53 protein-coding genes (1 of these 53 only partly in view) are annotated in these 56,645 nt (G+C 65.7%); 27 read left to right on the top strand and 26 right to left on the bottom strand.

Annotation, left to right across the window (positions count from 1 at the left end):
• Positions 1-57 precede the first annotated feature (57 nt).
• From PRN20_RS21290 to PRN20_RS21280, 3 genes are all read right to left on the bottom strand, one after another.
• Positions 58-1,644, bottom strand: a complete 1,587-nt coding sequence (locus tag PRN20_RS21290) for an amidase (protein ID WP_273959646.1) — start codon at positions 1,642-1,644, stop codon at positions 58-60.
• 66 nt (positions 1,645-1,710) lie between these two features.
• Positions 1,711-2,409: a cysteine hydrolase family protein gene (locus PRN20_RS21285; RefSeq protein WP_273959645.1), complete on the bottom strand. Its 699-nt coding sequence runs from the start codon at positions 2,407-2,409 to the stop codon at positions 1,711-1,713.
• Between the two features lie 25 nt (positions 2,410-2,434).
• Entirely contained in the window at positions 2,435-3,862 is a 1,428-nt protein-coding gene (locus tag PRN20_RS21280; protein ID WP_273959644.1) for an amidase, read from the bottom strand.
• Positions 3,863-4,090: 228 nt separating this feature from the next.
• Here PRN20_RS21280 and PRN20_RS21275 point away from each other — a divergent pair, with 228 nt between their 5' ends.
• Together PRN20_RS21275 and PRN20_RS21270 are read left to right on the top strand one after the other, a co-directional pair.
• Positions 4,091-5,137 (top strand): substrate-binding domain-containing protein, encoded by a 1,047-nt coding sequence (locus PRN20_RS21275; RefSeq protein ID WP_273959643.1) that lies wholly within the window; start codon positions 4,091-4,093, stop codon positions 5,135-5,137.
• Positions 5,138-5,352: 215 nt separating this feature from the next.
• The gene (locus PRN20_RS21270) at positions 5,353-5,763 is read left to right on the top strand and encodes a MarR family winged helix-turn-helix transcriptional regulator (protein ID WP_273959688.1); all 411 of its coding nucleotides are present in this window, start codon (positions 5,353-5,355) and stop codon (positions 5,761-5,763) included.
• Between the two features lie 151 nt (positions 5,764-5,914).
• Here the strand turns inward: PRN20_RS21270 and PRN20_RS21265 are convergent, their stop codons facing one another.
• Genes PRN20_RS21265 through PRN20_RS21255 form a run of 3 tightly spaced genes read right to left on the bottom strand, consistent with a single transcriptional unit; the run spans position 5,915 to position 10,168 of the window.
• Positions 5,915-7,312 carry an amidase gene (locus PRN20_RS21265; RefSeq protein WP_273959642.1) on the bottom strand — a complete coding sequence of 466 codons (1,398 nt, stop codon included), beginning with the start codon at positions 7,310-7,312 and terminating at the stop codon, positions 5,915-5,917.
• 20 nt (positions 7,313-7,332) lie between these two features.
• Complete coding sequence (locus PRN20_RS21260; protein WP_273959641.1) at positions 7,333-8,736, bottom strand: amidase; 1,404 nt, start codon at positions 8,734-8,736, stop codon at positions 7,333-7,335.
• 25 nt (positions 8,737-8,761) lie between these two features.
• Positions 8,762-10,168 carry an amidase gene (locus PRN20_RS21255; protein WP_273959640.1) on the bottom strand — a complete coding sequence of 469 codons (1,407 nt, stop codon included), beginning with the start codon at positions 10,166-10,168 and terminating at the stop codon, positions 8,762-8,764.
• Positions 10,169-10,535: 367 nt separating this feature from the next.
• Between PRN20_RS21255 and PRN20_RS21250 the strand changes: the two genes are divergently transcribed.
• From PRN20_RS21250 to PRN20_RS21190, 13 genes are all read left to right on the top strand, one after another.
• The gene (locus PRN20_RS21250) at positions 10,536-12,125 is read left to right on the top strand and encodes an ABC transporter substrate-binding protein (protein WP_273959639.1); all 1,590 of its coding nucleotides are present in this window, start codon (positions 10,536-10,538) and stop codon (positions 12,123-12,125) included.
• A 73-nt stretch (positions 12,126-12,198) separates the two neighbouring features.
• A complete protein-coding gene (locus PRN20_RS21245) occupies positions 12,199-13,155 on the top strand; it encodes an ABC transporter permease (protein ID WP_273959638.1) in 957 nt (318 codons plus the stop codon).
• 7 nt (positions 13,156-13,162) lie between these two features.
• The gene (locus PRN20_RS21240) at positions 13,163-14,065 is read left to right on the top strand and encodes an ABC transporter permease (RefSeq protein ID WP_273959637.1); all 903 of its coding nucleotides are present in this window, start codon (positions 13,163-13,165) and stop codon (positions 14,063-14,065) included.
• Positions 14,066-14,080: 15 nt separating this feature from the next.
• Positions 14,081-15,190: an ABC transporter ATP-binding protein gene (locus PRN20_RS21235; RefSeq protein ID WP_273959636.1), complete on the top strand. Its 1,110-nt coding sequence runs from the start codon at positions 14,081-14,083 to the stop codon at positions 15,188-15,190.
• A 5-nt stretch (positions 15,191-15,195) separates the two neighbouring features.
• Positions 15,196-16,260, top strand: a complete 1,065-nt coding sequence (locus tag PRN20_RS21230) for an ABC transporter ATP-binding protein (protein WP_273959687.1) — start codon at positions 15,196-15,198, stop codon at positions 16,258-16,260.
• A gap of 11 nt (positions 16,261-16,271) precedes the next feature.
• Entirely contained in the window at positions 16,272-17,210 is a 939-nt protein-coding gene (locus PRN20_RS21225) for an acetamidase/formamidase family protein (RefSeq protein WP_273959635.1), read from the top strand.
• A complete protein-coding gene (locus PRN20_RS21220) occupies positions 17,207-18,877 on the top strand; it encodes an asparaginase domain-containing protein (protein WP_273959634.1) in 1,671 nt (556 codons plus the stop codon). Before PRN20_RS21225 ends, PRN20_RS21220 begins: the two co-directional genes overlap by 4 nt.
• An 11-nt stretch (positions 18,878-18,888) precedes the next feature.
• The gene (gene ureE / locus PRN20_RS21215) at positions 18,889-19,338 is read left to right on the top strand and encodes an urease accessory protein UreE (RefSeq protein ID WP_273959633.1); all 450 of its coding nucleotides are present in this window, start codon (positions 18,889-18,891) and stop codon (positions 19,336-19,338) included.
• Positions 19,331-20,008 carry an urease accessory protein UreF gene (locus tag PRN20_RS21210; RefSeq protein WP_273959632.1) on the top strand — a complete coding sequence of 226 codons (678 nt, stop codon included), beginning with the start codon at positions 19,331-19,333 and terminating at the stop codon, positions 20,006-20,008. The genes ureE and PRN20_RS21210 overlap by 8 nt, the downstream gene beginning before the upstream one ends.
• A gap of 17 nt (positions 20,009-20,025) precedes the next feature.
• Positions 20,026-20,724, top strand: coding sequence for an urease subunit beta (ureB, locus tag PRN20_RS21205; protein ID WP_443112603.1), 699 nt, complete (start codon positions 20,026-20,028; stop codon positions 20,722-20,724).
• Between the two features lie 5 nt (positions 20,725-20,729).
• Entirely contained in the window at positions 20,730-22,427 is a 1,698-nt protein-coding gene (gene ureC / locus PRN20_RS21200; protein ID WP_273959630.1) for an urease subunit alpha, read from the top strand.
• The gene (gene ureG, locus PRN20_RS21195; protein WP_273959629.1) at positions 22,424-23,074 is read left to right on the top strand and encodes an urease accessory protein UreG; all 651 of its coding nucleotides are present in this window, start codon (positions 22,424-22,426) and stop codon (positions 23,072-23,074) included. The genes ureC and ureG overlap by 4 nt, the downstream gene beginning before the upstream one ends.
• Positions 23,071-23,844: an urease accessory protein UreD gene (locus tag PRN20_RS21190; protein ID WP_273959628.1), complete on the top strand. Its 774-nt coding sequence runs from the start codon at positions 23,071-23,073 to the stop codon at positions 23,842-23,844. Before ureG ends, PRN20_RS21190 begins: the two co-directional genes overlap by 4 nt.
• 176 nt (positions 23,845-24,020) lie before the next feature.
• Here PRN20_RS21190 and PRN20_RS21185 read toward each other — a convergent pair whose 3' ends face one another.
• The 9 genes from PRN20_RS21185 to PRN20_RS21145 all read right to left on the bottom strand — a co-directional run bounded on the left by PRN20_RS21185 (position 24,021) and on the right by PRN20_RS21145 (position 33,219).
• Positions 24,021-24,434, bottom strand: coding sequence for a VOC family protein (locus PRN20_RS21185; protein WP_273959627.1), 414 nt, complete (start codon positions 24,432-24,434; stop codon positions 24,021-24,023).
• A gap of 398 nt (positions 24,435-24,832) precedes the next feature.
• Positions 24,833-25,768: an ABC transporter substrate-binding protein gene (locus tag PRN20_RS21180; RefSeq protein WP_273959626.1), complete on the bottom strand. Its 936-nt coding sequence runs from the start codon at positions 25,766-25,768 to the stop codon at positions 24,833-24,835.
• 136 nt (positions 25,769-25,904) lie between these two features.
• Positions 25,905-26,837 carry an ABC transporter substrate-binding protein gene (locus tag PRN20_RS21175; RefSeq protein WP_273959625.1) on the bottom strand — a complete coding sequence of 311 codons (933 nt, stop codon included), beginning with the start codon at positions 26,835-26,837 and terminating at the stop codon, positions 25,905-25,907.
• Positions 26,838-26,859: 22 nt separating this feature from the next.
• Entirely contained in the window at positions 26,860-28,650 is a 1,791-nt protein-coding gene (locus PRN20_RS21170; protein ID WP_273959624.1) for an amino acid ABC transporter permease/ATP-binding protein, read from the bottom strand.
• 122 nt (positions 28,651-28,772) lie between these two features.
• Positions 28,773-29,342, bottom strand: a complete 570-nt coding sequence (locus PRN20_RS21165) for a GNAT family N-acetyltransferase (RefSeq protein ID WP_273959623.1) — start codon at positions 29,340-29,342, stop codon at positions 28,773-28,775.
• Complete coding sequence (locus tag PRN20_RS21160; protein WP_273959622.1) at positions 29,339-30,496, bottom strand: M20 aminoacylase family protein; 1,158 nt, start codon at positions 30,494-30,496, stop codon at positions 29,339-29,341. Before PRN20_RS21160 ends, PRN20_RS21165 begins: the two co-directional genes overlap by 4 nt.
• On the bottom strand, positions 30,493-31,833 hold the full coding sequence (locus PRN20_RS21155; RefSeq protein ID WP_273959621.1) for an LLM class flavin-dependent oxidoreductase: 1,341 nt from the start codon (positions 31,831-31,833) through the stop codon (positions 30,493-30,495). Before PRN20_RS21155 ends, PRN20_RS21160 begins: the two co-directional genes overlap by 4 nt.
• Before the next feature lie 17 nt (positions 31,834-31,850).
• Positions 31,851-32,852: an MsnO8 family LLM class oxidoreductase gene (locus PRN20_RS21150; RefSeq protein WP_273959620.1), complete on the bottom strand. Its 1,002-nt coding sequence runs from the start codon at positions 32,850-32,852 to the stop codon at positions 31,851-31,853.
• A 10-nt stretch (positions 32,853-32,862) separates the two neighbouring features.
• Complete coding sequence (locus PRN20_RS21145; protein WP_273959619.1) at positions 32,863-33,219, bottom strand: DUF3088 family protein; 357 nt, start codon at positions 33,217-33,219, stop codon at positions 32,863-32,865.
• Between the two features lie 181 nt (positions 33,220-33,400).
• Here PRN20_RS21145 and PRN20_RS21140 point away from each other — a divergent pair, with 181 nt between their 5' ends.
• The 7 genes from PRN20_RS21140 to ssuD all read left to right on the top strand — a co-directional run bounded on the left by PRN20_RS21140 (position 33,401) and on the right by ssuD (position 40,809).
• A complete protein-coding gene (locus tag PRN20_RS21140) occupies positions 33,401-34,510 on the top strand; it encodes an NAD(P)/FAD-dependent oxidoreductase (protein WP_273959618.1) in 1,110 nt (369 codons plus the stop codon).
• 165 nt (positions 34,511-34,675) lie between these two features.
• Complete coding sequence (locus PRN20_RS21135) at positions 34,676-35,620, top strand: amino acid ABC transporter permease (RefSeq protein WP_273959617.1); 945 nt, start codon at positions 34,676-34,678, stop codon at positions 35,618-35,620.
• A complete protein-coding gene (locus tag PRN20_RS21130; RefSeq protein WP_273959616.1) occupies positions 35,617-36,414 on the top strand; it encodes an amino acid ABC transporter ATP-binding protein in 798 nt (265 codons plus the stop codon). Before PRN20_RS21135 ends, PRN20_RS21130 begins: the two co-directional genes overlap by 4 nt.
• Before the next feature lie 31 nt (positions 36,415-36,445).
• Entirely contained in the window at positions 36,446-37,363 is a 918-nt protein-coding gene (locus tag PRN20_RS21125) for a transporter substrate-binding domain-containing protein (protein ID WP_273959615.1), read from the top strand.
• 64 nt (positions 37,364-37,427) lie between these two features.
• The gene (locus PRN20_RS21120) at positions 37,428-38,795 is read left to right on the top strand and encodes an NtaA/DmoA family FMN-dependent monooxygenase (protein ID WP_273959614.1); all 1,368 of its coding nucleotides are present in this window, start codon (positions 37,428-37,430) and stop codon (positions 38,793-38,795) included.
• An 8-nt stretch (positions 38,796-38,803) separates the two neighbouring features.
• Positions 38,804-39,661, top strand: a complete 858-nt coding sequence (gene sseA / locus PRN20_RS21115; protein ID WP_273959613.1) for a 3-mercaptopyruvate sulfurtransferase — start codon at positions 38,804-38,806, stop codon at positions 39,659-39,661.
• The gene (gene ssuD, locus PRN20_RS21110; protein ID WP_273959612.1) at positions 39,661-40,809 is read left to right on the top strand and encodes an FMNH2-dependent alkanesulfonate monooxygenase; all 1,149 of its coding nucleotides are present in this window, start codon (positions 39,661-39,663) and stop codon (positions 40,807-40,809) included. The genes sseA and ssuD overlap by 1 nt, the downstream gene beginning before the upstream one ends.
• A gap of 221 nt (positions 40,810-41,030) precedes the next feature.
• Here the strand turns inward: ssuD and PRN20_RS21105 are convergent, their stop codons facing one another.
• The 4 genes from PRN20_RS21105 to tauA form a co-directional block, all read right to left on the bottom strand.
• A complete protein-coding gene (locus PRN20_RS21105) occupies positions 41,031-41,600 on the bottom strand; it encodes a flavin reductase family protein (protein WP_443112598.1) in 570 nt (189 codons plus the stop codon).
• 4 nt (positions 41,601-41,604) lie between these two features.
• Positions 41,605-42,435 carry an ABC transporter permease subunit gene (locus PRN20_RS21100; protein WP_273959610.1) on the bottom strand — a complete coding sequence of 277 codons (831 nt, stop codon included), beginning with the start codon at positions 42,433-42,435 and terminating at the stop codon, positions 41,605-41,607.
• The gene (locus PRN20_RS21095) at positions 42,432-43,232 is read right to left on the bottom strand and encodes a taurine ABC transporter ATP-binding protein (protein WP_273959609.1); all 801 of its coding nucleotides are present in this window, start codon (positions 43,230-43,232) and stop codon (positions 42,432-42,434) included. Before PRN20_RS21095 ends, PRN20_RS21100 begins: the two co-directional genes overlap by 4 nt.
• 86 nt (positions 43,233-43,318) lie before the next feature.
• Positions 43,319-44,308, bottom strand: a complete 990-nt coding sequence (tauA, locus tag PRN20_RS21090) for a taurine ABC transporter substrate-binding protein (RefSeq protein ID WP_273959608.1) — start codon at positions 44,306-44,308, stop codon at positions 43,319-43,321.
• Between the two features lie 280 nt (positions 44,309-44,588).
• On the opposite strand from tauA, the gene PRN20_RS21085 reads away from it, so the two are divergent.
• Together PRN20_RS21085 and PRN20_RS21080 are read left to right on the top strand one after the other, a co-directional pair.
• Positions 44,589-45,035: an RrF2 family transcriptional regulator gene (locus tag PRN20_RS21085; RefSeq protein WP_273959607.1), complete on the top strand. Its 447-nt coding sequence runs from the start codon at positions 44,589-44,591 to the stop codon at positions 45,033-45,035.
• Positions 45,036-45,075: 40 nt separating this feature from the next.
• Positions 45,076-46,434 (top strand): FAD/NAD(P)-binding protein, encoded by a 1,359-nt coding sequence (locus PRN20_RS21080; protein WP_273959606.1) that lies wholly within the window; start codon positions 45,076-45,078, stop codon positions 46,432-46,434.
• Here PRN20_RS21080 and PRN20_RS21075 read toward each other — a convergent pair.
• The 4 genes from PRN20_RS21075 to PRN20_RS21060 all read right to left on the bottom strand — a co-directional run bounded on the left by PRN20_RS21075 (position 46,390) and on the right by PRN20_RS21060 (position 51,002).
• Entirely contained in the window at positions 46,390-47,505 is a 1,116-nt protein-coding gene (locus PRN20_RS21075; RefSeq protein ID WP_273959605.1) for an alkene reductase, read from the bottom strand. The two genes, PRN20_RS21080 and PRN20_RS21075, sit on opposite strands and share 45 nt — an antisense overlap.
• 395 nt (positions 47,506-47,900) lie before the next feature.
• Complete coding sequence (locus PRN20_RS21070; protein WP_273959604.1) at positions 47,901-48,743, bottom strand: carbohydrate ABC transporter permease; 843 nt, start codon at positions 48,741-48,743, stop codon at positions 47,901-47,903.
• Positions 48,743-49,675, bottom strand: coding sequence for a carbohydrate ABC transporter permease (locus PRN20_RS21065; RefSeq protein ID WP_273959603.1), 933 nt, complete (start codon positions 49,673-49,675; stop codon positions 48,743-48,745). The genes PRN20_RS21070 and PRN20_RS21065 overlap by 1 nt, the downstream gene beginning before the upstream one ends.
• 70 nt (positions 49,676-49,745) lie before the next feature.
• Positions 49,746-51,002: an extracellular solute-binding protein gene (locus tag PRN20_RS21060; protein WP_273959602.1), complete on the bottom strand. Its 1,257-nt coding sequence runs from the start codon at positions 51,000-51,002 to the stop codon at positions 49,746-49,748.
• 301 nt (positions 51,003-51,303) lie between these two features.
• Here PRN20_RS21060 and PRN20_RS21055 point away from each other — a divergent pair, with 301 nt between their 5' ends.
• Genes PRN20_RS21055 through PRN20_RS21045 form a run of 3 tightly spaced genes read left to right on the top strand, consistent with a single transcriptional unit; the run spans position 51,304 to position 54,263 of the window.
• A complete protein-coding gene (locus PRN20_RS21055) occupies positions 51,304-52,509 on the top strand; it encodes an ROK family transcriptional regulator (RefSeq protein WP_273959601.1) in 1,206 nt (401 codons plus the stop codon).
• A gap of 11 nt (positions 52,510-52,520) precedes the next feature.
• Entirely contained in the window at positions 52,521-53,165 is a 645-nt protein-coding gene (locus PRN20_RS21050; RefSeq protein WP_273959600.1) for a ThuA domain-containing protein, read from the top strand.
• A gap of 9 nt (positions 53,166-53,174) precedes the next feature.
• Positions 53,175-54,263: an ABC transporter ATP-binding protein gene (locus PRN20_RS21045; RefSeq protein WP_273959599.1), complete on the top strand. Its 1,089-nt coding sequence runs from the start codon at positions 53,175-53,177 to the stop codon at positions 54,261-54,263.
• Positions 54,264-54,316: 53 nt separating this feature from the next.
• Here the strand turns inward: PRN20_RS21045 and PRN20_RS21040 are convergent, their stop codons facing one another.
• The 3 genes in view from PRN20_RS21040 to PRN20_RS21030 are tightly spaced (at most 2 nt apart) and all read right to left on the bottom strand, a layout consistent with a single transcriptional unit that may run on beyond the window.
• Positions 54,317-55,141, bottom strand: coding sequence for a carbohydrate ABC transporter permease (locus PRN20_RS21040; protein ID WP_273959598.1), 825 nt, complete (start codon positions 55,139-55,141; stop codon positions 54,317-54,319).
• Positions 55,138-56,082 (bottom strand): carbohydrate ABC transporter permease, encoded by a 945-nt coding sequence (locus PRN20_RS21035; protein ID WP_273959597.1) that lies wholly within the window; start codon positions 56,080-56,082, stop codon positions 55,138-55,140. Before PRN20_RS21035 ends, PRN20_RS21040 begins: the two co-directional genes overlap by 4 nt.
• A 2-nt stretch (positions 56,083-56,084) precedes the next feature.
• Positions 56,085-56,645, bottom strand: the final stretch of a protein-coding gene (locus tag PRN20_RS21030) for an ABC transporter substrate-binding protein (protein ID WP_273959596.1). It continues 738 nt past the right edge of the window; 561 of the gene's 1,299 nt are visible here — the last part of the coding sequence; the start codon falls outside the window, past its right edge; its stop codon occupies positions 56,085-56,087.

The raw sequence follows: 56,645 nt of genomic DNA, 5'->3' as shown, positions 1-56,645 counted from the left end.
GCAGGGGTGTGGAGCCCTGCTTCCGTGACCACCACCAGTTGGTGTGACCTCTTGCAATCAGGCGTCGTTTGCGGCCGGCACCGGATACGGTGTTTCGACCAATTTGGGCACCAGGCGGTGGTGCGTCGCCTGCTCGTAGTCGTAGGCGAAGGCGAGCAGTTCGGCTTCGCTCCACATCTTGCCCACGAAGATCAGCGCGAAGGGCGCACCGTTCGTGTACTGCCCGGCGGGCACGGTGACGCCTGGCAGGCCGGCGATGTTGATCTCCGATACGGTGGTCGCCAGATACTCCGCCTTCTCGAACACGCCCGGGAGCGGGCCCTCCGACTGCGGGAACACCAGGCCATCGAGCTGGTTGTCGGCCATCACCTTGTTGAACAGCTTCAGGTAGGCCATGCGCGCCGCGTAGAACTCGCTCAGGTCCGGCGGCAGCGTCGGATCCTCCAGCGATTTCTGCACCACCGGGCTGCCTTCGGTCAGCTTGGCGAAAGTGCCCTCGGTGCCGAACGGATCCGACGGCAGCATCGCGGCCAGAGCCTTGAACGAGGTAGCCGCAACCCCCGGTCCCATCCGGCGCAGGAAGTTCTCGAAATCGTGGATGATCGACTCGAGCCCGCGCGCGTCGAACCCGGCTGCCCCCTTTGCCAACGAGGCAAACGCCGTGCCCGCGAACGGGTCATCGACCAGCACCGCCCCTCGTGCCTTCACTTCGTCGATCGCTGCGGCATAGAGCCTGGCCGTCTCCTCGGCCACCGGCTTGGTACGCCAGCCGGGGCCGTAGAGACCGAGCCGCTTGCCCTTGAGCGCCGTGTCCGACAGCAGCGACGTGTAGCCGCCTTCCGGCACATTGCCGATCGCCGCGACCGTCTTGGGGTCGGCAGGCGTGTAGCCGGCGAGCACGTCCATCAGCAGCGCCGCATCCTTCACGGTACGCGCATGCGGACCGACCACGTCGCGGGTCGAGCCGGCGAGCGGGGCAACACCCGTATTGGGGATCAGCGCGAAAGTCGGCTTCACCGAGACGAGGCTCTGTGCCGCGCCGGGGTTCTGGATCGAGCCGCCGGTTTCCTCGGCAAGGCCGACCACCGCGAAGCTGGCGGAGATCGCCGTGCCGGTGCCGCTCGAGCTCGCGCCCGGGGCGATGTCGCGGTTCACCGCATTGTAGGTCGGGCCGTCCCAGCTGGTGTTGGCACGAGCGCCGTCGTAGCTGAAGGCCGGGATGTTGGTCTTGCCCAGGATCACCGCGCCGGCGGCCTTCAGCCGTGCGACAACCGGAGCATCGACGCCGGGCATCAGGTCGAACCCGCCGGCGAGGCTCGAAAGCGGTGCCCAGCCGCCGGTCGATGGCAGGCCGACCATGTCCATGGCCTCCTTCACCACCACCGGCACGCCATCGAGCGGACCGAGCGACTTACCGGCCGCGCGGCGGGCGTCCGCAGCGCGCGCATCGGCCAGCGGATCGGGGGCCATGAAGGTGAAGGCGTTGTAATACGGCTCGTATTTCTCGATGCGGGCGAGGTGCGCGGCCGTGAGCTGCTCGGATGTATAGGTGCCGCCCGCGAAGGCCGCCTGCACATCGGCGATGGTGAGTTCTGCGACGTCGATTTCGACAGCCGTATCAACGGCCTGAGCGAGGGCATTCATGCTGACACTCCGGAACGGATGGGAGGAGACTGGCCCGCAAACCGGGGCCGGTCGGACCACTGAAGGTCAGGCCGCGGCCTTGACCGAGGACTTCTCGATCAGGTCGAGCAGGTACGGGGTGTCCATCACGTCGGCGAAGATCGTGTACATGGAGATGAGCGTACCCAGGTGCTCTTCGTCCGACAGCGTCGCGTTGGCGTCGGACATGAAGATCACCTTGTAGCCCATCTGCAGCGCGTCGCGGGCCGTGCTCTCGCAGCAGCAATTGGTCAGCGTTCCGGTAATGATCAGCGTATCGATGCCCTTGGCCTTGAGCTGGGCATCCATGTCGCAGGTCTCGGGGATCAGCGCCGAAAAGCGGGTCTTGTCGACGATGAGGTCCCCTGCCTTGATCTCCATGCGCGGGTCCATCTCCCAGTCCGGCATGCCGGGGGCCATCTTCTCTTGCCCGGCCTTCTGGTCGGCGCCGAGCGTTTCGACCCAATAGGCCCACGAGTGCTTCTCGGACGGATCGTAGGTGTAGCGGGTGAACACGTTGAGCCCGCCGGCCTTGCGGACTGCTTCCGAGATCGTGTTCATCGTGCCGTAGATCTCGCGCGTCATCGGCACCTCGATCGGGGCGCCCTCGGCGACGAAGCCGACCTGCATGTCCACGCACACATGCGCCACCTTGCTCATGTCGAGCGAGGAATAGATGTGGTCCGAACCGCCGCGCACCTTGCGCATGCGCTCGACGATATGGGCGGGAAGCGTGACATTATGCATCTGAGTATCCTCTCGTGATGGTGCTTCAGGAAAGCTCGGGGTGCCGGGCATGCCAGCTGGTGACGGACTGGTAGGCGTGGCCCGCCGTGAACAGCAGCGCCTCGTCGAGCCCGTTGCCGACGAGCTGAAAGCCCATCGGCACGCCCCGCGCATCGGCGCCGCCGGAAAGCGAAAGGGTCGGCTGGCCGGTCATGTCGAACACGGCGGTGAAGCGGGTCAGCCCGTCGAACTCCTCCGCCGTCATCGAGCGCGCGAACATGCTCGCCTCCGGTGCGCGGTAGGGAATGGCAGGCACCAGCAGCAGGTCGCAACCGAGCATGGTCTTGGCCACTGCCCCGTTGATCTTCAGGCGATACTGCATGGCCTCGGCCAGCTGCTTGGCGCTGGCCCCGTGGCCGATCTCGAGCAGCGCCGTCAGCACGGGGCCGTACTCGTCCTTGCGGGTCGGGTAGGTCTCGCCATGCGCTGCTGCGCATTCGGCGGCACAGATCGTCGTCCAGTGCGCGCCCATCTCGTCCATCGACGGGAAGGTGACGGGTACGATGCGCGCTCCGAGCGCTTCGAAGGCGGCGATGGCTTCCCACATCATCGCGGCGACTTCCTCCGAGGCCGTCGTGAAGATGTAGTTCTCGTCGATACCGACCCTGAGGCCGGCAACCGAACCGCCCAGCGCCGCGAGGTAGTTCGGCACCGGTGCGTTGAGCGTCGTCGTATCGCGCGCGTCATGCCCGGCGATGGCGCCCAGCATTGCGGCGGCGTCAGCCACCGTGCGGGTCATTGGCCCGACATGGTCGAGCGAGTCTGCCAGAGCCCAGACGCCGGCTCTGCTGACCCGGCCCCAGCTCGGCTTCACGCCGGTGAGCCCGCAGGCGGTCGACGGCAATCGGATCGAGCCACCGGTGTCCGAGCCCAGCGAACCGTAGCAAAGGCCCGCGGCGGTCGCGACGCCCGACCCCGACGAGGATGCGCCGGTCCACACGTCATCGGCCCAGGGGCTCACCGGGGTCTTCATTCTTGGGTGGTGGCCGGCCCAGGCGCCCTCGGTCATCGAGAGCTTGCCCAGGATCACCGCCCCAGCGCTCTCGAGCCGGTCGACCACCGTGGCGTTGCTGGCGGCCATGTGGTCGCGATGGATGAAGGTGCCCGCGCTCGTCGGCGCGAAGGTCGTGTCGCACAGATCCTTCACCGCCACCGGCACGCCGTGCAGTGGCCCGCGCCAGATCCCCTGCCCCAGCTCGGACTCGGCCTTGCGGGCACTGGCCAACGCGTGCTCGGCGGTGACGGTCGTGTAGCTCTTCAGCTGTCCATCGATCCCACCGATCCGGTCGAGCAGCGCGCGCGTGACCTCGACGGGACTGACGACGCCCGTCCGGATCAGTTCGGAGACCGCCGTCAGGCTCAAGTAATGCAGGTCCTCACCGGCCGTGAGCGCATGCGGCGCCTTGGCATCCATGGCAGAGTCTCCAATTTAATATCATTCCTGATAGTCAAATATGAAAATATCAACATTGCAAGTGGAGTCTCGCGTCGTGCAGTGCCTGCTTTTTGTGCAACTCATACATTCGGTCAAAAAAGCATCATTCGTTTGACATCCCGGCTTGGAGCGTACAGGGTACCCCGTCGCCGCGGCCCTCAGGATCGTTCGAGTGGCAAGTTTCGTGGACTGCTTGCGGAGGGGTGCATGAAAGTTGGGATGCTGCATTCGAGAAGTGGCGTTGCGGGCATGTGGGCCCCGGCGCTGGATGCTGCCGTCACCCTCGGCGCCGCCGAAATCAACAACCAGGGCGGCATTCTCGGCGAGGAGCTGGAGGTCGTGTTCGGTGATTGCGGCTTCACCGCCGGCGAGGCGATCGCCGCCGTTGACCAACTGATCGACATGGACGAAGTCGCGGTCATCGTCGGCGCGCATACGTCGGATCTGCGCGAAGCCATCAGCAGCCATGTCGGCGGCCGCCTGCCCTACATCTACACCTCGCAATACGAGGGCATCGCGGTCGGCCCCTCCACAGTTGCGATCGGCTCGAGCGACATCGAGCTGCTCGGCCCCGCCCTCGACTGGCTGAAGACCACCAAGCATGCCGACCGGTATTTTTTCGTCGGCAACGACTACATCTGGCCGCGAACGACCCTGGGTACGGCCGGTCGCGTGCTGAAGGCACAGAACTCTCAGTTGGTCGGCACCGCCATGGTCCCCACCCGGCCGCAGGATTTTTCCGGCCTCATCCGCACCATTGCCAGGTCAGGCGCGCAGGTGGTGGTGATGGCGCTGGTCGGCCAGTGTGCTGTCGAGTTCAACCGGGCCTTCGCCGCTGCCGGCCTTGACCAGAAGATCCTGCGCTTCGGCCTCATTGTCGACGAGACGGTGATCTGCGGGATCGGGCCCGAAGCGACGACCAACCTCTTCACCGCCGCGAGCTATTTCGCCGGGCAGCACTCGCGCTCCAACGACTCGTTTCTCGAGCGCTACCACGATGCCTTCGGCGCCTATGCCCCGCCGGTATCGGCGGCAAGCGCAAGCACCTATGACGGGCTGCATGTGCTCACCCGGATGGTCCGCAACCTGGGCACGTTCGATCCGCATGTTCTGGCGCGCGAACTCAACCGCCCGAATTCGCGCAACTTCGCCCGCCACATGGTGGCCGACCGCTCCATCGGCATTCGGCCGACCGTGTACCTCGGCGAGGCGGAGGGCGTCACCCTCCAGGTCGTCGCCGAGTTGCAGCACTGACATGGTCGCCACACCCTCAATTTAGTTTCATTCGCAATATTGTCAGACTGAAGTCACGGTGCTAAGCACACGCCAACGATGGCGTGCGGCCATTACGCACACCTGACTCAGCGCAACTCACGCTTACCCCTGTCCAAAGGTCGGAACGCGAGTAGCGCACATCACGTTACTTGAACATTCGACTATTGAAATTCCGGGAGGATGGGTTGGCACAGATGCGGATGAAGGATCAGCTGGCCTACATGATCGCCAGCATCAACCGGCAGCTCGAGGCTGAGCTCGAGGAGCGGCTGCGTCCCGGCGGTGTGCCGATCGAGCAGTACCGTATCCTCGAAGTGCTCGACGCCAGCGAACCTGCGGCAATGGGCGAGATCGCCACGCAGTCGCTGATCGAAGCGCCCACGCTCACCAAGATCATCGACAAGATGGTGGCGGAGGGCCTCGTTTACCGCGCCCCCGATCCCAACGACCGCCGCCGCGTCCTCATCCTCACCGCCCCCGGCGGCAAGGCCCTGTTCAAGCGCCTCCGCGGCGTCTCCAGCGCCCAGGAACAGCGCATCGTCGACCTGCTCGAAGGCGACAAGGCCGCCAAGCTGCGGGATCTGCTCAAAGAGCTGATCCAGTAGGCACGGTTCCCTCTCAGGACGCGCCGGCCTCCGTGATCCTCCCCCGCTTCGCAGGGGAGGCGCCCCACCACCCTGTACCAAGAAACACCCGACCTCGCGATCGGGTGCCAGTGTTCGCCGCCGAGACCTGCGCGGCAGTCACAAACCTGCCTCAGAACCCGGGCGGACGGCGCGTGTGCCAGTCGGTGGCCATCTGGTAGGCATGCGCTACCTTCAGCAGCAAGGCTTCCGAGCCATGCTTGCCGGCGAGCTGCATGGCAACCGGGCGGCCATCCTCGGTGTAGCCCACGGGCAGCGTCACCGTCGGGGTGCCCGTCGCGTTGAACGGCGAGGTGAACTTGCCGATATTGTCAAAGCTTTCGGCCACCAGCGCCCGCATCTCGCTCCAGGTCGGCGTCCCCTTGGGAAACACCGGCATGATGAAGACGTCGATGTCGTCGAACATGCGCATCACGGCGCCGCGGAACTTGTAGCGCTCGATGATCGCCTGTCCCATCGCCACCGGGTCGGACGTCCGGCCCTGCTCGATCATCGACTTGATCATCGGACCATATTCGTCGGCGCGGCTGGGATAGGTCGCGACGTGGTGCGCCGCCGTCTCCGCCATGGTGGCAGCCATGTTCATCTTGAGCAGGGCCGACTGGTCGGGGAAGGACACCGGCGTTGTCAGCGCGCCGAGTTCCACCAGCACGGCGACGGCTTCTTTGATGAAGCCCATCGTCACCGGATCCGCATCGGCATAGTCCCAGTCGAGACCGATCTTGATACCGCGCGCGCCGTAGACGCCTTCGAGCTCCCCCAGATAATCCGGCACGGGCGTCGACAGTGACGTCGAGTCCTTCGGGTCCCATCCCGCCAGCGTCTGCAGCATGGCCGCGGCATCGGCCGCTGAGCGCGCCATAGGACCGAGATGGTCGAAGGTCGCGGCCAGATCAAAGATGCCATGCCGTGAAATCCGGCCCCAGGTCGGCTTCACGCCGGTCAGGCCGTTGGCCGCTGAGGGAAAGCGGATCGACCCGCCCGTATCCGAGCCGATCGTCGCGTAGGCAAGGCCCGCCGCTGCCGCAACGCCCGACCCCGAGGACGAAACGCCGGTCCAAAGATCCTTCTTCCACGGGTTCACCGGCTCGGGAAATTCCGGATGGTGCTCGAGCGTCGCGCCTTCCGTCATGTGCAGCTTGCCGAGCAGCACCGATCCGGCATCACGCAGCTTGGTCACCACGGTCGCATCGTAATCCGGCTTGAAGTCGCGGTAGATTGTCATGCCGCCGGTGGTGGTGATGCCCTTGGTATAGCAGAGGTCCTTCACCGCGATCGGGATGCCGTGCATCACGCCGCGATAGATCCCCTTCATGATCTCGAGTTCGGCCTTCTTGGCCTGCTCCATTGCGACGTCGGCCGTCACCGTGGTGTAGCTTTTCAGCCCCTGGTCGTGGTCCTCGATGCGCGACAGGATCGCCTCGGTCACTTCGACCGGCGAGATGTCGCGGCTCTCGATATACTTGGCCACCGTGGTCAGCGGCTGGAAATGGATGTCGTCCAAGGCCATTGCGGGCTCCTCTGGTTTCGTCAGGAAAGGGTCGGGCGACGCAGGTGCCAGTCGGTCGCCTGCTGGTAGGCATGGGCGGCCTTGAAAAGGGTCGGCTCGCTCAGGTGCGTGCCGATCAGCTGCATCGCGAGCGGCAGGCCGATCTGGTTGGTGCCGACCGGGAACGTGATCGTCGGGACACCGGCCATGTTGTAGACGCCGCCGAAGCGGCCGAAGAGCGGGAGGCGCTCGAACAGCTTGTCGAGCTCGTCATACTTCATCCCCACCCAGGGCATGATCGGCGCCGGGATCACATCGACCTGCTCGAAGATCTCGGCCAGTTCGCCCTTGAACCGGTCCTTGATGATGTAGGCCGCCGCGACATCCACCGCGCGATAGGTGAAGCCGCGCTCGATCACCTCGGCCAGCTTGCCGAACCCCTCCGGGTTCGCCCTGTAATGCGCCTCGTGATAGCGGGCGCACTCGGTCTCCATGATGATCCGCTGCGACTTCACGACATCGGCCATGTCAGGGAGCTTGACGGGCACGATGCGTGCGCCGATCTCCTCGAACACCGCCAGCGCATCCTTGATGCTGCCGACGAGTTCCGGATCGACGTCCGCGCTCAGATAGTCCCAGTCGAGGCCGATCTTGAGGTCACGCGCACCCCACACCCCTTCCAGCCCCTCGAGATAACCCGGCACCGGCGTCGGCAGGCTGGTCGGATCGTTGACGTCATGCCCGGCGATCACGTCGAACACCGCCGCGGCGTCCGCAGCCGAACGGCACATCGGCCCCACGGAGTCGAGCGTGTCGGCCAGCGTGAAGACACCGTAGCGGCTCACCCGCCCCCAGGTCGGCTTCAGGCCGGTCAGCCCGTTCGTCGCCGATGGAAAGCGGATCGAGCCGCCCGTGTCGGAGCCGAGCGAGGCAAAGCACAGCCCAGCCGCGGTGGCGACGCCAGAGCCCGAAGATGAACCGCCCGGCCAGTAGCCCGCGACATAGGGATGCCGCGGCGGCGCACCGAAATGCGGATGATGCTCGGCCAGCGCCCCCTCGTGCAGCGCCAGCCGCCCGAGAATGATTGCGCCTGCCGCGACCAGCCGGTCGACGACCGTCGCCGAGTAGTCCGCGGTGAAATCCTTGTAGGCGAGCGAGCCGAACGTCGCCGGCACGCCCTTGGTGAAGAACAGGTCCTTGATGGCGATCGGCACACCGTGCAGCGGTCCGCGATAGCGGCCCGACCGGATCTCGCTCTCGGCCTGCCGCGCCTGCGCCAGCGCCGTTTCGCCGGTGACGCTGAGATAGGAGTGGAGTTCGGCATCTACCGCAGCGATGCGCGCCAGCATCGTTTCGGTCAGCGTCACCGGTGACAGCGCTCCGGATTTGATGCCGGCTGCGACATCGGTCAACGCCATGAAGGGAATGTCGCTGGTATCGAGCATATCGAGAACTCTCGGTTGTAGGTCTTCAGTTGATCGAAGTCGGGCGCTTGAGGTGCCAGTCGGTCGCCTGCTGGTAGGCATGCGCGGTCTTGAGCAGCCCGGCCTCGCTCAGATGCGGGCCGATGAGCTGCATGCCGATCGGCATGCCGACCTTGGCGAGGCCGACGGGGAAGGTGATCGAGGGGCTGCCCGACACGTTGTAGGGCGAGGTGAAGCCCAGGAAGTTCACCAGGTCAGCGAGATGGGAATCCATCTGGTCGTAGCGCGCGCCGACAAACGGAGATACCGGTGAGGCGATGGCATCGATGCCCTCGAACACCCGCAGCAGCTCGCCCTTGAACCGGTCGCGCGTGATGTAGGCCCTGGCCAGCGTCTGTGCGTCGTAGCTCCTGCCGCGCTCCATCGCCTTGGCGAGCTGCGACCCGAACTTGCCCGGATCGGCCTCGTAGACCGGCCGGTGGAAGTTGAAGCTTTCGGTGTCGGTGATCACCATCTGCGCTTCAGTCGCCGCCCGCCGGTCGGGCACGCGGATCGGCACGATCGTCGCGCCCAGGTCACGGAACATCTCGATTGCGGCGCGGATTGCGGCCACCGTCTCGGGATCGACGCCGTTTTCGAGATAGCCCTCGTCCACGCCGATCCGCACGCCGCGCGCCCCGAGGATGCCGTCGAGCGCCGCAAGATAGTCCTGCACCGGCGCCATCACCGCCGTCGGATCCTGCGGGTCAGGCCCGGCGAAAGCTGCCAGCATCGCTGCTGCATCGGCCGCGTCGCGCGCCATCGGCCCGATCGTGTCGAGCGAGTCCGCCAGCGGGAACACGCCATAGCGGCTGGTCCGCCCCCAAGTGACCTTGAGCCCCGTCACCCCGTTCGCCGCGGAGGGGAAGCGGATCGAACCGCCCGTGTCCGTGCCCAGCGAGGCAAAGCAGAGCCCCGCCGCCGTCGCCGCCCCCGAACCCGAGGACGAACCGCCCGGCCAGTAGTCGGCATTCCAGGGGTTGAGGCACTTGTCGAGCGCCGGATGGTGCTCGCCGAACGCCCCCTCGTGCAAGTGCAGCCGTCCGAGGATGACGGCACCCGCCATCTTCAGCCGGTGGACGATCGTCGCGTCCTGGTTCGAGATGAAATCCTTGTAGGCTACCGAGCCGAACGTGGACGGCACACCCTTGGTCCAGAACAGGTCCTTGATGGCGATCGGCACGCCATGCAGCGGCCCGCGATGCCGGCCGGCGGCAATCTCGCTCTCCGCGATGTTGGCATCATCAAGGGCGCTCTGCCCCGTCACCGACAGGTAGGAGTGAAGCTTGGTATCCACCGCGCCGATCCGGTCGAGCATCATTTCCGTCAGCTCTACAGGCGACAGCGCGCGCGAGGCGATCAGCCCCGTGACCTCGAGCAGAGAGGCGTAGTGGAGGTCGGCGGTCTGGGACATCGGCGTGGCCTTGGGGTCATAGGGGGAAAGCGCGGGGCGAGTTCGGCGCCACCGCGTCCCTTCGTATACATGCCTTCCTAATACTTGAAAACGATAATATCAAAAGGAGAAATAATAGCCACCTTGCCCGTTTGTTAGGCGACAGCGCGCTTCCGACGCGGCGTTAGCCCGCCACCTATGTCATGGCTGCGGCGTATTCGGATTCTGCATGGCTGCCATCCACACCGCCAAGATGCTTGGTTTTTCTACTATTTGCGCCGCAGCGATCCTCGGTCGCGCCCTCCCCGGCAAGCGCTGGCACACCCCTTGCAGCGTCCTTTGTGTAGCGCCTGACCAAAGGCGCGTCCGCATGCAGGAAGGATGCATCATGAAGTCACTCAAACTGCGAGGCGTGCTAGCGGCAGCAGCCCTGGCCCTCACGGCCGGCGCGGCAAGCTCCGTCTTCGCCCAGGAATCGGTGCTGCGCGTCGCCATGACCGCCGCCGATATCCCCGATTGGACCGGCGCACCGGACCAGGGCTACGAAGGCATGCGCTTTGCCGGCTACACCATGTACGACGCGCTGGGCCTGTGGGACCTGTCGAGCTCGGACAAGGCCGCCGACGTCGTCCCGGGCCTCGCCACCAGTTGGGAAGTCGATCCCACCAACAACCTGCTCTGGACGTATCACCTGCGCGAGGGCGTGAAGTTCCACGACGGTTGCCCCTGGAACGCGGACTCCGCGATCTGGAACTTCGCCCGTGTGATGGACACGTCGGCGCCGCAGTTCAACGCGCGCCATGCCACCCAGCAGGGCTCGGGCGTCGTCAACGTCGCCAGCGTCGAGAAGGTCGACGACCTGACCATCAAGATCACCACCAAGGTCCCGGCATCGCTCCTGCCCTACGACCTGGCCATGTTCCTGATGATTTCGAACTGCGGCGTCGAGGCCGTCGGCAACGACTACGCCAAGTTCGGCGAAAAGCCGGCCGGCACCGGCCCGTACAAGTTCGATCGCCTCGTTCCGCGCGAGCGCCTCGAGCTGGTGAAGAACGCCGAATACTGGAACCCGGACCGCGTTCCCAAGCAGGATCGCGTCATCCTCCTGCCCATGCCCGAGGCCTCGACCCGCGCTGCCGCGCTGATGTCGGGTCAGGTCGATTTCGTCGAGGCACCCTCGCCCGACACCATCCCGGTACTCGAGGGCGCCGGCATGCAGATCATCACCGTCCCCTATCCGCATAACTGGAACTACCTGCTCAAGGTCGACAGCGGCCCGTTCTCCGATGTCCGCGTCCGCAAGGCCGCCAACATGGCCATCAACCGGCAGGACATGGTCGACATGCTCCAGGGCGTGGCCACCGCCGGCTACAATACCCTGATCGAGAGCCAGGCCTGGTACGGCACGCCGCCCGTCTACGAATACGACGAGGCCGGCGCGCGTGCGCTGCTCGAGGAAGCCGGTTGCATGCCCTGCAAGGTCAAGATCGGCATCTCCACCTCCGGCTCGGGCCAGATGCAGCCGCTGCCGATGAACGAGCTGGTCAAGGAACAGCTCGACGCCGCCGGCTTCGAAGTCGAACTGGTCCCAATGGACTGGAACGCCCTGATCGGCGTGTTCTTCCAGGGCGCCACCGCCTCGGGCTTTGACGGCATCAACTTCTCCATGGCTCCGATCGATGCCAGCCAGGGCATCATCAAGAAGTGGATGACCGAGTATGCGGCTCCGGCCTGCTGCAACTGGGGCACCTATTCCAACCCCAAGGTCGACGAGCTGGGCGCTGCTGCCCTCGCCGAGTTCGACCAGGCCAAGCGCGACGCGCTGCTGACCGAGATGAACAACACCGTCATGGCCGACGCACCGGAGCTGTTCATCGTGCACGACCTCAACCCCCGTGCCCTGTCACCCAAGCTCACCGGCTTCGTGCAGGCCCAGAGCTGGTTCCAGGACCTGACCCCCATCGTGGTCAATCCCTGATCCAAACCGATCCCCGCGGGCGCCACGCGCGCCCGCGGCCTCTTGTCCACCAGCCAACTGCGGGTAGCCCTAGATGTGGATGTATGCCCTTCGCCGCCTGATCCTGACGATCCCGATCCTCCTGGGCGTCACCATCATCTGCTTCGCCCTGGTCCAGATCGCGCCCGGTGACCCGATCACCAGCCTCGTCCGGCCGGATACGCCACCCGAACAGATCGCCATGCTGCGCGCCTATTACGGCCTCGATCAGCCGGTGGTGGTCCAGTACTTCATGTGGCTGTGGCGTGTGCTCCAGGGCAATTTCGGCACCTCGATCGCCAACAACGCCCCGGTAGCGGCAGAGGTGATGCGTGCCTTCGCCAACACCATCGTCATCGCGCTGATTTCGGTCGTTCTTGCCTTCATCGTCTCGCTGATCCTGGGCACCATCGCCGCGCTGAGGCAGGGCGGCATCGTCGATCGCCTCGTCACTGCGCTCGCCGTGTTCGGCATCTCGGTGCCCACCTTCTGGTTGGCCGTGGTCCTCGTCATCTTCTTCGCGGTGAACCTCAACTGGCTGCCGGCTACCGGAATGGGCTCGGGCGGCTCGGACACCTTCAACTATTTCGACTGGAACGACTTCAAGTTCGCGGTGATGCCCATCATCGCCCTGGCACTCCCGCCGCTCGCCATCATGACGCGCACCACCCGCGCTTCGATAAGCGAAATCCTCAACCAGGACTTCATCCAGACGCTGCGCGCCAAGGGCCTCAGCGAGTTCGCAATCATCACCCACGCCATCCGCAACATCATGCCCTCGGCGGTTGCGATGCTCGGCCTGCAGCTCGGCTACTTGATCGGCGGCTCGGTGCTGGTCGAAACGGTCTTCACCTGGCCGGGCACCGGCGCGCTGCTCAACAAGGCGATCCTCACCCGCGACATCCCGCTGCTGCAGGGCACCATCCTCGTCCTCGCCGGCGCCTTCGTTCTCATCAACCTCGTCGTCGATCTCGCCCAGTCGCTGGTCGATCCGCGCATCAAACGCACCTGAGGCAACCATGACCGACATTCCCGCCGGCAGCTTTCCCACGGACAAGACCCAGGCCGCTCCCGCCACCAAGGTCCGCGGCTACTGGGGCAGCGTCTGGAACCGCCTCCGCTACGACTACGTGACCTTGTTCTGCCTCGGCCTCATCACCGTAATCGTCCTCCTCGCGGTCTTTGCCCCATGGCTCTCGCCCATGGATCCCGAGAGGTCCTCGATGGCAAACCGCCTGCGCCCCATCGGCCACGCCAAGTTCACACTCGGTACCGACGAGCAGGGTCGCGACATGCTTTCCCGCCTGCTCTGGGGCGGCCGCGTCTCGCTGCTGATGGGCATCGTCCCGGTGATCTTCGCCACGCTGATCGGCGGCACCTTCGGAATCATCGCCGGCTACTACGGCGGCAAGGTCAACATGGTGATCATGCGCACCATGGACGTGTTCTTCGCCTTCCCGTCCGTGCTGCTCGCCGTCGCCATCGCCGGTAGCCTCGGCGGCGGCATCGGCAACCAGATGATCACGCTGACCGTAGTCCTGATCCCGCCGATCTGCCGTGTGGCCGAAACTGCCACGGCCCAGGTGCGCTCGCTCGATTTCGTCGACGCAGCCCGCGCCAGCGGCGCCTCGACCTATTCGATCCTCACCAACCACGTCCTTATCAACGTGCTGTCGCCGGTGCTCGTCTACTCGTCGACGCTGGTGTCGATCTCGATCATCCTTGCGTCCGGCCTCTCCTTCCTCGGCCTCGGCGTATCCCCGCCGACCGCCGACTGGGGCCTGATGCTCTCCACCCTCCGCCAGTCGATCTACGTGCAGCCGCTGGTCGCGGCCCTCCCGGGGCTCTGCATCCTCGTCACCTCGATCGCCTTCAACCTCGTCTCCGATGGTCTGCGCCAGGCCATGGACGTCAAAGCGTAACGGGAGACCTGCACCATGACAGACGTGATCGAAACCGCCCCGACCTCTCCGGATCCGCGTGACCGTGGCGGTCCGGCCCAGCCGATGCTGATCGTCGAGAACATCAAGAAGTACTTCCCGATCCGTGCCGGCCTGCTCAACAAGAAGGTCGCCGAGGTGAAGGCCGTCGACGACATCTCGTTCTACGTGCTGAAGGGCGAAACGCTCGGCATCGTGGGCGAAAGCGGCTGCGGCAAGTCCACCCTGGCGCGCCTCTTGATGTACCTCATCGAGAAGGATGAGGGGCACCTCGTTCTCGACGGCGACCCGGTCGGCGAAAAGACCGGCACCTCGCTCGACGGCCTCCGCCGTTCGCTGCAGATGGTGTTCCAGGACAGCTATTCGTCGCTAAACCCGCGCCTTCCGATCGAGGCTTCGATCGCCTACGGCCCCAAGGTCCAGGGCACCAGGGAAAAGGCGGCCAAGGAACAGGCTCGGGCGCTGCTCGAGAAGGTCGGCCTCAAGGCCGAGCGCTTCGGCCAGCGCTATCCGCACGAGCTTTCCGGTGGCCAGAAGCAGCGCGTCAACATCGCCCGCGCGCTGGCGCTGGACCCACGCCTGCTCATCCTCGACGAGGCCGTGTCGGCCCTCGACAAGTCGGTCGAAGCGCAGGTGCTGAACCTGCTCGGCGACCTCAAGGAGCAACTCAACCTCACCTACATCTTCATCTCGCACGACCTGCACGTGGTGAAATACATCTCGGACCGCGTGCTGGTGATGTATCTCGGCCAGGTCGTTGAGATCGGGCCTGTCGACGACATCTACAGCAACCCCATGCATCCCTACACGGCGGCGCTGCTGGCCTGCCAGCTTAGCATGGATCCGGACGAGCGGGTCGAGTCCGCGCCGCTCGCTGGTGATCCGCCCAATCCGGTGAACCCGCCCTCGGGCTGCCGCTTCCACACCCGCTGTCCCTATGTCGAGGACGTGTGCATGTCGAAGATGCCGTCCCTCGGCGACACGTTGCGCGCCGACCCAGGCGAGCACCTGGCCGCCTGCCACATGGTCCATGCCGGCTCCGGCCACTCCAAGGCACCCAATCCCGACAGCCGGCCACTCCCGCTCTGGCAAGGAGAGACGAGATGAACGAGATGCGCTCCCCCGACCTGTCCCAGGTCGAAGCCCAGAACGAAAAGCCCGACGCCTACGTGAAGGTGAAGGACCTGCAGGTCCGCTTCGTCTCCCGCGAAGCCACGGTGAAGGCGGTCAACGGCGTCTCCTTCGAGCTGAAGAAAGGCGAAGTGCTCTGCGTCATCGGTGAATCCGGCTCGGGCAAGTCGGTGATGATGCGCTCGCTGATGCAGCTCCATCCCAAAAAGCGTACCCGCATCACCGGCGAGATGAAGATCGGCGAGCACGACATCATGACCGCCACCGACAAGCAGATGTCGGAACTGCGCGGCTCGACCGTCTCGATGATCTTCCAGGAGCCGATGACCGCGCTCGACCCGCTGTACACCATCGGCGACCAGATCGCCGAAACGGTGATGCGACATGAAAAGGTCGACCGCGACGCCGGCTGGAAGCGCGCCCTCGAGCTGCTCGAACTGGTCCGTGTCCCCTCGCCCGAGCGGCGGCTGAAGGCCTACCCGCACGAGCTCTCGGGCGGACTGCGTCAGCGCGCGATGATCGCGGTCGCGCTGAGCTGCCGTCCCTCGCTCCTCCTCGCGGACGAGCCCACCACCGCCCTCGATGCATCGGTGCAGATCCAGGTCCTCGTCCTGCTCCGCAAGCTGCAGCGCGAGATGGGCATGTCGATGATCTTCGTCACCCACGATCTCGGCGTCGCCGCCCAAATCGCAGACAAGGTCGCCGTCATGTATGCCGGCCGCATCATCGAATATGGCAACGCCCGCGACGTGCTGATGCATCCCGAGCATCCCTACACCCGGGCCATGCTGTCCTCGACCATCAAGGACCAGAAAAAGGGCGCCCAGCTCGAGACCATCGCCGGCACCCCGCCGGACCTGCGCGCCCTGCCCGACGGCTGCAGCTTCGCGCCACGCTGCAGGTATGCCGGCCCCGACTGTTTCGAAACCATGCCCGACGAGGTCACCGACGGCCGCGGCCACATGGCCCGCTGCGCCAAGGTCAACGTCGTTCGCGGCCTCCTCGCCTTCGAGCCCGGCATCCCGGCCGCTCCCGCCCTCGCCTGATTGAGACCAACATGGCCGAACACCACCTCCTCCCAAGCGTAGAGACTTGCCACTGGGGCTATTTCGACGCCACGCAGAAGCCGGCGCTCGTCGTCAGGAGCGGCGACACTGTCACCATCGACACCGTCACCGGCACGCCGAACGTCGTGCCGGACCGCGACAAGTTCCACGTCCCGCCCGCGCTCGACGACATCTTCGCCGGCCTCAAACCCGAGGGCCCGCACATCCTCACCGGCCCGGTCTATGTCGAAGGCGCCAAGCCCGGCAACGTGCTGGAAGTCCGCATCAAGGACGTCTCGGTCATCCAGGACTGGGGCTTCAACATCATCGTCCCCAAGCTCGGCACCCTGCCGCACGACTATGACGAGATGGTCTACAACAACATCCCGATCGACCTGGAAAAGCAGGTCGGGATCTTGCCCTGGGGCCTCGAGCTGCCCCTGAGGCCCTTCTTCGGCGTCATGGGCCTCGCGCCGCCCAAGGGCTGGAACCGCATTTCCTCGATTGCCCCGCAGTCGATGTGCGGCAACCTCGACAACAAGGAGTTGACCGCTGGCTCCACCCTCTACATCCCCGTCTTCACCGAAGGCGGCCTGTTCAGCTGCGGCGACGGCCACGGCTGCCAGGGCGACGGCGAGGTGAACGTCACCGCCATCGAGACGGCTTTGCGCGGCACGTTCGAGTTCATCGTCCGCGACGACCTCACCTTCACCTGGCCGCGCGCCGAGACCGCCACCCACCACATCACGATGGGCATGGACCCCGATCTCGACCAGTGCGCCATCACTGCCCTGCGCGAGATGATCGCGCTGCTGGGCGAGAAATCCGGCCTCTCGCATGCCGACGCCTACATGCTCTGCAGCCTCGCCGGCGACCTCCACATCACCCAGACCGTCAACGGCAACAAGGGTGTGCACATGATGATGGACAAGAAGAACTTCGCGAAATGACCAAGATCCGTATCGCCCACATGGCCGGTCCCACGGCCACCATCCAGAACACCCCGCCCCTCGTCACCTCGAACAAGGCCCGCGCCAAAGCCGGCCTGCCACCGATCCCCGGTGGTTTCGACCCGCTCCGCGCCCAGCGCCTCGCCGCGCCGGTGAAGGTCTATGTCGAGCAGTTCTCGGCTCACCCGCTCGAAGCCGACAGCGCCGAGCTCTACGCCGCGCCGGATGGATACCTCACCGCCGATGGCAGCCTCTCGAAGACCCAGACCGCCGACACCGACAAGCCGGTCTACGAGATCGAACTGAAGCCTGAGGACGGCCTCTATCCCCTGCCCTACATGGCCCTGCAGGCCGACGGCTCAGCCTGGGAAGAGGAAGCCACCTACTTCGGCAGCCCCAAGTCCCGCCAGGGCTTCTTCCCCGATGGCTCGCGCAGCTTCGAGGAGATCGACCGCCTGTCGATCGATGCCAATGGCAAGGTGAACCAGATCAGCGGCCGCGCCGAGGTCGACTTCTACCGCGTCGCCCCGCCCGGCGGCTTCACCAAGGGCCTCGCCAACGACAAGCGCGCCGATATCGGCGACGGCGACACGCCCGTCGAGGCCATGGGCCACCAGTTCTTCGCCTACAAGCCATGGCACCTGGCGAAATCACCGCCGCGCCCCGTGCTCGCCAAGATCACCAACGATGTCCAGGCGATCATGTCCTCAGGCGAGTATGACGGCGCCATCTGGACGCAAGGCTCCCCCCAGATCGAGGAAACGGCCTACTGGTTCAACCTCCTGATCGACACCGACAAACCCATTGCCTGCAACGCCGCCCAGCGCCCGCAGGGCCAGATCTCCAACGACGGCCCGGCCAACATCGTCGATAGCGTTACCTATATCGAGAGCGGCATCTGGAAGGACGGCAAGGGCGGCAATCGCGCCGGCACCGTCGTCATCCAGGAGCAGCAGTTCTTCGCCGCCCGCGAAGTGGCCAAGGTCGATGCCCGCCCCGGCGGCTACGTTGCCACCGGCGGCCATGGCGGCATCCTCGGGCAGGTCACGCATATGGGCGCGCCGTACATGATGTACGTGCCGGCCTACAAGCACACCTCCGCTTCGGATGTGAACATCACCAGGCTCCCCAACTCCGTCACCGGCACCAGGCTCGTCGACGGCAAGGCCACCACCTGGACCGTGCCGATCAAGAACGGCGTGGGCAAGCTGCTCGCCGATGCCGTCCCGTCGGTCTCGATCCTCAAGGAAGGCGGCTACTTCGCCGATACCTTCGGCGATGATCCGGAAGCCGAGGGCGACCTCGATTTCATGATCAAGCACAAGCTGAGCGGCAAGCGCCTCGGCGGCTTCGTCATCGAAGGCCTCGTCCCGTACGGCAACATCACTTCGGAAGTTCGGGCCCATATGCTTCGGCGGGCCAGTTTCATGGGCCTGCCGGTCGTCCGTGTCGGCCGAGGCTATCCCGAGGGCTTTGCGGATCCCGAGCCCTACACCATCGCCGGCAGCAACCTCACCTCCACCAAGGCGCGCCTGCTGCTCATGGCCTGCCTGATGAAGTTCGGCGCCCTGCCCGTCGCGGCCGATCCCGTCAACCCCACGGCAGCCGAGTTCGACGCGCTCAAGGCCGCCCTGGCCAAGTACCAGGCCGTGTTCCACACGCACTGACGGAGACGATCATGCTGCGGCTACACGGCATCATCGGCACGGCCGCGGATGCAGCCTATGCCGGCCTCATCCACGAACTCGAGCACAAGGACGGGATAGAACTGCTGTTCGTTCCGCCCTCCGATGCCGGCCGCAAGCGTTTCCGCCTCACCACCGATCGCGGCACCGACTGCGCCGTCAGCCTCGACCGCGACGAGGACCTCGTCGATGGCGCCGTCCTCTTCCTCGATCCGGAGCGCGCTATCATTGCCCGCTTCGGCGAACAGGAAATCTGGCGCCTCAAGCCAGTCGACCAGGCCGCGTCGCTGAAGCTCGGCTGGAACGCCGGCAACCTCCACTGGCGTGTCCGCTTCGAAGGCGACGTCCTGCACGTGCTGCTCGACGCCCCGCTGCACACCTACCGCGCCCGTATTCTGCCCCTTCTGGACTCGGGCGAAGTTGAGGAACTGGCGGATGTTTGATCCAGCCGCCGCGCTCGCCCTGCTCCAGTACGGCGACAGCGCCTTCCCGGCCGGTGGCTTCGCCTTCTCCTGGGGCATCGAGGGACTTGCCGCCGACGGCATGCTCGAGACCGTCGAACATCTCGACCGGTTCATCGCCGACCATCTCGTCCACCGCTGGCAGACGATGGACCGCGTCCTCCTGCGCCGCGCCTGGTTTTCCCCGGACCTCGAAGCCGTTGCCGCCACAGACCGGCTTGCTGAAGCCTCCACCCTCGCCGCCGAGATGCGCGAAGGCTCGCATCGCGCCGGCAGGGCCCTGCTTGGCGTCGCCGTCAAGCTCGGCGGCCCGCTCGCCATCACCTATCGCCAGATGGTCTCAGCCGACCCCCGCCTCGGGCACCTACCGGTCGTCCAGGCCGTAGCCTGGCGCGATGCCGGGCTCACGCTTGAAGCGGCGGAACTCGTCTCGGGCTGGACGCTCGTCACCGGCCTCGTCTCCGCCGCTACTCGTCTGGGCATCATCGGCCATATCGAAGGCCAGCGCTCACTCGTCAATGCCCGCTCCGTGCTGTCCGAAGTCCTCGCCGAGGTCCCGGACGCCGATGCCGTTCCCTCAAGTTTCACCCCGCTGATCGACATCGCCGTCGCCCGCGGCCCGTCCCGCCACGTCCGCATGTTCGCCACCTAACCACGCGTCAGGAGTAGATAGTGAACCTCACGCCCACCGAGATGGATCGCCTGACGATCTTCACCGCCGCCGAAATGGCGCGGCGCAACCAGAAGCTCGGCATCCGCCTCAGCCATCCCGAAGCTGTGGCGCTGATCACCGACGAGGTCATGCTCGCCGCCCGCCGCGACATGCCCTATGCCGAGATTCGCGACATGGCGAGCCGGCTGCTCACCACCGACGACGTCGAGCCCGGCGTCGCCGAAATGACGCCGATGATCTACATCGAGTGCGCCTTCGCCGAGGGCACCAAGCTTCTTGTTCTGTTCGAGCCGATCGCCATCGGCAACCTGCCGCTGCTCGAGACCACCTATCCGGGCCAGGTCTTCACGCCGGAAGGCGAGATCGAGTTTTTCGAGGACGGCGAAAGCGTCACCGTCGATGTCACCAATACCGGCGACCGCGACATCCAGGTCCGCAGCCATACGCACTTCTTCGAATCCAACCGCGCCCTCGATTTCGATCGTGCCGCGACCTGGGGGTTCAAGCTCGATCGCCCGGCCGGCATGGGCGTCCGCTTCGAGCCCGGCGTGCCGCAATCGGTTCGCCTTGTCCCCATCGCCGGCAATCGCATCGTCCAGGGCCAGGCCGGCCTCGTGAATGGCCCGCTCGAAGCCGAAGGCGCCAAGGCGCGCGGTCTCGAGCTGGCCCAAGCCCGCGGTTACAAAGGAGCCTGAGCCACATGTCGAGACTATCCCGCGAGGCATACGCCCGGCTCTACGGCCCGACCAAGGGCGACCTTATCCGCCTCGGCGACACCGAACTGCTCGTCGAGATCGAGCACGACTACGCCATTTACGGCCATGAGCTGGTGCTCGGCGCCGGCAAGAACCTGCGCGACGGCGAAGGCATCGATCCCTACGCCAAGCCCAGTGACGGCATCCTCGATATCGTCATCTACGGCGCCACCATCATCGATGCCGTCACCGGCATCATCAAGGCCGACATCGGCCTGAAGGACGGGCGAATTGCCGGCATCGGCAAGGCCGGCAACCCGCACACCATGCCCGGCATCACCCCGGGCATGCTGGTGGGCTCGACCACCCAGCAGATGAGCGGCAACAACTTCATCGTCACCGCCGGCGCCATCGAAAGCCACGCCCATATCGGCTCGCCCGAGCAGTCCGAGCACGCACTCGCCGGCGGCACCACAACGCTGGTGGGCTCCGGCCCGCTCGATGTCGGCTCCGGCACCACACGCTCCTTCGGCCTGCTGCTGCAGGGCATGGAGAGCTCGCCGGTCAACTACGCCCTGTTCGGCCGCGGCAGCACCAGCCCCGAAGCCGTGGAGGAGTCCGTCGCCGCAGGTGCAGCCGCCATCAAGATCCATGAGGATTGGGGGGCCGCCCCCACCGTCATCGACGGCTCGCTGATCGCCGCAGATCGCAACGATTTCGCGGTGCACCTTCACACCGACACCATCAACGAGTTTCTTTTCGCCGAAGACACGATGGCCGCCTGCGAAGGCCGCACCATCCACATGTACCATGTCGAAGGCGCCGGCGGCGGCCACGCTCCGGACCTGCTCAAGGTCTGCTCCTACGACAACGTCATTCCGTCATCGACCAACCCCACCAACCCGTACACCCAGTACGCGATGGAGGAAGGCCTGCCCATGGCGATGATCGCGCACAACCTCAACTACAACACGCCCGAGGACCTGCTGTTCGGTGAAGCCCGCGTCCGCGAGGGCACCGTCGCCGCCGAGGATTTCCTCCACGATATGGGCGCCATCTCGATCTTCGGCACCGACACGCAGGGCATGGGCCGCCTCGCCGAAAACGTCGCCAAGTGCTGGCAGCTCGCCTCGGTGATGAAGGAGCGCATCGGCCGCCTGCCTGAGGAAACCACCGCCCGCGCCGACAACGAACGGGTGAAGCGCTATGTTGCCAAACTCACTATCAACCCCGCCATCGCCGTCGGCATCGACGACCATGTCGGCTCGATTGAGGTCGGCAAGATCGCCGACCTCGTCCTCTGGCCGCGCGCCTCCTTCGGCGTGAAGCCCTGGATCGTCATCAAGAACGGCTCCATCACCTGGCAGGCCATGGGCGACGGCAACGGCTCCCTCGGCCTCGCCGAACCGCAGGTGCAGAAGCACATGTGGGGCGGGCTCGGATTGGCAAGGCAGAAGGTGAGCTTCAACTTCATGTCCAAGCTCGCCATCGATGCCGGCGTCACCGAAACGCTCGGCCTGCAGAAGACCACATTGCCGATCAAGTCCGTGCGGCACCTGCGCAAGAAGCACATGGTCCGCAACGACCTGCTGCCCTGGATCGAGGTCGACCCGCAGACCTTCGAGGTTCGTGCCGACGGCAAGCTGCTGATGTGCGAACCGGTCAAGAAAGTCCCGCTGATGCGGAGGTACATGCTCAGATGAACCAGCTCTCCCCCACTCCCACAACCGGGTCGAAGCCCATTGCCGCCGCCCGCGTCGGCATCGGCGGGCCGGTCGGCTCGGGCAAGACCGCCATGGTCGAGCGCCTGATCCCGGCGCTCCTCAACCGCGGCATCGACATTGCGGTCATCACCAACGATCTCGTCACCGCCGAGGATGCCGAGCGCGTCCGCCGCTCCGGCTTGATCGATCCCGCCCGCGTCTCGGCCGTCGAAGCCGGCGCCTGCCCGCACACGGTCATCCGCGAGGATCCCACCCTCAACATCGAGGCCGCCGACGAGCTCGAGCGCCGCTTCCCGGGCGTCGAGCTTATCCTCCTCGAGTCCGGCGGCGATAATCTCGCCTCGACCTTTTCGCGCGATCTCACGGATTTCTGGATGTTCGTCATCGACGTGGCCGGTGGCGACGACATTCCGAGGAAGCGCGGTCCCGGCGTCATCCGCTCGGACCTCCTCGTCATCAACAAGACCGACCTCGCTCCGCATGTCGGGGTCAACCTCGAGCGCATGCACCAGGAAGCGAAGTCGGTGCGTAGCGGCCGTCCGGTGCTGCTCACCAATTGTCGCAAGGGCGAAGGCATCGAGGCCGTCGTCGATCTCATCGAACGCGAGGTCCTGTTCCGCGCGTGAAGCACGTCACCATCCCCCAAAGCGATACCGCCCAGCTAAACCTGGGCTTCGTCGCGCGCAACGGCCGGACGGTGCTGGATCGCCGGCTGTTCCGCTATCCCTATGTGCTGATGCGGACGTTCAGCCAGCCGTCATTACCCGTTCAGGAAGGGCTGGATGATGCGGCAGCAACACTGACCCATGTGGTCGTCCAGAACAGTTCAGGACCCGTTCACGACCGTGACAATCTGGCGACCAACCTGAGGCTGGGCCAGGGCACCTCCGTTCGCGTCACCTACCAGGGCGCCACCGCCGTCCACCGTGCCCGCTCCGGCAACACCAGCCGCGAGCGCCTCGCCATCGCGCTCGATAGCGGTAGCAGTCTCACCTACCTGCCCGAAGCCCGCATCCTGTTCCCCGACGCATCGCACCAGCAGACCACCAACATCGAGCTAAGTGCAGGCAGCAGCTTGCTTTTCACCGACAGCTTCACCGTCCACGACCCCGAAGGCACCACCCGCCCACTGCGCGAACTCGACAACACACTCACCATCCGGCGCGACGGCGAGATCGTCCTGCTCGACCGCCAGCATCTGGTCACGCCCGCGTTCGACCGGGGCTTTTCCGCCTTCGGCACCATCCTGCTCATCGGCCACGACGAACCAAATCTCTCCGAGATCCCCCACCTCTACGCCGCCCGCAGCCGCCTCCCTTCCAACCTCGGCTGGTCCCTCCGCCTCGCCGCCCCCGACCTCCGCCCCATCCGCACCGCGATCAACCTTGTCGCGTAACCGCCCCACGGTCGCCGAAACGCCAACTACATCACTAGAGACCACGGACTTTGACGACCGCGTAGACCAAGTCGATTCCACTGACCGTCCGCTTTGCGCCAGAAGCGGCCCCCCGCCGGTGGGATGAGCCACCCGCCTCGGGACAAAAGCTGCCCTCCTCGGCGGGCGTCGCAGATCTAGACTCGGGATAGGTCGGCGAACAGGGAATGAATATTCCCCTCCGGATCCGCAAAAAACCCCGTGAAGTGGGCCCACGCCATCTCTTTCGGTGCAGCTACGGCGGTTCCGCCATATGCGCATATGTGCGCGAACCGTGCCGCGACCTCGCCGGCGTCGGCGCACTGAAAGTTCAACTCGAAAGCCTGCCCACTAAACGGGCGTCGATAGTCCGGATGGTCGTTCGTGTGCGGTCCCATCCCTGCACGCGAAAAGATGGCAAACCGGAGCGCGTTGCCACTGAACGCCACATAGTGCGCCTGCTCGACGGTGGGCTCCATGCCGAGCGCCTCACGATAGAATTTGGCAAGGGTCGGAACGTCGTCGGCGAGCACCGTGATGCCCTCCAATACCGGCTTCATCTCGGCGCTCATGTCTTGGGCCTCGTGGGGCAGGGCTACGGTTCACCCGCTCAAACTCGGCCCGAAGGTCGATCATCACCCGGGTGGTGGTGAGCAGGCTGTGGATGTTGCATCGGCCCAAGCTACAACGCCGAGTAACGAAGACAAGAGCTCACTCACTCTTCGTGAGCGACCGTTTAGGGTAAAAAGCGGACGTTCGCCAGTGTCAGCTTGGCACCAAGAGCCGTCACTCGCATCCTGCCCTTTCATGTGATGCCACAGCCACCCACCCCCTAGGTAAGCCAGCCCTTCAACCAAGCTCAATTCTATGAAAGGCGCCAACGGTGAGCCCGGAAAAACGGCGCCGCACGCACAAAGGTGAGCATGCGGCGCCTGGGAGGCCCCGGAATCGGGACGTGGAGCCGATCCGATCAGGTCTTAGGCAGGCCCGGCGGGTTGGTGCGGGACTCTGTGAGCTGTTCGGCCTCGAGGCCCCAGCGCTTGAGCGCCTCGACATACTTGCCGCTCGTGATCAGCCCGTTGATGGCCTCGGTCAGCGCGTCGGCAAGGCCGGCGCCCTTCTTGGTCGCGACGGCGATCTCTGCCGTCAGCGGCCAGCCGCCATTCACGATGCCGACGAGCCGCGTCTTGCCGTTGACCACGGCGCGATAGGCGAGCTGCGCGTTCGGGTTGAACTCGACGTCAGCCCGGCCCGACTGCAGCGCCAACTGCGAAGCCGCCGAGTCGTCGTAGTACTGGAACTCCACCGGGGCGAGCCCAGCATCCTTGTTCTGCTTGTCCCACTCGAGCAGAATTTTTTCCTGGTTCGTACCGGCGCCCACGATCACGCGCAGGCCGGCGAGATCCTTCGGCTCCTTGATCTCCTGGATCGTGCTTTCGGTCGGCACGTAGAAGCCCAGCACGTCGAGGCGGTAGGACGAGAAGTCGAACTTCTCCTTCCGCGCTTCCGTAACCGTCACGTTGCTGATCACGGCATCGAACTTGCCGGACTCGAGCCCGAGCGGCCAATCGGGCCACGCCACGGGAACGAGCACCAGCTTCATTCCCAGAGCATCAGCGATGATCGAGGCAGTATCTTCCTCGGCGCCGACCGGTGTGCTCGAGTCCGTGGCGTAGGTCGAGAGCGGCGGGTCACCCACCGTGAGTGCCACGGTGAACGAGCCCTGAGTCACTGGCTTGAAGTCCGGCGAAATCTTGGCGATTGCCGCTTGGTTGGCCTCGGCCTTCGGGCGGGCTGCCTGCTCGGGCGTCAGGTCAAAACCGCCCTGCGCGAAGGCGAGCGTCGAAGCGGAGATCAGGAGACCGGCGGCGAGAACACCCGCGGCGGCCGTGCGGAAAAGGGTCATTTGCGACTCCTTGCTTGGTCGAATTGGGTGCGAAGAGGCTGGGCGCGTAACCCCGGTGTCCCCGGTGATGCGACGCTATGCGTCCGGCGCTTCGCACACTCGCCGGCGAATTCTGGGAATGGTTTGAGGTGCTGGCTCAGTACTTCGGCAGCCCGGGCGGATTTGTCCGCGAGGTCTCGATCGACTCCGGCGTCAGCTTCCACTGCTCGAGCGTCTTGGCGTAGGTCCCGTCGGCGATGAGCTGGTTGATCGCCTCGGTCAGCACTGGCGCGAGCCCGCTGTCCTTGCGCGTGGTCACGCCGACGTCGGCGATGTTCGGCCTCCCGGCGTTGACGTTGCCGACGAGGCGCAGCGCGCCCGTCTTCAGCGACTGGTACGTGTAGATCGAGTTGACGTTGAAGATCGCGTCCACCCTGCCCGATTGCAGCGCCAGCAGCGCCGCCGGCGTATCCTCGTAGTAGAGGATCTCCGCCGCCGGCAGGCCGGCCTCGACGTTCTCCTTGTTCCACTCGTTGATGATCCGGTCCTGGATCGTCCCCGAGCTCGTCGCGATCTTGAGGCCCGCGATATCCTTGGGCTCCTTCAGCGACGTGATCGCGCTCTCGGTCACCACGAAGAAGCCGTGCAGCCCCTGGCGATAGGTCGAGAAATCGAACTTCAGCTTCCGCTCCTCGGTAACTCCGACATTGCTGATCACCGCGTCATACTTGCCCGAGGTCAGCCCGAGCGGCCAATCCGGCCATGCCACGGAAACGAGATTGAGCTTCAGTCCGAGCTTTTCCGCCAGTTGCGACGCGAGGTCGGGGTCCGACCCGATCACCGTCGCCGCATCCAGCGCATAAGTTGCGAGCGGCGGGTCACCGGCCGCCGCGATGGCGATGGTGAAGCTGCCCGGCTCGGCCCACTTGAAGTCTGCCGGCAGCTTCGCCGCCAGCGCAGGGTCGGCCGTCACATGGATCCGGTTCGGCTGATCCGGGCTCAGGTCGTAGACGTTGTCCTCGGCGGCAAATGCCGTTCCGAGGGCGAGCGAAACAAGGCCGCTCGCCAGCAGCGCAGAAACGATACGCATTTCAAACCTCTTGGGGTGTTGGTCAGAGGACCTTGGCCAGGAACTCGGCGGTCCGCGGGTGGGATGGGTTGTTGAACACCCGGTCAGGCGAACCGCTCTCGATGATCCGCCCGTTCTCCATGAATACGATCTTGTCCCCCACCTCGCGGGCAAAGCCGATCTCGTGCGTCACGATCACCAGTGTCGTTCCGGACTTGGCCAGCTCCTTGATGGTGTCGAGCACCTCGCCCACCAGTTCCGGGTCGAGCGCCGAAGTGGGCTCGTCGAACAGCAGCACCTTGGGGCGCAGCGCCAATGCCCGGGCGATCGCGACGCGCTGCTGCTGCCCGCCGCTCAGGTGGCGCGGGTAGGCCTCTGCCTTGTCGCTGAGACCGACCCGGCCGAGCAGGTCGAGCGCCAGCCCTACCGCCTCGCCATGCGGCAGCTTCTGGATCGCGATCGGCGCCTCGATGATGTTCTCGACCGCGGTCAGGTGCGGGAACAGGTTGAAGTTCTGGAACACCATGCCGATGCCGGCGCGGCGCTTGCGGATGGCGCGATCCTTCAGCTCGTACAGCACATTGTCGCGTTGCTCGAAGGCGATGATCTCGCCATCGATCGACACCAACCCGGCATCCGGCCGCTCGAGGTGATTGATCGTCCGCAGCAGCGTCGACTTACCCGCACCCGACGGCCCGATGATCACGGTCACCTCGCCTGGCTCGATCGTAAGGCTCACATTGTCGAGCGCCTTGAAGTCGCCGAAGCTCTTCGACACGCGGCGGATGTCGATGCGGCCGACATCGTGGCTATGCCGGTCGAACGCGGCGAGCGGCGCACGCTCCGTCGACCGGGTCGAACGCGCCGTGGCGATCGCCTTGGCCGTACGGTTGGGCCCGAGGAACCGGCCGAGCAGCGGCGCCTGCACCTCCCGGGTAGCACCCTTGGCGAAGTACCGCTCGATGCCGAACTGCACGAGCGACAGCACGCTCATGATGATCAGGTACCAGACCGTCGCCACCATCAGCAGCGGGATCACCTCGAGGTTGCGCTTGTAGATCACCTGCACGGTGTAGAAGAGCTCTGGCAGCGCCAGCACGTAGACGATGGAGGTTGCCTTCGCGAGGCCGATGATCTCGTTGAAGCCCGACGGAATGATCGCGCGCATCGCCTGCGGCAGGATGATCCGCAGCGACTGCCGGCCCCACGACAACCCCAGCGCCGCCGACGCCTCCTGCTGCCCCTGGTCGATCGACAGGATGCCGCCGCGGATGATCTCCGCCGAGAACGCCGCCTGGTTCAGGCTGAGCCCGATCACCGCCACCGCGAATACCGACAGCACAGATGTCGTGCCGTACTGCGCGAACAGAATGTCCGTGAACGGAATGCCGATATCGACCGTCGGATAGAGGTAGCCGATGTTGTTCAACACGAGCAGCAGCACGATCAGCGGGATCGACCGCAGGAGCCAAATATAGGCCCAGCTGAGCCCCGACAGCAGCTTCGATTTCGACACCCGCGCAAAGGCCAGCAGCCCGCCGATGAAGAAGCCGAGAATGCTCGCGAGCAGCGTCAGGTAGAGGGTCCGTCCCAGCCCGACCAGCACCGCCTCATCGAAGAAGAACTGCGAAAAGACCGCCCAGCCCCACCGCTCGTTGGTGAAGACGGAGTGCAGCGTCACCGCAATCAGCACAGCGGCGATCGCAGTTCCGGCCACCCGCCAGGGGTGCCGCGCGGGCACCACGCGATAGCCGCCGGGGTCGGCGCTTCGTGCCACGTCTAGCTCGGGAGCCGCGGAGCTCACATCGGTCGTTGCCATGAGCGGAGCTTTCATTTCCTGATCGATTTATTAGTCTATCAAAATAATAGACTTATTGGTTGTGCGGTCAAAGCACCGGCATCTGGAGTTCAGCCGCCGATGAGTTTTGTTTGCCCAAAGCCTGGGAGAGAAACGGACTATCTGTGCTCCGCCAGCTGCCGCGCCCGCGCGGCCTTCCAGCCGCCCTCAGGCGGCGTCACCAGCGTCGGCACATAGCCGGTCGGCGGCGTCACCAGGTACTTCTCGAACGGCAGCGCGCCGTAGATTTCCGGGTCGGCATCCACGTCGAAAAGCGGCGTGTAGCCTGAAGCTATATAGAGGTCACGCGCCTCTGGCTGGCGGAAGCCCGTGGTCAGGTAGAGCTTCACGTACCCCTGCCGGAACGCCTGCTGCTCCAGCTCGGCAACCACCTTGCGCGCCAGGCCCTGCCGGCGGTGATCGCTGTCCGTCCAGATCCGCTTCAGCTCGGCCGTCTCATGGTCGTAGCGCTTGAAGGCCCCGCCCGCGATCGGCCGCCCGTCCCGCAGCAGCAGCACGAACGCTCCGTCAGGCGCACCGAACAGCGCCGCCGGATAGCGGGTCATCTCCTTTTCGGAGCTCTCGCCGAAATAGTCGCCATAGCGGCGGTCGTACTCGGCGGTCAGTTGGGTCACCAGCGGCGACGCCAGCGGGTTGTCGGGCGAAGTGTAGAAGAAGCTGTCGGTCATGCTGCGCGCGCCTCCTCGTTGGCGCCAAGATAATCCTCGGCCAGCGCCACCCAGTACCGGGCCGCGATGGGCAGAATCTCGTCGTTGAAATCGTACTTCGGGCTGTGTAGGTCCGCGCTCGGACCATTCCCGACGAACAGGTACGCGCCCGGTCGCTTCTCGAGCAGGAAGGCAAAATCCTCGCTCGCAGTGATCGGCCGGAGCGCGCCCACCTGGCTCTCGCCGAAATGCTTCGCGGCCACACGCCGCGCGAACGCGTTCTCGGCATCATGGTTGATCAGCACCGGATAGCCCCGCGGTGCCTGAACCTCTGCGACGGCGCCGAAACTGAGCGCATGCGCCTCCGCCAGCGCCTTGATCCGCTGCTTGATGCTCTCGCGGACATCAGGCGAGAACGCCCGCACCGTGATCTGCAGCTCGACGCTGTCAGGGATCACGTTCGGCACATTGCCGCCGTGGATCGAACCCACTGTCACAACCGCCGCGTCTAGCGGGTCGACATTGCGCGACACTACTGTTTGCAGCGCCAATACGAGCGACGACGCCGTCACGATCGGGTCCACTGCTTCCTGCGGCCTGGCCCCATGGCCTCCGCGGCCGACGATCTTGATGATGATCATGTCGACCGACGCCATCGCCGGTCCGTCGATAAAGCGGAACTCGCCCGCCGGCACACCCGGCCAGTTATGCAGCCCGAACACCGCATCCACCGGAAAGCGCTCGAACAGCCCGTCAGCGAGCATCGTTCGCGCCCCACCGCCATTCTCCTCGGCCGGCTGGAAGATCAGCCGCACCGTGCCCGAGAACCGGCGCGTCGCGGCCAGTTCCTTCGCGGCAGCGAGAAGGATCGACGTGTGCCCGTCATGCCCGCAGGCATGCATGGCGCCTGGCACCGTGCTGGCATACTCGGCGCCGGTCTGCTCGACGATCGGCAGCGCGTCCATGTCGGCGCGAATGCCGATCGTCCGCGCACCGGGACCATTCCGCAGCGTGCCGATCACGCCGGTGACGCCAACCCCGGTCGCCACCTCGTAGCCCCAGCTCTCGAGCAGCCCGGCCACCAGCGCACCGGTCTTTCGCTCCTCGTAGGCCAGTTCCGGCTCGCGATGGAGCCGGTGCCTGATGGCCACGAACTCGGCCGTATCGATCGTCATCCGGCGGCTCCCACCGCGGGTGCATTACCGGCCGTGAACCGGTTCTCCGGCCGCCGCAGCCCGATATTCTCACGCAGCGTCGAACCGGCCAGATCGCGCGAGTGGTAGCCGCGCTTCTCCAGGATCGGCAGCACCTCCGCCTCAAAGTCGTTGAGCCCCTCGGTGATCACCTGGAAGCCGAGCACGAACCCGTCGGCAGCGCCCTTCTCCACCCACTCGATCAGCTTGTCGGCCACCACGTCGGGCGTGCCGATGAAGTCGTTGCGCGGCGTCGTCGTCTCCAGCGCCACTTCCCGCAGCGTCTGGTTCTTCTCCTTGGCGATCCGCTTGATCCGGTCGGTGCCCGAGCGGAACTGGTTCTTGCCGAGGTCACCAAGCTCCGGGAACGGCGCATCGAGGTCATACTGCGTGAAGTCGTGGTGGTCGAAGAACCGCCCGATATAGCGCAGGGCCTCGGTCACGCTCACGAGGTCGCGGATCTCCTGGTACTTCCGCTCCGCTTCCGCCTCGGTCGAACCGACGATAGGCGACACGCCCGGAAACACCTTGATGTCGTCGCTGCCCCGTCCATGCGCCACGGCGCTCGCCTTCAGCTTGCTCGTCAGCTCCTGGTTCTCGGGGATCGACGCACCGTTGGCGAACACTGCATCGGCGTGACGGCCTGCGAGCGAGATGCCGTCATCCGAGCCGCCCGCCTGGAACAGCACCGGCTGCCCCTGCGGCGACCGCTGCAGGTTCAGCGGACCCTCCACCGTGTGGAACTGGCCCTTGTAGTTCACGCGGTGCAGCTTCGAGAAATCCGCGAACTGCCCGGTCTCGCGATTGCGCACGAACGCGTCGTCGTCCCAGCTGTCCCACAGCCCCTTCACCACATCGATATGCTCGCCCGCGATCTGGTAGCGCAGCGCATGCTCGGGGTGCTTCTCGCGACTGTAGTTCTTGGCCGAGCCTTCGAGCGGCGACGTCACCGCATTCCAGCCACCGCGCCCACCGCTGATCGCATCGATCGAGCCGAACTGCCGCGCCACCGTGAACGGGTCCGAATACGAGGTCGAAAGCGTCCCCACGAGCCCGATCTTGTCGGTCACCGCCGCCAGCGCCGAAAGGATGGCGATCGGCTCGAAGCGGTTGAGGAAATGCGGGATCGACACCTCGTTGATGTAGAGCCCGTCCGCGATGAAGGCGAAGGCGATGCCCGCCGCCTCGGCCTGCTTCGCCGTCTTGACGAAATAGTCGAAGTTCACGCTGGCATCGGCCGGCACGCTCGGGTGTTTCCAGGCATTCATGTGCCCGCCCGGTCCCTGCAGCATGATGCCGAATGGAATGCGCTTGCTCATTGGTCTCGCTCCTTGGATCAGGCTGGGATGGCGGCGCGGTCGGTCTCGGCGTGCGCTGCGCCAAGCAACTCCACGGCCTCGAGGCGGCTGTCGCCCTGGTTGAACAGATCGACGATGAACTCGGTGATGCCGAGTTGCGCATTCAGCCGGTTGAGTTCCTTCAGCAGGTCGCGCGGCGCGCCGGCGATCAGGCTCGGCACCGCCGGCTCGGTTCGGTATTCGGTGACTCCGGCCTGCCGCGCGAACTCCTTCGCCTGTTCCTCGCTGCCCACCGTCACGCTCTGGCGCCCGGGCACATGCAGCTTCAGTGGCCGGAACTTCTCGGCCTGCTCCGTCGCCACGCGCCCGTCACGCGCAAGGATCGCCGACACGGCCACCACCGGCGCATTGCCCGTCAGCTGGCGGTAGCGCTCCACCGAAGCAGCCAGCAGCGCCTCGTCGCCATTGAGATGCCGCGCGAACACGAAACCCCAGTCCTTGCCGGCCGCCAATTCCGCACTGTCGACGCTCGCGCCCAGCAGGAACCGTTCGGGTCCGGATACCGGCACCGGCGTGGCCTTGGCGCGATCGTTGCCCTGCGTCCCGTCGAGGAAGGTGGTCAGGTCGCTGAGCAGGTACTCGAAGTCTAGCCTCCTGCCCGCCTCCCGCTCGCTCTGCAGCGCCCGCGTCGAGAACGGCAGCCCGCCCGGCGCCTTGCCGATCCCGAGGTCGACGCGCCCGCCGCCCAGCGCCGACAGCGTGTTGAAGTTCTCCGCCACCTTGTATGGGCTGTAGTGTTGCAGCATCACGCCGCCGGACCCGACGCGGATCCGCTTGGTGCCGGCCAGCAGCCACGAGATCACCAGCTCCGGCGCCGAACTCGCCAGGTCCGCCGTGTCATGGTGCTCGGCCACCCAGAAGCGGTGGAAACCCAGCCGCTCCGCCGCCTGCGCCAGCGACAGCGTACGCTTCAGCGCGTCGAAAGCTGTTTCACCCTTGGCGATCGGGCTCTTGTCGAGAAGGCTCAGTTGATAGCTCATGTGCCGTGCCTCACGGATGGATGACGGGAATGCCGTGACGTTCGGCAAGCGTGGCGAGAATGGCGTTCGAGCCCGACGCACAGGCGTGCCCATTGGCGATGCCGGTAGCCGCGGAACTCGCCTCGCCCGCCGGCAACACCAGGACTGGCAGCGCCTGGTTGGCTTCGCCGATCGCCTCGATCACCACCTGGCGTGGTCGCTGGAACGCGACCCGCTCGATGTTCAACTGGTCGCGAACGACAGGGAAATGCCCGAGCACGCCCTCGACGAGAGCGCCATGACGGCAAAAGAACTTCTGGTCGGGATAGGCCGCATCCTCGAAGCTTCCATCGAGCAGATACAGCGTTGCCTTTTCGACAGCCGGCACCGCAAACTCCATTACTCTATTAATTCTATTGACTATAGAGGCGGTGGCCTTTCGGCGCGAGTAGCGGACGGCACAGAACTTTGCTCAACCGAACGCCGCACGGAAAAAGATTGTCCCTCCCGGAGGTGGACTAAAGCAGCGCCGTTCCGTCTCCTTCTCCCCACTGTTTTCGAGGATAGGCATGCAGCACGTAGCAATCATCGGTGGCGGAATCGGCGGCCTTTCCCTCGCCTGGGCCCTGCATAAGCGCGGCGTCCGGGTCTCGCTCTACGAGCAGGGACCGATCCCGAACCCGGTGTCGTCGTCCTTCGACGAACACCGCATCACCCGGCACACCTATGGCGGCTTGCCGGGCTACGGCGCGCTCATGCCCAGCGCCTTCCGCGCCTATGACGAGCTCTGGGCTGATCTCGGCGAAACCCACTACCTCGCCACCAACCTGGTCTATGTCGGCCGCCGGCGGTCCGATTTCTACGAGACTACCGCGCGCGACCTCGACCACTTCCGCATCGGCCACCGCCCGCTCTCGCCCGCTGAAATCGCGTCGCGCCTGCCTATGCTGCGCACCGATGGCATCGTCGAAGGGTTCGAGGCCGAAGGCGCCGGCATGCTGTTCGCGAGCCGCATCGTCACCGCCCTCGCCCGCTGGCTCGCCGAAGCCGGTGTCGAGCTCCACCCGCACAGCCGCGTAACCGACCTCGATCCCGAAGCCGGCACCTTCACCGTCAACGACGGCCGCAAGGCCGCCGACACCGTCGTCGTCGCCGCCGGCGCCTGGATCCCCGCCATCTACCCCTCGGGCCGCCCGCGCCTGACGTCCTCACGCCAGCTGGTGCTGTATGTCGAACCGCCGGCCGACCTCGCCGCCGCCTGGGCAAGCGCCCCGGTGCTCGTCGATACCGGCGTCACCCACGGCGCCTATATCCTCCCGCCCCGCGGCGGCACGCGCCTCAAGATCGGCGACCACACCTTCAGCCGGCACGGCGACGGCTCCGACGACCGCATCGCCCGCCCGGAAGACACCGCCGGCGTCCTCGTCGCAGCCAGCGAGATCTTCGCCGGCTTCGAGCGCTACAGGCAGATCGAAGCCAAGGTCTGCTACTACACCGTCACCGACGATGAGCGCTTCGTCGTCGAGCCCATCGGCAAATCCAGCTGGCTCCTCAGCGCATGCTCCGGCCACGGCTTCAAGCTCGGCCCCCTCATCGCCACCGGCCTCGCCGACGCCATCACCGGCCGCCGCACCGCGGCCGATGTCACCGAGTGGGCTGCCGGCCGCAGCAACGAATAACTCCCGCGGCCCCGCCAGGACTGCACCCGCGCAAATTCATCCTTCCGCACGAGCCAACATCGCGATTCTTTTCCGAACTTGGCCCGCGCCCCGGCAGACCGCGCCTCGCGTTCACCCCACGCAATAGTCTACTAGGTAGATAGACATAATGCATCCGGTGACCACGTGCCTACTTCGCCTGCCAGCACCATCATTCCGCTCGAGGACCGGCCCGTCGATGACTCCGGCCGCGGCCGCCGACGCCATGTCCGCGACATCGCCGTCTGGCTTGTTGCCGTGCTCATCACCGCCTATGCCGCCGTCATCGTCGCGGCGAACCCCGCCATGCGCTGGGACTCGATCGGCAAGTTCCTCACCGCGCCCATCATCATCCAGGGCTTGGGCGTCACCATCCTCCTCACCGTCGCCTCGGCGATCATCGGCTTCGCTGGTGGCCTCGTCATCGCACTGATGCGCATGTCGGCCAACCCGCTGGTCCGCACCATCGCCATCGCCTATCTCGGCTTCTTCCGCGCCGTACCGCTGCTCGTGCAACTGCTGATCTGGTACAATCTGGGCACGTTCTTCCCACGCCTCGGCATCGGCATCCCCTTCACCGATATCGGCCTCTACGGCGCCACCAACGACCTGCTGCCGCCCATCACTGCCTGCCTCGTCGCCATCGGCCTCAACCAGGCTGCCTACATGGGCGAGATCATCCGCGGCGGCCTCATCTCCGTGCAGCCCGGCCAGATCGAGGCCGCAACCGCCCTCGGCATGACCCGCACCAAGGCCTTCCGCCGCGTCATCGCCCCGCAGGCCGCTCGCTCCATCATTCCCCCACTCGGCAACGACACGATCAATCTGCTCAAGGCGACCTCGCTCGTCTCGATCGTCGGCGTCGGCGACCTCATGACCCGCGCCCAGGGCATCTACGCCACCAACTACCAGGTCATCCCGCTGCTGATCGTCGCCAGCATCTGGTACCTCGCGCTCACCGCCATCATCAGCATCGTGCAGGGCCTGCTCGAGCGCCGCCTGTCCATCGCCCACATCGCCGATCGCAACGCCATCCCGCTGCTCGATCGCCTGTGGCCACGCGCCACCAAGCGCCAGGAGGTCACGCCATGACCTCGCCCGCCTTCATCCGCATTCGCGATCTCACCAAGAGCTACGGCTCCAACCGTGTCCTCGACGCCATCACCCTCGATATCCGCGAAGGTGAGACGCGCTGCATCATCGGTCCGTCCGGCTCTGGCAAGAGCACCCTGCTCCGCTGCCTCAACGCGCTGACCGGCTTTGACTCCGGTGCCCTCGTCGTCGGCAGCACCCGCGTGGGCTACACCGATCGCGACGGCGTGCTGAAGCCGTGGACGCCGCGCGAGGCCGCCAGCTTCCGCAGCCGCATCGGCTTCGTCGCCCAGCACGTGAACCTCTTCTCGCACCGCACGGTCATCGAGAACGTCATCGAGGGCCCGGTGCACGTCCTCGGCATTTCCGACACCGTAGCCCGCCGCCGCGCCGCCGACCTCCTCGCCCGCGTCGGGCTCGCCGACAAGCACGACAGCTACCCGATCCAGCTGTCCGGCGGCCAGCAACAGCGTGCCGCCATCGCCCGCGCCCTCGCCATGGAGCCACAGGTGATGCTGTTCGACGAAGCCACCAGCGCGCTCGATCCCGAGCTCGTCGCCGAAGTGCTCAACGTCATGGCAGCGCTCTCGGCCGACGGCATGACCATGGTCGTCGTCACCCACGAGATGCGTTTCGCGCAGGAAGCCGGCGATCGCATTGCCGTGCTCGATGCCGGCCGCCTCATCGAGGATGGCACCGCCGATGAAGTCTTCGGCCGCCCGCGCCACGCGCGTACCGCCGAGTTCCTCAAGGACCATTTCGCCTTTTCCCGCCAGCCCGCACTCGCCGGCTGAGGCCAAGAAACACAACGGAGAACTATCCATCATGCGTCCGACGACCCACCTGCCCCGCATCCTGCGTGGAGCCGCCGCCGCCCTCGGCGCGGCCCTGCTGCTGACCGTTCCGGCCCTCGCGCAGGATGCCGCGGTCGATGCCGCCCGCGCGCTGCTACCCGCCAAGTACCGCGATGCCGGCGTGCTCAACGTCTCGGCCTCCACGGTCTACGCCCCGCATTCCTTCTTCAAGGAAGGCACGACCGAGTTTACCGGGTACGAGATCGAGCTCTTCAACGAGGTCACCGACATCCTCGGCGTGAAGCCGGTCTACACCGAGGCCCCGTTCCAGCAGCTCATCGCCGGTATCACCTCGGGCCGCTCCGACGTCTCGCTCGGCGACCTCGGCGACAATGACCTGCGCCGCGAACAGGTCGATTTCATCGATCACAGCCGCCTCACCTTCCAGCTGTTGATCGGCGAAGGCGACAAGGAAAAGTTCAAGAGCGTCTTCGACCTCTGCGGCCAGGAGCTCGGCCTCGTGCAGGGCACCACCAACATCATCTCCAAGACGCTGTCGCAGTGTGAGGCCAAGGGCCTGAAGCCGACGACCTACGTCGAGTTCCCCGATGCCACCGCCAAGGATCAGGCTATCCAGTCCGGCCGCCTGCCGCGCGCTGACGTGCAGGCCACCGCCGTCGGTCGCTACCGCGCCGCCAACGGCCTGAGCCAGGGCCTGGTCCTCGTTCCGGCTCCGGAACTGGGCGACCTCTACATCGGCTGGATCGTCGAGAAGGGGAACACCGGGCTCGCCAACGCTATCGAGGCCGCGCTCAAGATCCTGTTCGAGAACGGCAAGTATGCCGAGATACTCGCCAAGTACGACATCGCCGACCTCAACCTGTCGGCACCAGGCGTCAACATCGGCCAGAACGCCTCGAACTGGGTCCAGCCCAAGCCGAAGAGCTGATCGCGAATTCACCTTCAGGCGTCGGCCACGGCCGGCGTCTTTCTGCATTCAACGGGTAACGATCATGACCAGTCAGCGGCCCGTCGGCCACGAACAGATGAACATCGCCGTCCTCGTTTCGGGTGGCGGCAACCATCAGGGCGCATGGCGCCGCGCCGGCAGCAATATCGAGCTGGCCAGCACGCCCGGCTTCTACGTCGATTTCGCCAGGAAGGCCGAAGCGGCCAAGATCGACGCCATCTTCTTCGCCGATATCCCCTATCTCGACCCCAAGGGCCTCGCGGCAAACCCCGTACTGAACGCCTTCGAGCCGGTCGTCCTCACCTCATACCTCGCGGCCCACACCACCCATCTCGGCCTTGTCTCCTCTGTCTCGACCAGCTTCACCGAGCCCTACAACATGGCCCGCCAGTTCGCCTCGCTCGATCGGCTGAGCGGTGGCCGCGCCGGCTGGAACATTGTGACTTCCGCCATCGGCGAGAAGAACTACGGCACGGCGCCCCTGCCCGATCAGGACATCCGCTACGAGCAGGCCGCCGAGTTCGTCGAGGCCACCAAGCGCCTGTTGGACAGCTGGGACCACGACACGCTCAAGATCGACCGCGCCACCGGCCAGTTTGCCGACGCAGCTGACATCACCCCCACCGACTTCCACGGCAAGTTCTTCGATGTCGAAGGCCCGCTCAATATCCAGCGCCCGCCCCAGGGTTGGCCGGTCCTGTTCCAGGCCGGCGCATCGCCCATCGGCCGCCGCTTCGCCGCCGAAACCGCCGAGGGCATCTTCACCGCCCAGCAGACCCTCGAGGACAGCCTCGAGTTCGCCCACGACGTTCGCCGCCAGGTCGCCGCTGCCGGCCGCGATCCGCGCCGCGTGAAGGTACTGCTCGGCATCACCCCGATCATCGGCCGCGACGAAGCGGAGGCCAAGGCCGTCGAGCGCGTGCTCGGCGAGTTCATCGACATCAAGGCTTCGCTCCGCAAGCTGAACAGCTACGTCCCCGGCGTCGATCTCAACCAGTTCGATCTCGACAAGCCAGTCCCGGCCGAAGCCCTTCCGCCCATCGCCAGCGTGCAGGGCCGCCAGAGCCGCTACGCCATCTTCTACAACCTCACCACCATCGACGGCTGGACCCTGCGCGACCTCGTCAAGCTCACCGGCCGCTCCGACGGGCACTGGACCATCACCGGCAGCCCCGAGCAGATCGCCGACGCCATGGCCGAGCGTTTCCTTGCCGACGCCTGCGACGGCTACGTCGTCATGCCGACCTACCACCCCGAAGGCTCGGGCCTCTTCTTCTCCGATGTCGTCCCGATCCTGCAGGAGCGCGGCCTGTTCCGGCGCGAGTATGCGGGCACGACGCTGCGCTCGCACTTCGGCCTCGACATCCCCGCCCGTGGTGAACGCGTCGCACGCCCGGCACAGGTCGCGTGAGGAAAGCCATGTCCAATCATTTTCTCATCACAGCCACCGAACTCCGCACCCGCCGCGGTGAACCCGGGCTCCGCATCCTCGACGCCTCGTGGTATCTCCCCGCGGCCAACCGCGACCCAATCGCCGACTTCGCCGCCGGACACATCCCCGGCGCGGTCTTCTTCGACATCGACAAGGTCGTCGATCCCGCCAGCACGCTCCCGCATACCCTCGCACCGGAAACAGTCTTCACCGCGGCCGCCCGTTCGCTCGGCATCGACGACCGTGACGAGATCATCGTCTACGACACAGCCGGCCTCTTCAGCGCCGCCCGCCTCTGGTGGAACTTCCGTATCGCCGGGGCCAGCCGCATCCGCGTCCTGGACGGCGGCCTACCCGCCTGGAGCGCCATCGGAGGTCCACTCGAAAGCGGATCGCCGACGCCCCAGCCCGGCAATTTCACCGCCCGCTACGATCTCTCGCTGCTCCGCACATTCGACGATGTGCTCGCCACCGTCACCGCCGGCACCGGCTCGACCATCATCGACGCCCGCTCCGCAGCACGTTTCGCCGGCGAAGTGCCCGAACCGCGTCCGGGCGTTCAGTCCGGCCACATCACCGGCAGTCGCAGCGTCCCCTTCGCGACCCTGCTCGACGCCACCGGACAGGTGAAACCGGCGTCCGACCTCCGCGCCACCTTCAGCATGGCCGGTGTCGATCTCGACGGCCCGATCATCGCCTCCTGCGGCTCCGGCGTCACCGCCGCGGTCGTCGCCCTCGGCCTCGTGATCCTCGGCCGGCCCGATGTGCCGATCTACGATGGCTCGTGGTCCGAATGGGGCGCCCGCGAGGAAAGCCGCAAGTTCATCGCAACAGGGAGCGCCTGATGGCCGACCCGATCCGCTTTTTCTGGTTCATCCCCACCCACGGCGACGGCAGCTACCTCGGCTCCGCGCAGGGCGAGCGCCAGCCCGATTTCCGCTACTTCAAGCAGATCGCCCAGGCCGCCGACAACCTCGGCTACGAGGGCGTGCTGCTCCCAACCGGGCAGAACTGCGAGGAGAGCTGGATCACCGCCACCGGCCTCGCCACGGCAACGGAGCGCCTGAAATTCCTCGTCGCCCTCCGCCCAGGCGTCACACTACCGAGCTTTGCCGCCCGCCAGACTGCTGCGCTCGATCGCCTCAGCAACGGCCGCCTCCTGCTCAACGTGGTCGTCGGCGGCAACCCGGTCGAACTCGCCGGTGACGGCGTGTTCCTCGCCCACGACGAGCGCTACGTCCAGGCCGCCGAGTTCCTCACCATTTGGCGCGGTCTGCTCTCGGGCGAGACCATCGATTTCGAGGGCAAGCACTACCGGATCGAGGCCGGCCGTCTAGACCAGCCGCCCGTGCAGCGTCCCTACCCGCCCCTCTTCCTCGGCGGCACCTCCGAGGCCGGCCAGGACCTCGCCGCCGAACAGTGCGACACCTATCTCACCTGGGGCGAACCACCTCTCGCCGTCGCCGCAAAGGTCGCCTCGGCCAGAAAGCGCGCAGAGGCTCGTGGACGAAAGCTCCGCTTCGGCATCCGGCTCCACTTCATCGTCCGCGAAACCGAGGCCGAAGCCTGGGCCGCCGCCGAGCGGCTGATCTCGAAGGTCTCCGACGAACAGATCGAAGCCGCGCAGGCCCGCTTCCTTAAGCAGATGGATTCCGAAGGTCAGCGCCGCATGTCGGAACTGCACGGCGGTAAGCGTGACAAACTACTGGTCGGCCCAAACCTCTGGGCCGGCGTCGGCCTCGTCCGCAATGGCGCCGGCACGGCGCTGGTCGGCACGCCTGACCAGGTCGCCGAGCGCCTCCGGGAGTATCAGGACGCCGGCATCGAGCTCGTCATCGGCTCTGGCTACCCGCACCTCGAGGAAGCCTACCGCGTCGCCGAACTGCTGTTCCCCGCCCTCGGCATCGACAGCACCCGCCGCACCCTCGGCGCAAACATCGCCAACGAATTCACAGTCGGCCACCACGGCCGCGCGCAGATCGCTGCAGGCTAGAAGCTCGCCGGCACTCCCCAAAACTCGATGTCATCCCAGCGAAGGCTGGGATCCAACTATCCGCCAGCGCGGGCTGCGAAATGGATCCCTGCCTTCGCAGGGATGACACCTCGTGGAGAGACGCGACCGTACTTCCCACCGACGGGCGTCATCCCCGCGAAAGCGGGGACCCAGTTCGATATCTCAACCCACATCGGCTGCCCAAGACGACCTTGATCAACTCACGCCTGGGTCAGCACCCGGTCAAGGTTCGACAGCAGCCGGTAGGCGCCGTGCCAGTAGAGCAGCGGCTCGGCATCCCCGCGCGCGGTCACCGCATTCACGCGCCCCAGCAGGATCGCGTGCGAGTGCCGCTCGATCGTCTCCTCGAGCGTGCAGTCGATCGTCACCAGCGCTCCCGATAGTCCCAGCGAGCCGGACGGCTGCTTCTGCCAGCTCGCGCCTTCATACCGCCCGGTCCCCTTGGCGCCACCGCGCCCGGCAAAGCGATCCGCCACATGCGACTGGTCGTGCGAGAGCAGGTTCACGCAGAACCCCCCGTGGTTCTGGACAATTGGCCAGCTCGACGACCCCCGGTTGAGGCAGACGATCAGCGTCGGGGGCTCCATCGAGAACGACGATACCGACGTCGCCGTGAAGCCCGTCCGCTCCTCGCCGTCACCCGTGGTGATCACCGCAACCGCGCCCGCGAGGTGCCGCATGGCCGTCTTGAACACCGCGACCTGCTCGGCGGTAGGCTCCGATGCGGCTTCCATGATCTTGCTGCGCAGCTCGACGACGGACATTGACATACTCCTAGTAGCGGCCCGACCAGCGGACGAAGCGCCGTTCGACAACCCGCAACAGGGCCTCGAAGGCGAAGGCCAGCGCCGAGATCACGAAGATTCCAACGATGACGATATCGGTGACGAGAAACTGCGCGGCCGACTGGATCATGAAGCCCAGCCCACGCGACGCTGCGACTAGCTCGGCCGCCACCAGCGTCGACCAGCCCGCACCAAGCGCGATGCGGATGCCTGTCAAAATCGCAGGAATGGCGCTCGGCAGCTGCACATGCAGCAGCACGTCGAGCCGGCTGGCCCCGAACGAGCGCGCCGCGTTCACCTGGTTCTGCGACGCAGTTCGAACCCCTGCCGCCGTCGAGATCGCGATCGGCGCCACCATCGCCAGCGCGATCACCAGCACCTTGCTGGGCTCGCCGATGCCGAACCAGATGATGATCAGCGGCAGATAGGCCAGCGGCGGCAACGGCCGGATGAACTCGATCAGCGGATCGAGCACCCCGCGTCCCAACGGGCTCGTCGCAATCGCCAGCCCCACCGGCACCGCCACCAGCACCGAGAACGCCAGTGCCGTGAACACCCGCGACAGGCTCGCCGCCGCATGCTCCCACAGCGTGCCATCAACATAGCCCTGTGTCAGCAGGCGCGACACCGCCGCCAGTACCTTTGTCGGGTGCGGCAGGAAAACCGGCGAAACCCACTGCAAGCTCGAAGCCGCCAGCCACAGCAACAGCAGCACCAGTGCCGTCAGCCCGGTCGCTAGCGCAGGCGAAACCCGCACCGCCGCCCGCTTCGCGCCCGACGGCTTGCTCGCCTCGTCGACGATTGTTTCGCCCGCGCTCATGCCGCAACGGTCTCGTCGGCATAGATCGCGGTGATCAGCTCTTCCCGCGCCGCAATGAAGTCCGGCGCCGCCTTCAGCACCCGCGCCGCCTCGCCATCCGCGAACCGCTGCGAAAACCCGAACCGCCGGTCCAGCACGATCCGCCCCGGATGCGGCGCCAGCACCACTACGCGCGTGCCGAGAAACAGTGCCTCCTCGACGCTATGCGTGATCAGCAGCACGCCCGCGCCGCTCACCTGCCACACACCGAGCAGCAGCTCCTGCATGCGCTCCCGCGTCATCGCATCAAGCGCACCCAACGGCTCATCCATCAGCAGAAAATCGGGCCGCGCCGCCAGGGCACGGGCAATACCGACGCGCTGCCGCTGCCCGCCCGAAAGCTCCCAGATCTGCCGGTCCGCCTCGTTGGCGAGCCCGACCTGCCCTAGCAGCTCGCCCGCCCGCTCCCGCCGCTCGATCCGGCCGACGCCGGCAAGCCGCAGCGGAAAGGCGACATTGTCCCGCGCCGACAACCACGGGTAGAGCGCATCGTCCTGGAACACGACGGCCCGATCCGCACCCGGCCCCGTGATCGCCTCACCGGCCCGCGTTACCCGCCCTTCGCTCGGCGCGACAAAGCCGGCAGCAAGGTTCAACAGCGAGGTTTTGCCCGAACCCGACCGGCCAATCACCGCCACGAACTCGCCCGGCGCCAGCGACAGCGACACCCGCCGCAGCACTTCGGTCGAGCGCACCGGGCCGAAGCCGTCACGGCGCGAATAGCTTAGCGATACATTGTTGAGGCGCAGTTCGGTCATGGGGCTTTTCCGCTACGGAAACGGCCGCCCGCCGCTGCCAATGGGAGCAACGGCGGGCGTCGGAGAGAGGAGCATCGCCGGTTCGGTTACTGCGCGGCGGCCGCCGTCACGTAGCTGGCGTTCACGTAGGCCGAGTAGTCGGCCAGCGGCGCCGAAATCTTGCCCTGCGCGGCAAGGAAGGCCGCGGTGTCGGCAATCGCCTTGATCGTCGCGCCGCCGAGATAGTTCGGGCCGGCCTGGTCGGCGAGCGTCGGGAACACATAGCCCTTGAGCAGCGCCGGCACGTCCGCCGCATTGGCGCCGGTAAGCCTGGCGATATCAGCCGCCTCCTGCGAGTCCGCACCCCACTTGGCCGGGTCGGCGAGGTAAGCGGCATAGGCGTCGCCGGTCACCTTCACGAATGCCTTCACCACGTCCGGGTTGGCCTCGGCATAGTCCTTGCGCACGATCCACGCATCGAAGGTCGGTCCGCCCCATTCGGCCACATCTGTCGAGTCCGCCAGCACCGTGCCGCCGGTCGATTTGATCTGGCTCAGCACCGGATCCCACACATAGGCGCCGTCGATGTCACCGCGCTCCCACGCGGCCGCTATCTCTTGCGGCCGGAGGTTCAGGATCTCGAGGCTCGCCGGATCGATGCCCCAGTGCTTCAGTGCCGTCAGCAGCGAGTAGTGCGCGGTCGAAACGAACGGCGTCGCGATCTTCTTGCCCACGAGCTGGGCCGGATCGGTCACGCCCTTCACCGCCAGCGCTTCCGCCTCGGCAATGTTGCCCACGATGAAGATGGTCTCGATCGGCAGTTCCTGACTGGCCGCCGCGGTCAGCGGCGAGGAGCCGACATAGCCGATATCGATCGAGCCCGAAGCGATCGCTGCCACCACGTCGGCACCGCCGCCGAACTGGTTCCAGGTGATGTTTGCCCCCGTCGCCTTCTCATAAGCACCGGCAGCCTGCGGCACCCGGCTCGGCTCGACGATCTGCTGCCAGCCGATCTTCAGGTCCCCCCCCAGCGCGCTGCCCGACGTCAGCGCCACACCCAGCAGCAGCGCCGCTGCCGAAATCACCCTCTTGAGCATTCTTTTCTTCCTTCTGAACGGGCTCGCCCGAGTTCTGTCTGGAACAAATGCTATATGGTCTATAAAATCAGTCGAGATTTGCGCTTGCGAAGCACCGGGCCATAGCGGAACGGATTTCCTCCGGAGGCGCTTTGCGAAACACGGCTTCGCCGGGCGCAATGGCGCACCGCAACCGCCTCGAAGTCAGCGGCGCCGGCCCATGGAGCGCGGTCTCTCGCTTGTCGAGTAACTTGCTAGAACATATAAGCGGGGTAGTCGCCGAAGTTGGAAAATCGTTTCGATGCTCACCGCCAAAGGCAAGTACGGGCTCAAGGCCCTCGTGCACATGTCCCAGATGCAGCCGGGGCAACTTGCGCTCGCCACCGAGATGGCCGCGGCCAACAACATTCCCAAGAAGTTCCTCGATGCGATCCTCGGCGAACTGCGCAATGCCGGCATCGTGCAGAGCCGCAAGGGCAAGGGCGGCGGCTATCGCCTCGCGCGCCCGGCCGAGGAAGTGAAGGTCGGCGCCATCGTCCGCGTGCTGGATGGCCCGCTGGCCCCCATCCCCTGCGCCAGCCACACCCGCTACGAAGCTTGCGACGATTGCGACGTGGAGACCTGCCAGGTTCGCCACATGATGCTCGACGTCCGCAATGCCATTGCCGAAGTGCTCGACAAGACCACCCTCGCGCAGATGCGCGACATGGATGGCGACGTCCTGCCGCTGGAGCTTCGCACCGCCTAGCGGTCGCCTCCACGGCCCCCCTGCCGCGGAGGAAGTGCCGATGACGCAGCGCCTGTCCATCATCATCGTGGGAGGCGGCGCCAGCGGCGTGCTCCTCGCCGCCCACCTTCTGCGCGATTCGGCCATGGATCTGCGCGTCACCCTTATCGAGAAGCGCAGCGAGATCGGCCCCGGCGTCGCCTATTCGGCCCGCCAGCAGGACCACGTCCTCAACGTCGCAGCGCCCAACATGAGCGCTTACGCCGGCGATCCCGATCACTTCTGGCGCTGGCTGCACGAGCGTGGCCTCGTCGGCGAGGATCGCTTCGTCTTCGTCTCCCGCCGCCACTACGGCACCTATCTCGGCGATGTCCTGAAAGGCCTGGCGGACGATGGCCGCTTGCAGGTCGTTCACGCCACGGTCAGGCGCGTCGCCCCAGGCACCAACGGCGTCGAGGTCGTCCTCGATAGCGGCACCAGCATCCTCGGCCACGTCGCCGTGCTCGCCGTCGGCCACGAAGAACAACCCGCGCGAAGCAAGGGCATCGCCGTTCGCGTCGGCTCCAGCGCCGACACGCCCATCGATCGCGATGCCCCGGTGATGATCCTCGGCTCCGGCCTGTCGATGGTCGATGCCTGGCTCACTCTTTCGCAGGCCGAGCACCGCGGCCCCGTCACGGTCGTCTCGCGCCACGGCCTCCTGCCGCACAGCCATCGCCAGGTCGAAAAGGTCGAACTCGAGGCCGCCGATGTCCCCTTCGGCACCGGCCTGCGCTACTTCGTCGACTGGTTCCGCGACATCGTCGCCGAGTCCGCCGGCCGCGGCAGCGACTGGCGCGGCGTCGTTGATGCCCTGCGCCCGTTCAACCAGCGCATCTGGCAAGCCTGGTCACACGATGCGCGCGTCAGCTTCCTTGAGCATATCCGCCCCATCTGGAACATCCACCGCCACCGCCTTCCGCCCGACCTGCACCAGCGCCTCGCCGACGCCGTATCGACCGGCCAAGTGCAACTCATCGCCGGCAAGTTCCTCGATGTCCGCCGCGATGGCAGCGAAGTCGTTGCCACCGTCCGCCGCAAGGGCGTCGCCAATACCGAGGAGTTCCGCGTCGCCCGCGTCTACGATTGCGGCGGCGTCAGCGTCGATGTCGAGCAGTCCACCAATCCGGTCATCGGTCAGCTCGTTGCCGACGGCACCGCCCGCGCCGATCGCCTGCATATCGGGCTCGACGTCACCGAAGCCTGCGAGGTCATCGCCGTCACCGGCAGCCCTGCCGAACGCCTCTTCGCCATCGGGCCGCTCACCCGCGGCACCTTCTTCGAAATCGAGGCCATCCCCGACATCCGCGTCCAGTGCGCCGAGCTCGCAACCCGCCTATTCCGCAACGCCGACCGAGTCCTCGAACGGCGCTTGCACTAGCTTGGGATAATCCGTGTAGCCCTTCGACCCCGCGGTGTAGAACGTCGCCTTGTCGGCAACGTTCAGCGGCGCGCCCTGCCACCAGCGCTCGACCAGGTCCGGGTTGGCGAGGAAATCCTTGCCATAGGCGATCAGGTCCGCCTTCCCCTCGCGCAGCCATTTCTCGCCGGCCTCGCGCGAAAACCCTTCGGCGGCGATGAACGCCCCCTCGAAGATCTCGCGCAGATGCCGCGCCACTTCCGGCCGATCCGGCTTCTGCTGTGGGAACTCGACCACGTGCAGGTAAGCCAGCCGATAGTCGTTCAATCGCTCCACGAACCGGCTGAAGTGCCGGACCGGATCGGAGTCCGACATGCCCTGGAACGGGTTGGTCGGCGATAGCCGCACCCCCACCCGATGCGCCGGCCAGTGCTCCAGCGTCTGTTCAAGAATCTCCGCCAGGAACCCGAACCGGTTGTCCACCGAACCGCCATAGCTGTCGGTCCGCTGGTTCGTCCCGTCGCGCAGGAACTGGTCGATCAGGTAGCCGTTCGCGCCATGCACCTCCACCCCGTCGAAACCCGCCGCCTTGGCCCGCGCCGCCCCCTCGGCATAGTGCCGGATCGTGTCGCGCACCTCCTGCGTCGTCATCTCCACAGGCTCTGCAAACGGCACCGGACCGGTGGCCGTGTAGTGCACGCCCTCCGGCCGGATCGCCGATGGCCCCTTTGGCGCGCCACCGCCCTTTAGGTGCTCGGGCATCGCCGCGCGCCCCATATGGGACAGCTGCAGGAAGATCCGCCCGCCTGCCTTGTGCACGGCCTTGGTCACCCGCTGCCAGCCCTCGCCCTGCGAGTCGGTGAATATCCCCGGCCGCGTCGGCGTCTCGCCCACACTCAATGGATCGACCTCGGTCGATTCCGAAATGATCAGCGCCGCACCAGCCCGTTGCGCATAGTAGGCCGCCGCCAGCGGGCTCGGGATCTTGCCGTTCATGGCGCGCCGGCGCGTCATCGGTGCCATCACGATGCGATGCGGCAGGCTCAGGTCGCCCAGCCGGAATGGTTCGAAAAGTGGAGACTTGTTGGTCATACTGGAAACGATACGAGCCTCAGACCTCAGCGGCAACTTAATGCACTAGATTGATAGACTAATTTGAGTTGGTTCTTGGCTCAGCCGTTCTCTTGGCAGCGAACGTCGTTTCACCTGAGCAGGAAGCCGACGAGAGCCGCGGCGGTTTTGGGGCGACCGTAGGGGGCTCACGCGAGTTAGGCCTCCCCAGCCTGCTCCGTCTGGTCCGGTTTGCGTCAAATAGAGTTACGGCGCACTACTGATCCGAGCACCGACTCCTTCATTGCCGCCCTCCACAGGCACTTGGCGTCGGCCAGGTGGCCCTCCGTACGACCGACCACCGACGACGCTCCTCACGCTGCGCGATCGGCGCTTCACTGCCAGTGCTGTCACCCAGGGGACGACTCGGCTCGCCCTCACCCCTTGACCGCGCCACCCGTTAACCCCGAGATCACGTAGCGCTGGGCGAGGAGAAAGAACGCCATGGCGGGCAGGATGGACAGGGTCAGGAACGCCAGGATGCGTGGCCAGTCGGAACCGTACTGGCCCTGGAACTGCATGATCCCCAATGGCCAAGTGTACTTGGCCTCCGAGTTCAGAACGATCAGCGGTAACAGGAAGCTGTTCCAGCTGCCCACGAAGTTGAACACCCCAACCGTGGCGATGATGGGCAGGCAGAGCGGCAGGGTGATGTACCAGTAGATGCGGACATAGCCGCAATTGTCCATGCGCGCCGCGTCGATCAGCTCCTTGGGCAGCTCCTTGAAGAAGTTGTGGAACAGCAGCACGGCGAAGGAGATGCTGAACGCCACCTGCACGATGATGATGCCCCAATGGCTGTCGAGCATGCCGAGGTCGCGCATCTTGATGAACAGCGGCAGGATGCCGGTGGCAGCCGGGAACAGCAGGCCCAGCATCAGGTAGCCCATGACGAAGCGCCGGCCGAAGAACTTGATGTGCACCAGCGCGAAGGCGGTCATCGAGGCAACCAGGGTCGACAGCACCACCGTGCCGACCGCGATCAGCAGCGAGTTCCACAGCGAGGAAAAGTAGCGCGGTCCGCCCAGGATCTCGACGAAGCGCACGGGATCCCAGCTGGCCGGCAGGCCGAATGGATTGACCCGCAGCTCGCCGATCTCTTTGAAGCCGCCAAGCGCCGTGGTGTAGAACGGTACGATGACGAAGGCCGCGACGACGAGCAGCGTCAGCCACTGCAAGGCAGAAATCACCGGGCGGCGCTTCTTCGACGTGGTGGTCATCAGTTCTGCTCCACCTTGAACAGGATGCGGCGATAGGCCAGCGCCACGATCACGCAGGCGATGAACAGCAGCACGCTGACCGCTCCGCCGAACCCCAGCTTCATGCGCAGGATGCCGAACTGGTAGAGGAAGGTCACGATGGTGTGGCTGGAGTGCGAGGGGCCGCCATTCGACAGCGGAATGATCAGGTCGAACAGCTGCAACGCCCCGGTAATGGCGAAGAAGACCGAGATGACGATGGCCGAGCGGATCATCGGGATCTTGATGTGGCGCACGATCTGCCAGCGCTTGACGCCGTCGAGCCGGGCCGCTTCGATCACCTCGCTGGGGATGGCCTGCAGGCCCGCGATAAAGATCATCATGTGGAAGCCGAAATATTTCCAAGTGATCACCAGCATGATGGCCGGAATCACCCAGAACTTGTCGCCGAGGACGAAGGGCATCTGCACGCCGAGGCTGTCGCCGATCACCGGCAGCAAGCCGTAATTGCCGTCATAGACGAACTTCCAGATCAGCCCGGCCGCCACCTCGGCCAGCATGAAGGGCAGGAAGAACAGGGTGCGCAGCAGGTTGATGGGTATGGAGCGCTCGGCGAGCGCGATGGCGCACCACATGGCGAGCGGCAGCTGGATCAGCAGCGATACGGCCACCACGATCAGGCTGTTGCGCACGGCAGTGCCGAAATTGCGGTGCTTCAGCACATCGGCATAGTTGTCGAGGCCGACGAAATCCGTGATCGGGCCATAACCGTTCCAGCTGAAGAACGAGAATATGGCGGCGTCGACCATCGGCAGGACGACAAAGATGCTGAACAGAACCAGGGACGGGACCAGGAACAACAGCAGCGGCACGAGGCTCTTGCGCTCCATGTAGCGGCGCCGTCGTGCGGCAACGGTCGCTTCTCCACTGCCCGGGGCTGCGATGCTCGTCATTCTTGGCTCTCTTGGTCGGAAGCACTTGCAGAGGGCGACGGGCGGAATACGTTCCGCCCGTCGCGTGCTGTCAGAGGGACTCGTCGACCGCTTCCTTGATCAGCTCGGCCGCTTCGTCGGCGGCAATCGAGTTGGCGGCCAGCTCGGCGGAGACGTCATTGACGACGCCGCCTACGTTCGGCCCCAGCGCCTGATCGAAGAACAGGGCGTGCCAGTGCGCGCCACCGATGTTGCGGGCGATCTGCACCTTGAACGGATTGGTCATCCCGTCGGCGGCGCCCTTGGCGATCGGAATGTAGTAGGCGCCGTCGGCGTACTTCTTCTGCTGTGCGGCGGAGTTGAAGAACTCGACCCACTTCACCGCGGCATCCGAAGCGTTCTTGGAGAACAGGATACCCCCGAGGCCGCCCAGCGTGTCGGTCGGATCGCCCTTGCCGCCCTCGATGGTCGGGAACGGCAGGATGCCGAGCTGGTCATCCGGGATGCCCTGCTTGTTGGCCGAATTGTCCTTCATGGCGCCGTAGTCCCAATCGCCCATCAGGTGCATGGCGGCCTTGCCATCACCGAAATAGCCCGACGCATCGCCGTAGCCGGCGGCGAGGAACCCTTCCTGCCAGGGCTCGAGCTGTGCGAGCTGCAGGAAGTAGTCGCCGGCCTTGACGAAGTCCTCGCCGGCGAAGCCGTCGCCTTCACCGCGAGCAGCCGCGTTGAAGCCGTCCTGGCCGGCCAGCCGGACAACGAGCTTGGACCACCAGAAGTGCGCCGGCCACTTGTCCTTGCCGCCCAGTGCGAGCGGGGTGATGCCGGCATCCTTGAACTTCTGGACGGCCGCGAGGAACCCATCCCAGGTCGCAAGGGTGGCGGGATCGACACCGGCCTGCTCGAACAGAGCCTTGTTGTACCACAGCACCACTTCGCTCACGTCGCGCGCGACGCCATAGATATGGCCGTCGGGCGCCGTGAACGCAGACACGCCCGCCTGGCCCTGGTTGTCCTTGGCTTCCTGCGACAGCACATCCTCGACGGGACGCAGGAACCCGGCCTTGGCCTGCTCGTAGAACACGCCGCCGCCCCAGGAATGGAACACGTCGGGCGCATCGGCAGACTGCAGCAGTGTGGTCAGCTTGGCCTTGAAAGCCTCGTTCTCGAGGAACGGCAGCTCGACCTTGATGTCCGGGTTTGCCGCCATGAAGTCGGCAGCAATCTGGTTCATCAGTTCCACCTCGGCCGGGATGCTCGTGATGTGCAAGTGTTTCACGACGGTCTGGGCCTGCACCGGCAGCACCGCGGCCAGGCCGAGCATTGCGGCGAGCGCAATGTGCTTCATGGTTTCCTCCTGTTGGCGTGCGGCCGTGAAACCGTTGCGTCGGTCCCTCCCCTGCCGCAGTGGAAGCATTCCTTTGCTCACCACTTGCTACTTTTTACGCATCCCGTATTAAATAAACAAGAGGCACGTACCTCATTGATGCTGCGGGAAGCCAAGCCGTCATGTCATCCGGGGAAAATTGCAGCATGTTCAGTGCACTGCGCCAGGAACAGCCGCCGGAGCAGGCTTAGGCGACATGTTCACGCTTGATATTTCTTCGGATGCCGCACAAATGTCTCACGCCTCGCGCCGGAGACAAACCGTGGCCGTCAAAATCGCCGATCCGCTGCTTATGCGGGAGATCAACAAGTACCACGTGCTTGAAACCATCCGCTGCTACGGGCGAATTTCACGCGTCGAAATCTCGGAACAGACGCTGCTGAGCGGCACGACGGTATCGGCCATCACCGCGGCGCTCATCGAGGAAGGCCTGATCGAGGCCATTCACACCGCCCCCACCAATGATAGCCAGCGCGGCCGACCCAGGGTGCTGCTTGGCCTGGTTGCCGATGCAGCCTATGTCGCGGGCATCAAGATCTCCGAAACGCAGATGACTGCAACCATCGCCGACTTTCGGGGCGAAACGGTTGCCGTGCTGCAACTGCCGATCCGCCTTGCCCGTCAGCCGGCGGAGGTCATCGTGGACCTCATCGAGGATGCGCTGCGCGACTGTATCGCGAGGAGCGGCGTCGATGTCGGCCGGATCAAGGGTGTCGGCATCGGCGTGCACGGCATCGTCGATCCACGTTCCGGCCGTAGTCACGCCGGCCCGGTTTTCGGCGAGCGCGAGGTGCCGCTCGCCCAGATGCTCGAAGCCCGCATGGGGATGCCGGTCAAGATCGATAAGTCCGCGCACCTGGTCGCGCTGGCTGAGAGCTGGTTCGGCTACGCGCAGAAGGACCGGAGCTTTGCCGTCGTGACGCTCGACCGCACTGCGGGCCTGGGTCTGTGGATCGAGGAGGAGATCCATCGGGGGGCAAGTGGGCTCGGCCCCGCCTTCGGCCATACCAAGGTTGGCAACGAGGGTCGCCCCTGTATCTGCGGGCAGATGGACTGCCTGAACACCTACCTGACCGTCCCCGAGCTGGAAGCGGCTGTGGCGGGCGCCGGAAGTGGAGAACCGGCACGCAACGCGGCCGCAATGCTGACCGCCTTGGCAGAGAAGGCGGACGCCGGCGATCGGGCAGCCGCGCGGACCGTTGCCGTACACGCCGAGAAGCTCGGCCTGGGGCTGAGCCATGTGGTCAACCTCATCAATCCCGAAAAGATCATCGTCGCGGTGGATACGCCACGCTACGGGCAACTGCTCGAGCCGGCACTGCGCGAAAGCCTCATGGCTAACAGCTTTCCCGCCCACTGGGCGGCGACCAAGCTGATCTTTCACACACTCGACGACCAGATGTGGGCCCGCGGCGCGGCCGCCCTCATGCTGCGCGACATCTACAGCGCGCCTTGGACGGCCGCATAAGGGAGGGTTCTATGGGCAAGAAGGCCTTGATCGTTTGGGGCGGATGGGACGGGCACACCCCGGAACGATCCGCGGGCATCGTTGCCGACCTCTTGGGGCGGCACGACTTCGAAGTGACGGTCGATTCCACCACCGAGGCATTCGCTGACGAACGCCTCGCCGAGTACGACCTGATCGTGCCCGCCATCACCATGTCGCGAATCGAGAAGGAAGAGCTGACCAACCTCCTCGCCAGCGTGCGCGCCGGCACTGGCGTGGCCGGGTTTCACGGGCTCATGTGCGACAGCTTCCGCAACGAGCCGGACTACCAGTTCATGACTGGCGGCCAGTGGGTGGCGCATCCGGGGAACATCATCGACTACACCATCCAGGTGACCCGGCCGGACGACCCGATCATGCAGGGGATCACCGATTTCCCGTACCGCTCCGAGCAGTACTACATGCACGTGGACCCCTCCATCGAGGTGCTGGCAACCACGACGTTCAAGGGCGACCTGTTCGACGAGATCGATGGCGTGGTGATGCCGGTTGCCTGGAAGCGCCGCTTCGGCAAGGGCCGCGTCTTCTATTCATCGCTGGGCCATGTGGCGGACGAGTTCGCGGTGCCGCAGATGGCAACCATGTTCGAGCGCGGGGCGCTCTGGGCAGCACGTTAGGGGGATCAAATGGCCGAACTGCAACTGCGCGGAATCAACAAGAACTTCGGTGCCGTCCAGGTCATCCACGATGTCGATCTCGATGTCGGCGACGGCGAGTTCGTCGTTTTCGTCGGCCCTTCGGGCTGCGGCAAGTCGACCCTGTTGCGCACCATTTCGGGGCTGGAGGATCCCTCGTCGGGAAAGGTGATGATCGGCGGCGAGGACGTCACCGATTTTGACCCCTCCGAGCGCGGCGTGGCTATGGTGTTCCAGTCCTATGCGCTCTACCCGCACATGACCGTGGAGCAGAACCTCGGCTTCGGCTTGCGCATGGGCGGAATGGCCAAGGACCAGGTCGCCGAACGCGTGACGGCCGCCGCTCGTATTCTCGAGCTCGACGAACTCCTCGGCCGCAAGCCGCGCCAGCTGTCGGGCGGGCAGCGCCAACGCGTCGCCATCGGTCGCGCCATCGTGCGTCAGCCCAAGGCCTTCCTCTTCGATGAGCCGCTATCCAACCTCGATGCCGAACTGCGCGTGCAGATGCGCATCGAGATCGCCAAACTGCATCAGCAGCTCGGCGCCACCATGGTCTACGTGACCCATGACCAGGTCGAGGCGATGACGCTGGCCGACCGCATCGTGGTGCTCCGCGCCGGCAGGATCGAGCAGCAGGGCACACCGATCGAGCTCTACGACGATCCGGACAATCTGTTCGTCGCCGGCTTCATCGGTTCACCGCGGATGAATTTCCTCGATGGCATCGTGACCGGCACCAACGATCGCGGCGTCACGGTTTCCCTGACGTCGTTCGACGCTCCGGAACTGCAGATCCGCTGCCGCGGCAAGGGGGCAGGCGTCGGTCAGAAGGTCAGCGTGGGCATCCGCCCCGAGCACTTCACCGAGGCCCTGCCGGACGGCGGTGCGCTGGCAGCGACCGCGCAGGTGGTGGAGCAGCTTGGCGGCGTGTCCTACGTCTACGCAGTCGGCAAGGACGGCGAAACCAAGGTGACCATCCAGCAGAAGGGTCACGCGCGGATCGCGGCCGGCGCATCGATCAGCGTCGGTATCGAGCCCAACGCAGCGCTGGCATTCGACGCCGGCGGACTGCGGCTGTAGCAGGCGGGTCCCGTCCAGCGGCCATTCCCGTCTTGAGCTGAACGGCGCGCCGTTCAGCCCTTCACTGCGCCCTGCAACAGCGCCGCCACGAACTGCCGCTGGAAGATCAGGAAGATCGCGATCGTCGGCGCAAGGATCAGCAGTGCGCCGGCGCAGAGCAGCGGGATATCGGTGCCCCATTGCCCCTGGAAAGCACCGAGCGCACCGGCCATCGTACGTTGCAGCGGATCCTGCACCAGCACTACGGGCAGCAGGAACTGGTTCCAGGTCCAGAGGAACTGCAGGATGGCGAGCGACATGATCGCCGGCCGGGCCAGCGGCACGTGCACAAGCCAGAACTGCTTCCACTCGCTGGCGCCGTCGATCTGCGCTGCCTCGGACAGCTCCTTGGGCGTGTTCACGAAATGCGTGCGCATCCAGTACACGCCGAACGGCATGTAGAGGCCGATCAGTGGCAGGATGATCGCGAAGCGGGTGTTGAGCAGGCCGAGCGCCTTGATCTCGTAGTAGAGCGGCGTGATCACCGCCTCGAATGGCAGGGTCAGGCCCAGGACGAACACCAGATAGAACCAGCGCCCGCGGCCCTTGTCGAACTTGGCGAGGCCATAGCCCGCCATGGTCGCGAACAGCACGCTGAGCGGTACGGTGCCGACAACGATCAGCAGGCTGGAGAGCAGCAGCTCATCCATCTTGGCGACTTCGAACGCCTTGGCGAAGTTTGCCCATTGCGGATCGGCCGGCCAGGCGAGCCCCGGCGGATAGCTGCCCGAGGGCGCCAGCGCCGCGCTGAACATGCTGAGAAACGGCAGCAACGTCAGCGCCATGAGCACCACGATGAGCAGACGTGCCAGCGCCGCGTCGAGAGTAAGGCCCTTCATCGACGCACCCTCGTCAGCCACTGGATCGGCAGCACGCAGACCAGCACCAGCACCATCAGGAAAATGGCCAGCGCCGAGGCAAGACCAACCTGCCGGTGCGCGAAGGCGAGCCGGTAGATCTCGAGCCCCGGCACGGTGGTCTGGATGCCGGGTCCGCCGCCGGTGGCGATGTAGACGATATCGAAGCTGGCGAGCGCGGCGATCACCGTGACGGTGACGCAGACGCCGAGCTCCTGCCGCAGCCCCGGCAGAGTGATGTAGAGGAACTCGTCCCACGCGCCGGCGCCGTCGAGCCGCGCCGCCTCATAGAGGCTGGGATCGATCTTGGTGATGCCTGTGACCAGCAGCATGGTGCAGAGGCCGAGCAGCACCCAGGCGCCGATAATGCCGACCGCGGGCAGCGCGAAGGTGAAATCGCCAAGCCAGCCGCGAGCCAGGGCCTCGAGCCCGATGCCGCGCAGAGTCTGGTTCACCACACCGGAATTGGCGAACATCCAGCTCCAGGCGATACCGGCTGCGACCAGCGGGATCACCTGCGGCAGGAACAGGATGGTGCGTGTCACGGTGCCGAACGGCCCGCCCAGATGCTCGCGGATCGCCGCCGCGACCGCCAGCCCCAGCACCACGGGGATCAGGGTGAACCATGCCGCCAGCAGGAAGGCGTTGCCGATCACCTGCAGCAGATCGGAGTCGGTGAGGACGATCAGGTAGTTGTTGAGCCCGACGAACCGCATCTTGCCGATGCCGTCCCAGCGCTGCAGCGAGTAGAACACCGACATGCCCAGCGGCACTAGCACGAACGCCGCGTACATGATGAAGGCAGGCGCCGCGAACAGCAGCGCGACAATAGCCGCCTGCCGGTCGAAGCCGCGGCCGCGCCGCCGCGACTTGGCCGGGGCAGCCTGCGCTGCCCCGGCGATCTGGTTGGCTCTGTTGGTCAAGGTCAGCGCGACAGCTCTTTTTCGTACTCGGCCTGCACGGCCTCGATCAGACCCTTGCCGGTCTGCACGCCGCCGACCAGCTTCTGCAGCTCGGGCGTCCAGCCTGCCGCAAAGATCGCACCGGTGGCGTTGGCGATGAAGTCCATCGCGCCGTTTTCGGTGGCAACGACGTTGCCGGCGGCGAGTGTCGCCTCGGTCACCGAGCCCGGTGTGACGGCAGGGATCGGCAGGTCAGCCGGACCGCCCGGGTTGGAGCCGCCGACTTCGACGTTGATCTTGCGGGCCTGTTCGTTGGTGGCGACCCAGTCGAGGAAGAACGCGGCACAATCCTTGTTCGCTGCCTTGGCGCCGATACCGAAAGTGAGCGGCGCCGACATCGCGGCGTGGCGGCCACCGGCCTCGACCGGCGGCATCAGGAAGAAGCCGAACTTGCCTGCGAAGTTCTTGTCGAGATTGCCCGACTCCCAGTCGCCGTTGAACATGAACAGCCCTTCGCCGCCCGTGAACCGGCTCATCATCTGGAAGTACTCGATGGCGTTGGTGTCGGCGGCGAAGTAGCCGGA

It is taken from the genome of Devosia sp. ZB163 (assembly GCF_028613635.1).
Taxonomy (GTDB): Bacteria; Pseudomonadota; Alphaproteobacteria; order Rhizobiales; family Devosiaceae; genus Devosia_A.
Note: the sequence above shows the minus strand (reverse complement) of the source record. Positions and strands in the feature narration are given on the sequence as shown.

Bases quoted from the DNA above. Each gene is read 5' to 3' on its own strand.
- PRN20_RS21225 (WP_273959635.1), top strand. From the start codon at position 16,272: ATGGCCGAACACCACCTCCTCCCAAGCGTAGAGACTTGCCACTGGGGC.
- PRN20_RS21060 (WP_273959602.1), bottom strand. From the start codon at position 51,002: ATGAAGCACATTGCGCTCGCCGCAATGCTCGGCCTGGCCGCGGTGCTG.
- PRN20_RS21160 (WP_273959622.1), bottom strand. From the start codon at position 30,496: ATGACGATCGATACGGCCGAGTTCGTGGCCATCAGGCACCGGCTCCAT.
- ureE (WP_273959633.1), top strand. From the start codon at position 18,889: ATGCTGCGGCTACACGGCATCATCGGCACGGCCGCGGATGCAGCCTAT.
- tauA (WP_273959608.1), bottom strand. From the start codon at position 44,308: ATGCTCAAGAGGGTGATTTCGGCAGCGGCGCTGCTGCTGGGTGTGGCG.
- PRN20_RS21245 (WP_273959638.1), top strand. From the start codon at position 12,199: ATGTGGATGTATGCCCTTCGCCGCCTGATCCTGACGATCCCGATCCTC.
- PRN20_RS21185 (WP_273959627.1), bottom strand. From the start codon at position 24,434: ATGAGCGCCGAGATGAAGCCGGTATTGGAGGGCATCACGGTGCTCGCC.
- ureC (WP_273959630.1), top strand. From the start codon at position 20,730: ATGTCGAGACTATCCCGCGAGGCATACGCCCGGCTCTACGGCCCGACC.
- PRN20_RS21130 (WP_273959616.1), top strand. From the start codon at position 35,617: ATGACCTCGCCCGCCTTCATCCGCATTCGCGATCTCACCAAGAGCTAC.
- PRN20_RS21180 (WP_273959626.1), bottom strand. From the start codon at position 25,768: ATGACCCTTTTCCGCACGGCCGCCGCGGGTGTTCTCGCCGCCGGTCTC.
- PRN20_RS21125 (WP_273959615.1), top strand. From the start codon at position 36,446: ATGCGTCCGACGACCCACCTGCCCCGCATCCTGCGTGGAGCCGCCGCC.
- PRN20_RS21265 (WP_273959642.1), bottom strand. From the start codon at position 7,312: ATGGCCTTGGACGACATCCATTTCCAGCCGCTGACCACGGTGGCCAAG.
- PRN20_RS21175 (WP_273959625.1), bottom strand. From the start codon at position 26,837: ATGCGTATCGTTTCTGCGCTGCTGGCGAGCGGCCTTGTTTCGCTCGCC.
- PRN20_RS21210 (WP_273959632.1), top strand. From the start codon at position 19,331: ATGTTTGATCCAGCCGCCGCGCTCGCCCTGCTCCAGTACGGCGACAGC.
- PRN20_RS21065 (WP_273959603.1), bottom strand. From the start codon at position 49,675: ATGACGAGCATCGCAGCCCCGGGCAGTGGAGAAGCGACCGTTGCCGCA.
- PRN20_RS21095 (WP_273959609.1), bottom strand. From the start codon at position 43,232: ATGACCGAACTGCGCCTCAACAATGTATCGCTAAGCTATTCGCGCCGT.
- PRN20_RS21085 (WP_273959607.1), top strand. From the start codon at position 44,589: ATGCTCACCGCCAAAGGCAAGTACGGGCTCAAGGCCCTCGTGCACATG.
- PRN20_RS21040 (WP_273959598.1), bottom strand. From the start codon at position 55,141: ATGAAGGGCCTTACTCTCGACGCGGCGCTGGCACGTCTGCTCATCGTG.
- PRN20_RS21100 (WP_273959610.1), bottom strand. From the start codon at position 42,435: ATGAGCGCGGGCGAAACAATCGTCGACGAGGCGAGCAAGCCGTCGGGC.
- PRN20_RS21170 (WP_273959624.1), bottom strand. From the start codon at position 28,650: ATGAAAGCTCCGCTCATGGCAACGACCGATGTGAGCTCCGCGGCTCCC.
- PRN20_RS21235 (WP_273959636.1), top strand. From the start codon at position 14,081: ATGACAGACGTGATCGAAACCGCCCCGACCTCTCCGGATCCGCGTGAC.
- PRN20_RS21080 (WP_273959606.1), top strand. From the start codon at position 45,076: ATGACGCAGCGCCTGTCCATCATCATCGTGGGAGGCGGCGCCAGCGGC.
- PRN20_RS21070 (WP_273959604.1), bottom strand. From the start codon at position 48,743: ATGACCACCACGTCGAAGAAGCGCCGCCCGGTGATTTCTGCCTTGCAG.
- PRN20_RS21220 (WP_273959634.1), top strand. From the start codon at position 17,207: ATGACCAAGATCCGTATCGCCCACATGGCCGGTCCCACGGCCACCATC.
- sseA (WP_273959613.1), top strand. From the start codon at position 38,804: ATGTCCAATCATTTTCTCATCACAGCCACCGAACTCCGCACCCGCCGC.
- PRN20_RS21105 (WP_443112598.1), bottom strand. From the start codon at position 41,600: ATGTCAATGTCCGTCGTCGAGCTGCGCAGCAAGATCATGGAAGCCGCA.
- PRN20_RS21075 (WP_273959605.1), bottom strand. From the start codon at position 47,505: ATGACCAACAAGTCTCCACTTTTCGAACCATTCCGGCTGGGCGACCTG.
- PRN20_RS21120 (WP_273959614.1), top strand. From the start codon at position 37,428: ATGACCAGTCAGCGGCCCGTCGGCCACGAACAGATGAACATCGCCGTC.
- PRN20_RS21150 (WP_273959620.1), bottom strand. From the start codon at position 32,852: ATGAGCTATCAACTGAGCCTTCTCGACAAGAGCCCGATCGCCAAGGGT.
- PRN20_RS21285 (WP_273959645.1), bottom strand. From the start codon at position 2,409: ATGCATAATGTCACGCTTCCCGCCCATATCGTCGAGCGCATGCGCAAG.
- PRN20_RS21280 (WP_273959644.1), bottom strand. From the start codon at position 3,862: ATGGATGCCAAGGCGCCGCATGCGCTCACGGCCGGTGAGGACCTGCAT.
- PRN20_RS21155 (WP_273959621.1), bottom strand. From the start codon at position 31,833: ATGAGCAAGCGCATTCCATTCGGCATCATGCTGCAGGGACCGGGCGGG.
- PRN20_RS21045 (WP_273959599.1), top strand. From the start codon at position 53,175: ATGGCCGAACTGCAACTGCGCGGAATCAACAAGAACTTCGGTGCCGTC.
- PRN20_RS21140 (WP_273959618.1), top strand. From the start codon at position 33,401: ATGCAGCACGTAGCAATCATCGGTGGCGGAATCGGCGGCCTTTCCCTC.
- PRN20_RS21050 (WP_273959600.1), top strand. From the start codon at position 52,521: ATGGGCAAGAAGGCCTTGATCGTTTGGGGCGGATGGGACGGGCACACC.
- PRN20_RS21260 (WP_273959641.1), bottom strand. From the start codon at position 8,736: ATGCTCGATACCAGCGACATTCCCTTCATGGCGTTGACCGATGTCGCA.
- PRN20_RS21255 (WP_273959640.1), bottom strand. From the start codon at position 10,168: ATGTCCCAGACCGCCGACCTCCACTACGCCTCTCTGCTCGAGGTCACG.
- PRN20_RS21290 (WP_273959646.1), bottom strand. From the start codon at position 1,644: ATGAATGCCCTCGCTCAGGCCGTTGATACGGCTGTCGAAATCGACGTC.
- PRN20_RS21250 (WP_273959639.1), top strand. From the start codon at position 10,536: ATGAAGTCACTCAAACTGCGAGGCGTGCTAGCGGCAGCAGCCCTGGCC.
- PRN20_RS21240 (WP_273959637.1), top strand. From the start codon at position 13,163: ATGACCGACATTCCCGCCGGCAGCTTTCCCACGGACAAGACCCAGGCC.
- ureG (WP_273959629.1), top strand. From the start codon at position 22,424: ATGAACCAGCTCTCCCCCACTCCCACAACCGGGTCGAAGCCCATTGCC.
- PRN20_RS21230 (WP_273959687.1), top strand. From the start codon at position 15,196: ATGCGCTCCCCCGACCTGTCCCAGGTCGAAGCCCAGAACGAAAAGCCC.
- PRN20_RS21165 (WP_273959623.1), bottom strand. From the start codon at position 29,342: ATGACCGACAGCTTCTTCTACACTTCGCCCGACAACCCGCTGGCGTCG.
- ssuD (WP_273959612.1), top strand. From the start codon at position 39,661: ATGGCCGACCCGATCCGCTTTTTCTGGTTCATCCCCACCCACGGCGAC.
- PRN20_RS21270 (WP_273959688.1), top strand. From the start codon at position 5,353: ATGCGGATGAAGGATCAGCTGGCCTACATGATCGCCAGCATCAACCGG.
- PRN20_RS21275 (WP_273959643.1), top strand. From the start codon at position 4,091: ATGAAAGTTGGGATGCTGCATTCGAGAAGTGGCGTTGCGGGCATGTGG.